The 57303-nt window shown below is 70.5% G+C and carries 50 protein-coding genes and 1 pseudogene (1 of these 51 only partly in view); 10 read left to right on the plus strand and 41 right to left on the minus strand.

The window, feature by feature from the left end; all coding sequences use genetic code 11:
• Positions 1-176 precede the first annotated feature (176 nt).
• The 4 genes from ACZ5PB_RS39485 to ACZ5PB_RS39500 all read right to left on the minus strand — a co-directional run bounded on the left by ACZ5PB_RS39485 (position 177) and on the right by ACZ5PB_RS39500 (position 5477).
• Positions 177-1007 carry an RNA polymerase sigma factor SigF gene (locus ACZ5PB_RS39485; RefSeq protein WP_468698132.1) on the minus strand — a complete coding sequence of 277 codons (831 nt, stop codon included), beginning with the start codon at positions 1005-1007 and terminating at the stop codon, positions 177-179.
• 301 nt (positions 1008-1308) lie between these two features.
• Positions 1309-1965: a response regulator gene (locus ACZ5PB_RS39490; protein WP_468698134.1), complete on the minus strand. Its 657-nt coding sequence runs from the start codon at positions 1963-1965 to the stop codon at positions 1309-1311.
• Positions 1966-2098: 133 nt separating this feature from the next.
• Positions 2099-3541 (minus strand): GuaB1 family IMP dehydrogenase-related protein, encoded by a 1443-nt coding sequence (locus tag ACZ5PB_RS39495; RefSeq protein ID WP_468698135.1) that lies wholly within the window; start codon positions 3539-3541, stop codon positions 2099-2101.
• Positions 3542-3782: 241 nt separating this feature from the next.
• Positions 3783-5477: an ABC transporter family substrate-binding protein gene (locus ACZ5PB_RS39500; RefSeq protein ID WP_468698137.1), complete on the minus strand. Its 1695-nt coding sequence runs from the start codon at positions 5475-5477 to the stop codon at positions 3783-3785.
• 287 nt (positions 5478-5764) lie between these two features.
• On the opposite strand from ACZ5PB_RS39500, the gene ACZ5PB_RS39505 reads away from it, so the two are divergent.
• The 3 genes from ACZ5PB_RS39505 to ACZ5PB_RS39515 are packed head-to-tail and all read left to right on the plus strand — an operon-like array spanning position 5765 to position 9960.
• Complete coding sequence (locus tag ACZ5PB_RS39505) at positions 5765-6745, plus strand: ABC transporter permease (RefSeq protein ID WP_468698138.1); 981 nt, start codon at positions 5765-5767, stop codon at positions 6743-6745.
• 57 nt (positions 6746-6802) lie between these two features.
• Positions 6803-7828, plus strand: a complete 1026-nt coding sequence (locus ACZ5PB_RS39510; protein WP_468698139.1) for an ABC transporter permease — start codon at positions 6803-6805, stop codon at positions 7826-7828.
• The gene (locus tag ACZ5PB_RS39515) at positions 7825-9960 is read left to right on the plus strand and encodes an ABC transporter ATP-binding protein (RefSeq protein ID WP_468698141.1); all 2136 of its coding nucleotides are present in this window, start codon (positions 7825-7827) and stop codon (positions 9958-9960) included. Before ACZ5PB_RS39510 ends, ACZ5PB_RS39515 begins: the two co-directional genes overlap by 4 nt.
• A 73-nt stretch (positions 9961-10033) precedes the next feature.
• Here the strand turns inward: ACZ5PB_RS39515 and ACZ5PB_RS39520 are convergent, their stop codons facing one another.
• The 4 genes from ACZ5PB_RS39520 to fmt form a co-directional block, all read right to left on the minus strand.
• Positions 10034-11047 carry a sugar-binding transcriptional regulator gene (locus ACZ5PB_RS39520; protein ID WP_468698233.1) on the minus strand — a complete coding sequence of 338 codons (1014 nt, stop codon included), beginning with the start codon at positions 11045-11047 and terminating at the stop codon, positions 10034-10036.
• 150 nt (positions 11048-11197) lie between these two features.
• Positions 11198-11884, minus strand: a complete 687-nt coding sequence (rpe, locus tag ACZ5PB_RS39525) for a ribulose-phosphate 3-epimerase (protein ID WP_468698143.1) — start codon at positions 11882-11884, stop codon at positions 11198-11200.
• A gap of 99 nt (positions 11885-11983) precedes the next feature.
• On the minus strand, positions 11984-13444 hold the full coding sequence (locus ACZ5PB_RS39530) for an RsmB/NOP family class I SAM-dependent RNA methyltransferase (RefSeq protein WP_468698144.1): 1461 nt from the start codon (positions 13442-13444) through the stop codon (positions 11984-11986).
• A 34-nt stretch (positions 13445-13478) separates the two neighbouring features.
• Positions 13479-14420, minus strand: coding sequence for a methionyl-tRNA formyltransferase (gene fmt, locus ACZ5PB_RS39535; protein WP_468698146.1), 942 nt, complete (start codon positions 14418-14420; stop codon positions 13479-13481).
• Between the two features lie 243 nt (positions 14421-14663).
• Between fmt and ACZ5PB_RS39540 the strand changes: the two genes are divergently transcribed.
• Positions 14664-15308, plus strand: coding sequence for a hypothetical protein (locus tag ACZ5PB_RS39540; RefSeq protein WP_468698147.1), 645 nt, complete (start codon positions 14664-14666; stop codon positions 15306-15308).
• A 118-nt stretch (positions 15309-15426) separates the two neighbouring features.
• Here ACZ5PB_RS39540 and ACZ5PB_RS39545 read toward each other — a convergent pair whose 3' ends face one another.
• Complete coding sequence (locus tag ACZ5PB_RS39545) at positions 15427-17565, minus strand: primosomal protein N' (protein WP_468698148.1); 2139 nt, start codon at positions 17563-17565, stop codon at positions 15427-15429.
• Between the two features lie 208 nt (positions 17566-17773).
• On the opposite strand from ACZ5PB_RS39545, the gene ACZ5PB_RS39550 reads away from it, so the two are divergent.
• The 4 genes from ACZ5PB_RS39550 to ACZ5PB_RS39565 are packed head-to-tail and all read left to right on the plus strand — an operon-like array spanning position 17774 to position 23123.
• Positions 17774-19141: a helix-turn-helix domain-containing protein gene (locus tag ACZ5PB_RS39550; RefSeq protein WP_468698149.1), complete on the plus strand. Its 1368-nt coding sequence runs from the start codon at positions 17774-17776 to the stop codon at positions 19139-19141.
• 27 nt (positions 19142-19168) lie between these two features.
• Positions 19169-19948, plus strand: a complete 780-nt coding sequence (locus ACZ5PB_RS39555; RefSeq protein WP_468698150.1) for a toll/interleukin-1 receptor domain-containing protein — start codon at positions 19169-19171, stop codon at positions 19946-19948.
• Positions 19945-21954: a hypothetical protein gene (locus ACZ5PB_RS39560; protein ID WP_468698152.1), complete on the plus strand. Its 2010-nt coding sequence runs from the start codon at positions 19945-19947 to the stop codon at positions 21952-21954. The genes ACZ5PB_RS39555 and ACZ5PB_RS39560 overlap by 4 nt, the downstream gene beginning before the upstream one ends.
• The gene (locus ACZ5PB_RS39565; protein ID WP_468698153.1) at positions 21951-23123 is read left to right on the plus strand and encodes a hypothetical protein; all 1173 of its coding nucleotides are present in this window, start codon (positions 21951-21953) and stop codon (positions 23121-23123) included. Before ACZ5PB_RS39560 ends, ACZ5PB_RS39565 begins: the two co-directional genes overlap by 4 nt.
• A 135-nt stretch (positions 23124-23258) precedes the next feature.
• On the opposite strand, the gene metK is transcribed toward ACZ5PB_RS39565, so the two are convergent.
• From metK to pyrR, 13 genes are all read right to left on the minus strand, one after another.
• Entirely contained in the window at positions 23259-24467 is a 1209-nt protein-coding gene (gene metK, locus ACZ5PB_RS39570) for a methionine adenosyltransferase (protein WP_468698155.1), read from the minus strand.
• A 250-nt stretch (positions 24468-24717) separates the two neighbouring features.
• Positions 24718-25932 carry a bifunctional phosphopantothenoylcysteine decarboxylase/phosphopantothenate--cysteine ligase CoaBC gene (gene coaBC / locus ACZ5PB_RS39575; protein WP_468698157.1) on the minus strand — a complete coding sequence of 405 codons (1215 nt, stop codon included), beginning with the start codon at positions 25930-25932 and terminating at the stop codon, positions 24718-24720.
• 100 nt (positions 25933-26032) lie between these two features.
• On the minus strand, positions 26033-26305 hold the full coding sequence (gene rpoZ, locus ACZ5PB_RS39580; RefSeq protein ID WP_028814064.1) for a DNA-directed RNA polymerase subunit omega: 273 nt from the start codon (positions 26303-26305) through the stop codon (positions 26033-26035).
• Between the two features lie 81 nt (positions 26306-26386).
• Positions 26387-26980, minus strand: a complete 594-nt coding sequence (gene gmk / locus ACZ5PB_RS39585; RefSeq protein ID WP_468698159.1) for a guanylate kinase — start codon at positions 26978-26980, stop codon at positions 26387-26389.
• A gap of 59 nt (positions 26981-27039) precedes the next feature.
• A complete protein-coding gene (locus ACZ5PB_RS39590; protein WP_014157387.1) occupies positions 27040-27363 on the minus strand; it encodes an integration host factor in 324 nt (107 codons plus the stop codon).
• Positions 27364-27676: 313 nt separating this feature from the next.
• A complete protein-coding gene (gene pyrF, locus ACZ5PB_RS39595; RefSeq protein WP_468698161.1) occupies positions 27677-28516 on the minus strand; it encodes an orotidine-5'-phosphate decarboxylase in 840 nt (279 codons plus the stop codon).
• Complete coding sequence (locus ACZ5PB_RS39600; protein ID WP_468698163.1) at positions 28513-29625, minus strand: quinone-dependent dihydroorotate dehydrogenase; 1113 nt, start codon at positions 29623-29625, stop codon at positions 28513-28515. The genes pyrF and ACZ5PB_RS39600 overlap by 4 nt, the downstream gene beginning before the upstream one ends.
• An 86-nt stretch (positions 29626-29711) precedes the next feature.
• Positions 29712-33026, minus strand: a complete 3315-nt coding sequence (gene carB / locus ACZ5PB_RS39605) for a carbamoyl-phosphate synthase large subunit (protein WP_468698165.1) — start codon at positions 33024-33026, stop codon at positions 29712-29714.
• Positions 33019-34155, minus strand: a complete 1137-nt coding sequence (gene carA / locus ACZ5PB_RS39610) for a glutamine-hydrolyzing carbamoyl-phosphate synthase small subunit (protein ID WP_468698167.1) — start codon at positions 34153-34155, stop codon at positions 33019-33021. Before carA ends, carB begins: the two co-directional genes overlap by 8 nt.
• Entirely contained in the window at positions 34152-34742 is a 591-nt protein-coding gene (locus ACZ5PB_RS39615; RefSeq protein ID WP_468698169.1) for a PH-like domain-containing protein, read from the minus strand. Before ACZ5PB_RS39615 ends, carA begins: the two co-directional genes overlap by 4 nt.
• Entirely contained in the window at positions 34739-36025 is a 1287-nt protein-coding gene (locus ACZ5PB_RS39620; RefSeq protein WP_468698171.1) for a dihydroorotase, read from the minus strand. Before ACZ5PB_RS39620 ends, ACZ5PB_RS39615 begins: the two co-directional genes overlap by 4 nt.
• A gap of 2 nt (positions 36026-36027) precedes the next feature.
• Positions 36028-37011 (minus strand): aspartate carbamoyltransferase catalytic subunit, encoded by a 984-nt coding sequence (locus tag ACZ5PB_RS39625; protein ID WP_468698172.1) that lies wholly within the window; start codon positions 37009-37011, stop codon positions 36028-36030.
• A gap of 95 nt (positions 37012-37106) precedes the next feature.
• Positions 37107-37694, minus strand: a complete 588-nt coding sequence (pyrR, locus tag ACZ5PB_RS39630) for a bifunctional pyr operon transcriptional regulator/uracil phosphoribosyltransferase PyrR (protein WP_468698174.1) — start codon at positions 37692-37694, stop codon at positions 37107-37109.
• Between the two features lie 206 nt (positions 37695-37900).
• Between pyrR and bldD the strand changes: the two genes are divergently transcribed.
• Positions 37901-38401 carry a transcriptional regulator BldD gene (gene bldD, locus ACZ5PB_RS39635; protein ID WP_185030598.1) on the plus strand — a complete coding sequence of 167 codons (501 nt, stop codon included), beginning with the start codon at positions 37901-37903 and terminating at the stop codon, positions 38399-38401.
• A gap of 218 nt (positions 38402-38619) precedes the next feature.
• Here bldD and nusB read toward each other — a convergent pair whose 3' ends face one another.
• The 18 genes from nusB to ACZ5PB_RS39725 all read right to left on the minus strand — a co-directional run bounded on the left by nusB (position 38620) and on the right by ACZ5PB_RS39725 (position 55941).
• The gene (nusB, locus tag ACZ5PB_RS39640; protein WP_468698176.1) at positions 38620-39060 is read right to left on the minus strand and encodes a transcription antitermination factor NusB; all 441 of its coding nucleotides are present in this window, start codon (positions 39058-39060) and stop codon (positions 38620-38622) included.
• A 2-nt stretch (positions 39061-39062) separates the two neighbouring features.
• Positions 39063-39629 (minus strand): elongation factor P, encoded by a 567-nt coding sequence (gene efp, locus ACZ5PB_RS39645; protein ID WP_468698177.1) that lies wholly within the window; start codon positions 39627-39629, stop codon positions 39063-39065.
• Positions 39630-39689: 60 nt separating this feature from the next.
• Positions 39690-40805, minus strand: a complete 1116-nt coding sequence (locus ACZ5PB_RS39650; protein ID WP_468698179.1) for a M24 family metallopeptidase — start codon at positions 40803-40805, stop codon at positions 39690-39692.
• A 199-nt stretch (positions 40806-41004) separates the two neighbouring features.
• Positions 41005-41874: a Pro-rich N-terminal domain-containing protein gene (locus ACZ5PB_RS39655; protein WP_468698181.1), complete on the minus strand. Its 870-nt coding sequence runs from the start codon at positions 41872-41874 to the stop codon at positions 41005-41007.
• A gap of 190 nt (positions 41875-42064) precedes the next feature.
• Positions 42065-42502: a type II 3-dehydroquinate dehydratase gene (aroQ, locus tag ACZ5PB_RS39660; RefSeq protein ID WP_468698235.1), complete on the minus strand. Its 438-nt coding sequence runs from the start codon at positions 42500-42502 to the stop codon at positions 42065-42067.
• 5 nt (positions 42503-42507) lie between these two features.
• Positions 42508-43608 carry a 3-dehydroquinate synthase gene (aroB, locus tag ACZ5PB_RS39665; protein WP_468698183.1) on the minus strand — a complete coding sequence of 367 codons (1101 nt, stop codon included), beginning with the start codon at positions 43606-43608 and terminating at the stop codon, positions 42508-42510.
• On the minus strand, positions 43605-44087 hold the full coding sequence (locus ACZ5PB_RS39670) for a shikimate kinase (RefSeq protein ID WP_468698237.1): 483 nt from the start codon (positions 44085-44087) through the stop codon (positions 43605-43607). Before ACZ5PB_RS39670 ends, aroB begins: the two co-directional genes overlap by 4 nt.
• Positions 44088-44128: 41 nt before the next feature.
• Positions 44129-45313 carry a chorismate synthase gene (gene aroC / locus ACZ5PB_RS39675; RefSeq protein WP_468698185.1) on the minus strand — a complete coding sequence of 395 codons (1185 nt, stop codon included), beginning with the start codon at positions 45311-45313 and terminating at the stop codon, positions 44129-44131.
• A gap of 130 nt (positions 45314-45443) precedes the next feature.
• On the minus strand, positions 45444-46286 hold the full coding sequence (locus ACZ5PB_RS39680; RefSeq protein ID WP_468698187.1) for a shikimate dehydrogenase: 843 nt from the start codon (positions 46284-46286) through the stop codon (positions 45444-45446).
• Positions 46264-47949 carry an endolytic transglycosylase MltG gene (mltG, locus tag ACZ5PB_RS39685; protein ID WP_468698189.1) on the minus strand — a complete coding sequence of 562 codons (1686 nt, stop codon included), beginning with the start codon at positions 47947-47949 and terminating at the stop codon, positions 46264-46266. Before mltG ends, ACZ5PB_RS39680 begins: the two co-directional genes overlap by 23 nt.
• Before the next feature lie 121 nt (positions 47950-48070).
• Positions 48071-48535: a Holliday junction resolvase RuvX gene (ruvX, locus tag ACZ5PB_RS39690; protein ID WP_468698191.1), complete on the minus strand. Its 465-nt coding sequence runs from the start codon at positions 48533-48535 to the stop codon at positions 48071-48073.
• Positions 48535-51204: an alanine--tRNA ligase gene (alaS, locus tag ACZ5PB_RS39695; RefSeq protein WP_468698192.1), complete on the minus strand. Its 2670-nt coding sequence runs from the start codon at positions 51202-51204 to the stop codon at positions 48535-48537. Before alaS ends, ruvX begins: the two co-directional genes overlap by 1 nt.
• Positions 51204-51560 (minus strand): DUF6167 family protein, encoded by a 357-nt coding sequence (locus tag ACZ5PB_RS39700; protein ID WP_468698193.1) that lies wholly within the window; start codon positions 51558-51560, stop codon positions 51204-51206. Before ACZ5PB_RS39700 ends, alaS begins: the two co-directional genes overlap by 1 nt.
• Positions 51561-51567: 7 nt before the next feature.
• Positions 51568-52008 carry a DUF948 domain-containing protein gene (locus ACZ5PB_RS39705; RefSeq protein ID WP_468698238.1) on the minus strand — a complete coding sequence of 147 codons (441 nt, stop codon included), beginning with the start codon at positions 52006-52008 and terminating at the stop codon, positions 51568-51570.
• Positions 52009-52210: 202 nt separating this feature from the next.
• Positions 52211-52825 (minus strand): 30S ribosomal protein S4, encoded by a 615-nt coding sequence (gene rpsD / locus ACZ5PB_RS39710; protein ID WP_345224933.1) that lies wholly within the window; start codon positions 52823-52825, stop codon positions 52211-52213.
• A gap of 335 nt (positions 52826-53160) precedes the next feature.
• Positions 53161-53844, minus strand: coding sequence for an HNH endonuclease family protein (locus tag ACZ5PB_RS39715; protein ID WP_468698195.1), 684 nt, complete (start codon positions 53842-53844; stop codon positions 53161-53163).
• Between the two features lie 37 nt (positions 53845-53881).
• Positions 53882-55234 carry a replication-associated recombination protein A gene (locus ACZ5PB_RS39720; RefSeq protein WP_468698196.1) on the minus strand — a complete coding sequence of 451 codons (1353 nt, stop codon included), beginning with the start codon at positions 55232-55234 and terminating at the stop codon, positions 53882-53884.
• A 59-nt stretch (positions 55235-55293) separates the two neighbouring features.
• The gene (locus tag ACZ5PB_RS39725; RefSeq protein WP_468698198.1) at positions 55294-55941 is read right to left on the minus strand and encodes a vitamin K epoxide reductase family protein; all 648 of its coding nucleotides are present in this window, start codon (positions 55939-55941) and stop codon (positions 55294-55296) included.
• A gap of 148 nt (positions 55942-56089) precedes the next feature.
• Here ACZ5PB_RS39725 and ACZ5PB_RS39730 point away from each other — a divergent pair.
• Positions 56090-56294 (plus strand): annotated as a pseudogene (locus ACZ5PB_RS39730) (ABC transporter ATP-binding protein); the annotation flags it as partial.
• Positions 56295-56389: 95 nt separating this feature from the next.
• Here ACZ5PB_RS39730 and hisS read toward each other — a convergent pair.
• On the minus strand, positions 56390-57303 hold the 3' portion of the coding sequence (gene hisS / locus ACZ5PB_RS39735) for a histidine--tRNA ligase (RefSeq protein WP_468698200.1). It continues 349 nt past the right edge of the window; only the last 914 of its 1263 coding nucleotides appear in the window; its start codon lies beyond the right edge, outside the window; its stop codon occupies positions 56390-56392.

Consider the following 57303-nt stretch of genomic DNA (forward strand, 5'->3'; position numbering starts at 1 on the left):
TTCTGGTTTGGTGTTTCCTTTGATGGACTGGTTGAGGAACGCCCCGTGTTCCCCCTCCTTCCTTCCCCCCCCCCCCTTTTTTTTTTTTGTTTTTTTTTTGTTTTTTTCCTTGTTTTTGGTCTTTTTTCCTTCTTTTTTTGTTTTCCTCTGCTCCCGGACTTATTCGCCGTGTGCGCTCACTCCTGGGTGAGCAGCCCCTCCCGCAGCTTCTTGGTGATGCGCGTCAGCAGCCGGGAGACCTGCATCTGGGAGACCCCCAGTTCGGCCCCGATCTGGGACTGCGTCATCTCCGCGCCGTAGCGCATGCTCAGGATCTGCTTGTCGCGCTCGTCGAGTTCCTCGATGAGCGGCTTCAGCGCCTGGACGTTCTCCACGGTCTCCAGGTCGTCGTCGGTGTCGCCCAGCCGGTCGGCGAGGGTCTGCGAACCGGAGTCCGCACCGTCGTCGAGCGGGATGTCGATGGAGCCCGCGGTGTACCCGTTGGAGGCGACCATCCCCTCGACGACCTCGTCCTCCTCCATGTCGAGGTAGGCGGCCAGCTCGGCGGTGGTCGGCGACCGGTCGAACTGCTGGAAGAGCACGTCGGACGCCTTGGCCAGGTCTATCCGCAGCTCCTGGAGCCGGCGCGGCACATGGACGGACCAACTGGTGTCCCGGAAGAACCTCTTGATCTCGCCGACGATGCACGGCATGGCGAAGGTGGCGAACTCGACCTCACGGGTCAGCTCGAACCGGTCGATGGCCTTGATCAGACCGATCGTGCCGACCTGGACGATGTCCTCCATCTGGTCGGCACGGTTGCGGAACCGGGTGGCCGCGTACTTCACCAGTGCCAGGTTCAGCTCGATCAGAGTGTTGCGGGCGTACTGGTATTCGTGCGTGCCCTCCTCCAGAACGGCGAGCCTGGCGAAGAAGATCCTCGACAGCTCCCGGGCGTCCTTCGGGGCTACCTCCGACGGATTCTCCACGTACGGAAGCTCACGCTCCGCAGGTGTGACCACGGACATCTCATGCGTGGCTCCAGTCGGGACTGCGGTCGCCATGGACACGGTGTCCTCCCCTTCATCGGTGTATCAACGCAAGGGCGCGTGTACCCGGAGGCATGCCTGCCATTCGTGTTCACGCCCTGCGAATTTTATTCAACACCACCCGCACATCACGGATTTACCGGACGATCGCCGCATCGAATCACCCCTGGTCGTCCCCAGTGCCCGGTATGCCAGCCTCTCACTGTCCGGACACAGCCGACAGATGTGCGCGCACATCAACTCGGCGCGGGATCCGGGCAGTACGGGGCGGCCCGCGTGCCTACTCCTCCGGCACGAGCCCCGCCTCGTACGCGAGGATCGCCGCCTGTACGCGGTTCCTGAGGTCGAGCCGGGCCAGGATCTGGCTGACGTACGCCTTCACCGTGCCCTCGACGACGTGCAGCCGCCGTGCGATGTCGGCGTTGGAGAGCCCGGCGCCGACCAGGGCGAGCACCTCCCGCTCCCGTACGGTCAGGGCCTCGGTGCGGGCGATGGCGGAGGCCTGCTTGCCCAGCCGTCCGGTGCCGAGGTGGCTGATGACGCGCCGGGCGACGGCCGGCGACAGATAGGCGCCGCCCTCGGCGACGGCCTGCACTCCGGCGATGAGTTGGCGCGGGTCACCGGACTTGAGGACGAATCCGGCGGCACCCGAGCCGAGCGCGCTCGCGATGTACTCGTCCTCGGAGAAGGTCGTCAGCATCATCACGGCGGTCTCCGGCAGCACCCGCCGCAGCTCCTCGGCGGCCTGGAGTCCGTCCGGTCCAGGCATCCGGATGTCGAGGAGACAGACGTCGGGACGGTGCCGCAGCGCCAGCTCGACGGCCGCGTGTCCGTCGCCGGCCTCCGCGACGATCTCGATGTCGTCCGAGGCGGACAGGATCGCCCGCACCCCGGCCCGGATCATCGGCTCGTCGTCCGCCAGCAGAACCCGGATCATGCTGTTCCTCCCCGCCGAGCCCCGTCGAACCTCGCCGAACCCCTACGAACACCGTCCGCCGCAGGCTATCCCGACGGAAAACGGGTGTGTCCCGCCCCCCGGACGGGGGACGGGACACACCCGGCGAAGCGGACTAGCTCCAGCTGGCGTGCAGCGGCTTGCCCTCGGCGTAACCGGCGGCGCTCTGCACACCGACGATCGCCTTGTCCGCGAACTCCTCCAGCGAGGCCGCACCGGCGTAGGTGCAGGAGGACCGTACGCCCGCGATGATCGAGTCGATCAGGTCCTCGACGCCCGGACGCGACGGGTCCAGGAACATCCGCGAGGTGGAGATGCCCTCCTCGAAGATCGCCTTGCGGGCGCGGTCGTAGGCCGACTCCTCGCTCGTACGGTTCTTCACGGCGCGCGCGGAGGCCATGCCGAAGGACTCCTTGTACCAGCGGCCGTCGGCGGCCTGCTGGAGGTCGCCCGGAGACTCGTACGTACCGGCGAACCACGAGCCGATCATCACGTTGGACGCACCGGCGGCCAGCGCCATGGCGACGTCGCGCGGGTGGCGGACACCGCCGTCGGCCCAGACGTGCTTGCCGTGCTTCTTGGCCTCGGCGGCGCACTCCATGACGGCGGAGAACTGCGGCCGGCCGACGCCGGTCATCATGCGGGTGGTGCACATGGCGCCCGGGCCCACGCCGACCTTGATGATGTCGGCACCGGCCTCGATGAGGTCCTTGACGCCCTCGGCGGCGACGATGTTGCCCGCCACGATCGGGACCTGCGGGTCGAGCGCGCGCACGGCCCTGACCGCGGCGATCATCGACTCCTGGTGGCCGTGCGCGGTGTCCACGACGAGCGTGTCGACGCCCGCGGCGAGCAGCTGCTTGGCCTTGCCCGCGACGTCGCCGTTGATGCCCACGGCGGCGGCGATGCGCAGCTTGCCGTCGGCGTCGGTGGCGGGGGTGTAGAGGGTCGCGCGCAGGGCGCCCTTGCGGGTGAGGATGCCGGCCAGGCGGCCGTCGGCGTCCACGGCGGGGGCGTAGCGGCGGTTGGCCGCGTCCAGCTTGTTGAAGGCCTCGCGCGGGTCGATGTCCGCGTCCAGCAGCAGGAGGTCCTTGGACATGACCTCGGAGAGCTGGGTGAAGCGGTCGACGCCGGCCAGGTCCTGGTCGGTGACGACACCGATCGGCTTCTGGTCCGCGTCCACGACGACACCGGCGTTGTGCGCGCGCTTGGGCAGCAGCGACAGCGCTTCGGCGACGGTCTGGGTCGGGGCCAGCACGATGGGCGTGTCGAGGACGAGGTGGCGGGTCTTGACCCAGCCCACGACCTCGGTGACGACCTCGATCGGAATGTCCTGCGGAATGACGACGAGCCCGCCCCGGCGGGCCAGCGTCTCCGCCATGCGGCGGCCCGCGATGGCGGTCATGTTGGCGACGACCAGCGGGATCGTGGTGCCGGTGCCGTCGGGGGCGGAAAGGTCCACGCCCTGGCGGGAACCGACCGCGGAACGGCTCGGCACCATGAAGACGTCGTCGTACGTGAGGTCGTACGGCGGCTTGAGATCGTTGAGGAAGCGCACGCGCGGAACATCCAGTCGTTCGGTGTTGGCCCCGGGGCATTTCAGCCCGGGGGAAAACGCACGTACTCGATTGTCCCACGGCTGTCCGGTTTTGTGCGCTGGGGGGATCCTCCAGGTCGGCGGGGTGCGGGGTGGGCGATGCTCCAAAGGGCGTACGGGGCCGGACGCGGACCCCGGACGCGCGTGCGCCCCGTCTGCCGGTGCGGGCAGACGGGGCGCGTAACACTGAGCGATCAGCGAGTTACTTCATGAAGCCGACCTTGGACCAGTCGACGGACGCCATGCCCGGCGAACCGTAGTTGGCGACCTTCTTCTGGACGGCCGTGATCTGCGGGGTCTGGTAGACTGGCAGCGAGTGGCCCGCGTCCCAGACCAGCTTGTCGACCTCCTGCTGGAGCCTGGTCGCCTCTTCCGGCGTCTTCGCGCTGAGTGCCTCGCGGAACTTCGCCTCGCCGCCCGGCGTCACGATCTTTCCGTTGTTCGCGAAGAGCTGCTTGCCCTTCGGGTCTCGGTAGTTGGCGAATGAGTCGGAGGGCAGACCCACGTAGCTGATGCTGCGGAAGCTGGCCATCTCATAGTTCCCCGGGGTGATGTACTTGTCGAAGAAGTCGTTCTCCGGGATGTTGTTGATCTTCATGTCGATGCCGGCCTGCTTGAGCATGGACTGAAGGGCCGCGTCACTGCTCTTCAGCGTGGCGCTGGCACCGGCGGTCTCCAGGAAGTTGACGACGAGCGGCTTACCGTCCTTCGTGCGGATCTCGCCCGGGCTCTTGGCCTTCCATCCGGCCTCGTCCAGCACCTTGCCGGCGGCAGCTATATCACCCTTGCCGTACTTGCCGGAGTTGTCCTGGTACCCCTTCTGATTGCTCATGTAGAAGTGGTTGCCGAGGCCCTTGTACTCGACCGGCATGCCGTTGGCCGGGATGCCGGCCAACGTCTTGGTGTTGACCGCGAGCTGAACGGCCTGGCGCACCTTGACGTCGGCCATGTTGCCGTTGGCGCCGAAGGAGATAAAGGACTGGTCCCACGGGGCGCCGATGCGGAACTCGGTGCCCGGGGTCTTCTTGGTGCGCTTGTAGAAGTCGGCGTTACCGGTAACCACGGCGTCCAACTCGCGGTTCAGGTAGGCGTCGACGGCCGCAACGCGGTCCAGCGCCCGGAAGATGATCTTGTCGAGCTTGGGCTTGTCGCCCCACCACTTCTCGTCCGGCACCAGCGTGACGGTCTGCGAGGCCTTGTCGAGCGTTCCGACCTTGTACGGACCGGCCGACGCGGGGACCTTCTCGACCCACCCCTTGTTGAACTTCTCGGGCGTGTCGATGTACTTGGCGGGCAGCAGCTGCCAGAACATGCCCTTCCACTGCGAGGTCTGCTTCTTCATCGTGACGACGACCTCCTGGTCGTTCGCCCCGGCCTTGACCGACTCGATGTCCTCGTAGCCGGTCGACTCGGCTATGAGGAACTCCTCGTTCCCCTGCCCCTGCGCCTTCCACATGGCCTCGAAGTCGCGGTAGCTCAGAGCCGTGCCGTCGCTCCACTTGGCCTTCGGGTTGATCTTGTACGTGATGACCTGCTTGCCGCCCTTGTCAACGGACTCGGCGGACTCCACGTAGTTCTTGTCGGGCGTGAACTCGCCCTTCGCGTCGACCACGAAGACGCGCGGCATGATCGGATTCGTGATCGTGGTGCGGTCGGCGAGATTACCCACCACCTGGGAGCCGTTGAACTGGGTGATCCAGTTGGTCACCGCAAGGCGGAGCTGACCGCCCTGCTTGAGGCTCTCGGCCGGCTGCGGGTTGATCTCCGACGCGTGGTCCTTGGTGACCTGCTTCGGCGTGTCCGCCGCATCGTCCTTGGCACCGCCACAGGCCGTCAGAAGCATCGAACCGGTGACGGCTGCGGCCACGAACGCCGCCGCCCTGGTGGTGTTGCGCATGAAAACTCCCGTTGCCTTAAATCTCACAGACTGAGACGCGTCGGCCGCCTTTGTCCCGACGGGCCCCGATCGCTGTTGATCCGGGACATTAGGGCTCTCATCTCGGGAAATAAAACGTTGCATGGGGAATCTTTGCCTGATCGAGATCTTCCGAGGGTCCTTTAATCGGACATCGCACCTCAGAATGTGGACACCAAGGCCGGACCCGTGCTCCGCCACCCATCCGTGTTCCCCCCGCCGTTCACCCTGCGGCAAGCAACATCCCTCTCAGGTCAGTTGGAGGTCCCGTGCTCGGCTTTCTCGCGAAGCGGCTCGGCTATTACATCGTGCTGCTCCTGGTGGCCATCGGGCTGTCGTACGCACTCGCAGCATCTGCACTCAGCCCCCGCACCTCCTTCGAAGGCCGAAACCCCAAGCCCCCGGCCGCCGCTGTGGAGGCGCAGCTCACCGAGCTCGGCATCAACGACAAGACGCCGCTTCCCGAACGCTTCGGCGACTGGGCCACCAACGCCGTGCAGGGCGACCTCGGCAGGACCCTCGAAGGCACCTCCGTCAACAATGAGTTCGGCAACCGCATCGGCGTCTCGCTGCGCCTCCTGCTGGCCGGCACCATCCTCGGGACGGTGGTCGGAATCCTCTTCGGCGCCTGGGGAGCGATGCGGCAGTACAAGTTCTCCGACCGGGCCATGACGATCTTCGCTTTCCTGATCATGTCCACACCGACCCTGGTGCTGGCGCTGTTCATCAAGAACGCCATGGTCTGGATCAACGAATCCACCGGCTCCGACATCAAGTTCACCGGTGAGTTCACCCCCGGCCTGGAGGGCGGCTTCTTCACGCTCCTGGTGGACCGGGTGGGTCACCTGTTGCTGCCGACCCTGGTCATCGCCGCGATCGCCATCGCCTCCTACAGCCGCTACCAGCGCAGCACCATGCTGGACGTGCTGGGTTCGGACTATCTGCGCACCGCCCGTGCGAAGGGGCTCCGCCGCAACCGGGCCATCTTGAAGCACGGTCTGCGCACCGCCCTGATCCCGATGTCGACGTTCTTCGCATACGGCTTCCTGGGTCTGCTGACCGGCGCCACCTTCACCGAGAAGATCTTCGGCTGGCACGGCATGGGCGAGTGGCTCGTGGACTCCATCAGCCGCAACGACGTCAACTCCGTTGTCGCGTACAGCCTGTTCGCCGCCGTGATGGTGCTACTCGCCGGCTTCGTCGCCGACGTACTGCACGCGGCGCTCGACCCCCGGGTCCGCAATGCGTGACCTCATCTCCGTACGCAGAGACCGAGCCATGACCGTCCCGCAGGGAGCAACCAGCCGATGACCGCCACCGAAACCTCCCCCGTCGTGCAACTCGACGCCCCCGCCGCCACATCGCGGCAGAAGAGCCGCGGCAAGGTGGTCTGGGGCCGCTTCTCCGCACGCAAGGACGCCCTGATCGGCGCGCTCCTGGTGGTACTGCTGTTCCTCTTCGCCTTCATCGGACCGTTCGTCATCCCGTACAAGTACACGGATGTCGACTTCACGGCGATGACCCAGGCCCCGTCCGGCGCCCACTGGCTGGGCACCGACCAGATCGGCCGTGACGTCCTCTCGCTCACCGCTCGCGGTATGCAGAAGTCGTTGCTGATCGGTCTGCTCGTGGCACTGTTCTCCACGGTGCTGGCCTCCCTGATCGGCGCGTGCGCCGGTTACTTCGGCGGCTGGATCGACCGGGTGTCGATGTTCGTCGTCGACCTGATGCTCGTCTTCCCCGCCTTCCTGATCATTTCGGTGCTGTCCCCGGTGTTCAAGGAGAGCGGCTGGCTCGCCTTCGTCGCGCTGCTCGCCGTGTTCGCCTGGATGATCACCGCGCGCGTCGTACGTTCGATGACGCTGTCGCTGAAGGACCAGGAATTCGTGCGGGCCGCCCGGTTCATGGGTGTGCACCCCTTCCGGATCATCCTGCGGCACATCCTCCCCAACCTCGCCTCCTTCCTGATCATCGACGCGACCATCGCGGTCGGCGGCGCGGTCATCGCCGAGACCGGACTCTCCTACTTCGGCTTCGGCGTCCAGTCCCCGGATGTGTCGCTCGGCACCCTGATCACCGCGGGCCAGGACTCGGCGCTGACCTCGCCGTGGCTCTTCTACCCGGCGGCCCTGACCCTGGTGATCTTCGTCCTCGCCGTCAACCTGATGGGCGACGGCCTGCGCGACGCCCTCGACCCCACGTCCGACCGCGTCTCCGGCAAGCAGCGCCGCCGTATCGCCCGCGAGGCGAAGGCCCTGCGCGAGGAGGCCGCCAAGGCGACCGCCCTCGCCGCCCCCACTTCCACCTACGAGACCCCCGGGAGCCGTGCGTGACCACCACCGCCAGCCCCTCCACCGCAGCCCCCGCCCTGAAGAAGGGCGAGCCGCTGCTCCAGGTCCGCAACCTGAACGTCAGCTTCCAGGGGCCGCACGGCATCGTCCCCGCCGTCCGGGGCGTCGACCTCGACCTGCACCGGGGCGAAGTCCTGGGCATCGTCGGCGAGTCGGGGTCCGGCAAGTCCGTGACCTCGCTGGCCTCCATGGGCCTGCTGCCGGACACCGCGATCATCACCGGTTCCGTGAAGCTCGACGGGCAGCAGCTGCTCGGGGCCTCCGACCGTGACATGAGCCGGGTCCGCGGCAACAAGGTCGCCATGGTCTTCCAGGACCCGCTGTCCGCCTTCACCCCCGTGTACCGGATCGGCGAGCAGATCGTCGAGGCGCTGCGCACGCACAACGACATGACCAAGGAGAAGGCGGCGGCCCGCGCCGTCGAACTCCTCGACCTGGTCGGGATACCCAACCCGAAGGCCCGCGCCCAGTCCTTCCCGCACGAGTTCTCCGGCGGCATGCGCCAGCGCGCGATGATCGCCATGGCCATCGCCAACGACCCGGCCGTGATCCTCGCCGACGAGCCGACCACCGCGCTCGACGTGACGATCCAGGCGCAGGTCCTGGAGGTGCTGAAGACCGCGCAGCGCGAGACCGGCGCGGCCATGGTCCTGGTCAGCCACGACCTCGGGGTCATCGCCGGCGCCGCGGACCGCATCGCGGTCATGTACGCGGGCCGCGTCGTCGAGACCGGCACCGTCGACGACGTCTTCGAGCGTCCGAGGATGCCGTACACCCTCGGCCTGATCGGCGCCGTCCCGCGCGTGGACGAGCCGAGCGAGGACGGTACGAAGGCCGCCGCGAAGCCCCTCGTGCCGATCCCCGGCGCGCCCAGCCCGCTCCAGGACCTTGACGGCGGCTGCGCGTTCGCCAACCGCTGCCCGATGGCCGAGGACCGCTGCCGCAGCGAGGACCCGGTGCTCGCGGGTGACGACCACCGCGTCGCCTGCCACCGTACGGACGAGATCGTCGCCAGGGACCTCAGCCCCGCGGACATCTACCCGCTGCCGGAGATCCCGCCGCTCGCCGCGGCCGCAGTCCCCCGCGAGGAGCGCGACAGCGTCCTGCGGGTGAGCGAACTCGTCAAGACCTTCCCGCAGTTCAAGGGCACCGCCTTCAAGCGCCGCGTCGGCAGCGTGTACGCGGTGGACGGCGTGGACCTCGACATCCGGCAGGGCGAGACCCTCGGCCTGGTCGGTGAGTCGGGTTCGGGCAAGTCCACGACGCTGTTCGAGATCCTCAACATGGCCAAGCCGGAGTCGGGTTCGATCTCGCTGCTCGGCCAGGACACCGCGGGACTGAGCCGCTCGGAGCTGAACAAGCTGCGCTCGGCGATGCAGATCGTGTTCCAGGACCCGATGGCGAGCCTCGACCCGCGCATGCCGATCGCCGATGTCATCGCGGAGCCCATGCGGGCGCTGAAGATGCCCAAGGAGAAGATCGCCGAGGTCGTCCCCGACCTGCTCGCCAAGGTCGGGCTGAACCCGGAGTACGCGCAGCGCTTCCCGCACCAGTTCTCCGGCGGCCAGCGCCAGCGCATCGGCATCGCCCGCGCGCTGTCGGTGTCGCCGCAGCTCCTGGTCCTGGACGAGCCGGTGTCCGCGCTCGACGTGTCCATCCAGGCCGGCGTGCTGAACCTGCTCCAGCAGCTCAAGGCGGAGATGGGGCTCTCGTACCTCTTCGTCTCGCACGACCTGTCGGTGATCCGGCACATCGCGGACCGGGTCAGCGTCATGTACCTGGGCCGCACGGTCGAGGCGGGCGACGTCGACACCGTCTTCGACAACCCGCAGCACCCGTACACCAAGGCCCTGCTGTCGGCCGTGCCCGTGCCCGACCCCAAGCGGGAGCGCGAGCGGCAGCGGATCCTGCTGCCGGGCGACCCGCCCAGCCCGACCGACAAGCAGACGGGCTGCCGGTTCCGCGGCCGCTGCCCGGTGTTCCTGGCGCTCGGCGCCAAGGAGCGGGAGCGCTGCACCACCGAGACGCCCGCGATGACCTCGCACGCCGAGGACCACGTCGCGGCCTGCCACTTCCCCGAGAAGAAGCCGGCGGCCGAGACCGTGGTCGGGTAACCGGCGGCGTTACGTGAGAGGGGCCCGCATCCTGCGCAGGATGCGGGCCCCTCTCACGTACCACTCGCGGCGCTCACTCGTCCGGGTCGGCCCGGTCCAGCGCCGGACGCGGCGGCGTACCGCCCGCGCTCAGCAGGTAGTCCGCGGCTGCCGTGTCCGTGACCAGGCTGGTGACCAGGCCGGAGCGCAGCACCGCGTCGATCGCGGCGGCCTTGCGCAGGCCGCCCGCGATGGCGACCACCTCGGGTATCCGGCGCAGCCGGTCCGCCTCGACGGTGATGCAGCGCTCGCCCAGGTCGCGGCCGACCCGGCGGCCCTCCGCGTCGAAGAGGTGCGCGGAGGTCTCGGCGGCGACGCCGAGCGAGGCGTAGTGCGCCCGCTCCTCGTCGGTGAGCATGTCGTGCACCGTGGAGATGCCCGGCTCCCAGGAGCCGATGGACACGCACGCCACCGTCACCTTGTCGAAGTACTCGAAGGCGCGGGCGATCCCGGTCTGGTTGCGCAGCGCGGCCGCGGTCGCCGGGTCGGGCAGCAGCATCGGCGCGTAGATGGGGTGGGCCTCGCCGCCGGAGACCTGGGCGGCCCTGCGGACCGCCTCGACCGAGCCGCGCTCGGCCGTCCCCGCGTCGTACACGCCGGTGAGCTGGACGACCGTGCACGGCGGCAGGTGGTGCAGGGCGGCGGCCATGTGGATGGTGGAGCGGCCCCAGGCCAGCCCGAGGACATCGCCCTCGTTGACGAGTTCGCCCAGGAGGTCGGCGGCGACCTCGCCCAGGTTCTCCGGATCGGGGGCGTCGTCGGCGGCGTCCGCGGGGGACTCGACGACGACCGCGTGGCGCAGGCCGTAGCGGGCGCGCAGGGCGTCGGAGCGCTCCGCGTCCAGTTCGGCGGGGACGCGGATCTCGATCCGTACGAGATCACGTTCGAGGGCGGTCTCCAGGACCCGGGCCACCTTGAAGCGGCTGACGCCGAACTCCTCGGCGATCTGGATCTTGGACTTGCCCTCAAGGTAGAAGCGGCGGGCCATCGCCGCCGCCTGAACCAGCTCAGCGGGTCCCATCCGCATGGCCGACCGGCCCGCTGACATCGCAGACACCGCGATCTCCTTACCTTGGTTCACTTTCACACAATGGTTCGTCGTTCATCCTGTCAGATGCGACGGATCTTGATCAGCCCTGCGGGCCCTCGTTCATTTTGCCTTCTTATTACCGTGGCCGCGCCGATACTGCGGGTGCACTCAGTGGGCGCAGGCCCAGGGCGCCTTCGCGGTGGCCTCGTCTGCCTGGTGGCGGAGCATCCGGACGGCGGCGGCCGGGTCGTCGGTGTTGTACACGGCGGAGCCCGCGACGAAGACGTCCGCGCCCGCCTCGGCGCACCGCTCGATGGTGGAGGCGGAGACCCCGCCGTCCACCTGGAGCCACAGCTCCAGGCCGTGCTTGGCGATCAGCTGCCTGGTCCGGCGGATCTTCGGCAGCATGATGTCGAGGAACGACTGCCCGCCGAAGCCCGGCTCGACCGTCATGATCAGCAGCATGTCCAGCTCGGGGAACAGGTCCTCGTACGGCTCGATGGGCGTGGCCGGCTTGAGGGCCATGGACGCGCGGGCGCCCTTGGCGCGGATCTCCCGTGCCGTACGGACCGGGGCGGCGGCCGCCTCGGCGTGGAAGGTGACGGACCCGGCGCCGGCCTCCACGTACTGCGGGGCCCAGCGGTCCGGGTCCTCGATCATCAGGTGGCAGTCCAGCGGAATGTCCGTGGCCCTGCTCAGCGACTCGACGATCGGCACACCGAGCGTCAGGTTGGGCACGAAGTGGTTGTCCATGACGTCGACATGGAGCCAGTCGGCGCCCTCGACTGCCTTGGCCTCATCGGCGAGGCGGGCGAAGTCCGCGGACAGGATGCTGGGATTGATCTGGGCTGCCATGCCCCAAGCCTGCCATGCCCCACGGCAGTTCCCCGACCGGGTGGCCCGGGGAGGGGCGGGGGCACGCGCCGCGGCGGCGCCCCCGCCGGTCTTCCTGGGTCAGGCGGTGCGCCGCAGCAGCGCCAGATACATCGCGTCGGTGCCGTGCACATGCGGCCACAGCTGTACGTCGGGACCGTCGCCGAGCGCGGAGACGCCGGGCATCAGCGGGCGGGCGTCCACCCACTCGACCTCGAAGGGCTCGTTGCCCGCGCCCTTGCCCTTGATCACGTCGTCGACGACGACGCGGGTCTCGGCGAGGTGCGGGGAGCAGGTCGCGTAGCCGACCACGCCACCGACCCGTACCGCCTTCAGCGCCTCGCGCAGCAGCCCCCGCTGGAGCGGGGCGAAACCGTCCAGGTCCTCGGGGCGGCGGCGCCAGCGCGACTCGGGGCGGCGGCGCAGCGCGCCCAGGCCCGAGCACGGCACGTCCATCAGTACGCGGTCGAAGGTGCCCGGCAGCCACGGCGGGCGGGTGCCGTCGGCGGCGATGACCTGGTAGGGGCCTGGGTTCCCGGCGAGCGCCTGCTCGACCAGCCGGGCCCGGTGCGGCTGCTTCTCGGAGGCCAGCAGCACGGCACCGCGCTCGGAGGCGAGCGCGGCAAGCAGCGCCGCCTTGCCGCCGGGTCCGGCGCAGCCGTCGAGCCAGCGCCGGTCGGGCCCGTCGACGGGGGCGTTGGCCAGGGCCGCGGCAACCAGCTGGCTGCCCTCGTCCTGGACGCCCGCGCGTCCGTCCCGTACCGCGTCCAGGGCGCCGGGCTCGCCGCCCTCGGCCATCCGTACGGCATAGGGCGACCAGCGGCCCGGCAGCCCGGACTCCTCGCCCAGGACGTCGAGCAGCTCCTCGGTGGTCGAGCGGCCCGGGCGGGCGACGAGCGTCACCTCGGGCCGCTCGTTGTCGGCCTCCAGGAGGTCCTCGATGCCGCCCCGGCCGCCGCCCAGCGAGTCCCACAGGGCGGAGACGATCCAGCGCGGGTGCGAGTGCACGACGGCGAGGTGCTGCTCGGCGTCGTCCTCGTAGGGCGGAGCGACCTGTTCCACCCAGGCGTCGAGGTCCTGCCGGGAGATCTTGCGCAGTACGGCGTTGACGAACTTGGCCCGGCCCTCGCCGAGCACCACCCGCGCCAGCTCGACGCTGGCGGAGACGGCCGCGTGCGTCGGGATGCGGGTGCCGAGCAGCTGGTGGGCGCCGAGCGCGAGCACGTCGAGCACCGGCGGGTCGACCTCGCGCAGCGGCCGGTCGATGCAGGCCGCGATGATCGAGTCGTACGTGCCCTGCCGGCGCAGCGTGCCGTAGACCAGCTCGGTGGCCAGCGCGGCGTCGCGGCCGTCGAAGTCCTCGTTCTTCTCGCGGGCCTTCTTCAGCAGCGGGGGCAGCACCAGGTTGGCGTACGCGTCGCGCTCGTCGACGGCCCGCAGGGCCTCGAACGCGAGGAAGCGGACGGGGTCCTTCTGGGGCTTGCGGTGCGGCTTGTACGGCTTGCGGGCGGGACGGCTCTGCTGGGGCTTCTGGTCGCTCAAAAGGTGCTCCGCTTATCGAAAGGGTCGAACCCTCTCAGCCTACGTCCGCCTTGGTCAGCCGCTCGCCCGGGGCGATCCGTACCCCCCGCGCCCAGTCCGCCGCCTTCATCGGCTTCTTGCCCTGCGGCTGCACCCAGAGCAGCTCGACGGCGTGCGAGCCGGTGCCGACGTGCACGTTGTTCTTGCCCGCGGCCAGCTCGCCCGGGGCGAGCCCGGTCAGCTCCGTGGCCAGGGCCGCCGTCACCAGCTTGAGCCGCTCGCCCCGGAAGACGGTCCAGGCACCGGGCGCGGGCGTGCAGCCGCGCACCACGCGGTCGACGCGGAGCGCGGGTGCCTGCCAGTCGATCTGGGCGTCCTCGACGGTGATCTTCGGGGCGAGGGTGATGCCGTCGGCGGGCTGCGGCACCGGCTTCAGGGTGCCGTCCTCGATGCCGTCCATGGTCGCGACGAGCAGCCCGGAACCGGCGAAGGCCAGCCGGGTCAGCAGGTCACCGCTGGTGTCGGTGGGCCGTACGTCCTCGGTCACCACTCCGTACACCGGCCCCGAGTCGAGGCCCTGCTCGATCTGGAAGGTCGACGCACCGGTCACCTCGTCGCCCGCCATCACCGAGTGCTGCACGGGGGCCGCGCCGCGCCAGGCGGGCAGCAGCGAGAAGTGCAGGTTGACCCAGCCGTGGGCGGGCACCTCCAGCGCCACCTTGGGCAGCAGCGCACCGTAGGCGACCACCGGGCAGCAGTCGGGCCCGATCTCCCGCAGCCGGGCCAGGAACTCCTCGTCGCGCGGCTTCACCGGCTTGAGCACCTCGATGCCGGCCTCCTCGGCGCGCTCCGCGACGGGGCTGGCGACCAGCCTGCGGCCCCGCCCTGCGGGGGCGTCGGGGCGGGTCACCACGGCGACGACCTCGTGCCGGGAGGCGATCAGGGCGTCCAGGGCGGGCACGGCGACCTCGGGGGTACCGGCGAAGACGAGCTTCATGGGTGTACGGGCCTCTCGGGACGGAATCGGGCAGCGCACCAGTCTATGGGCGAGGTCCGCCACTTGCTCCAGGGGGCGTACGCACGTCCGTGCGCCCCGCGCATATGCGGACACGCCCCTGGAGCGTGACCCCAATGCCAGGTGACGCGTTGGTCAAAAGAGATTGACCGAAACGGGTCGCCGAAGCGGCGGCCCCGTCCTTCCTCGTCCTTCTTCATCAACGCCGGTTCGAGAGGCTTTTTCATGGCCGACCACGCAACCCACGACGCCCAAGCGCGGGCCAGCCTGCACCTGTTGGTACGGGACATCGAGCGGGTCCGCCGGCAGGTGGACGCGCTGCGTACCCTCACCGCCCAGCTGGGCAATGTGTACCGCCCGCGCCGCTCAGGACCCTCCACGGGCTTCGTCGTGTACGGGCGGGCCCCCGCCCCGACCGTCCGTCTCGCGCAGGAACTGCGGGACAGCGTCGAGACCCTGGTGACCGCCGCCGTGGACTTCGACCGCTCGCTCGGTTTCTCGTGGGACGCGGTGGGTTCGGCGCTCGGGGTCACCAAGCAGGCCGTACACCGCCGTTACGGCGCACGCCGGGCGGCCGCGCCGTCGCCCGCCTCGACCCCCGCCGAGCACAACGGCACGGACCCCGCGTCCACGCCGCACTCCCCCACCACGTCCCACTCGTCACCCCATCCCCCCGCCTCGCCGCACTCCCCGGCCCCGTCCTCCGCGGCGACCGGCAGCACGGCGACCGCGACCACCACGCGGACGCTGCCCGGAATCCTGCCCGCGGTCCCGGCCGCCCGCTCCATGCCGCCGCAGCCGACGGCCTCCAGCCAGTCCCTCCGCGAGGAATCCCGCCCCACCTCCCTCCCCGGCCCGCGCAACGGCTGACGCCCACCACCGGGGCTGGCCCCATCCCCAGGGCCGACCCACCACCACCCCCACCGGCTGCCCCTGCCCGCCCGACCGGCAGGGGCAGCCGCATGTCCGGGCCCGTCCCGGCGGCTGCTCAGCCGATGTCCAGCGGATCCACCCTGATCCGCACCGGGTCCCCCACCCCCCGCACCAGCCGGTCCACCTGCGCCCGCTTCAGCGCCGCGACCAGCTCGGGCCCGCTCCCCGGCGGCACCCGCAGCAACGCCCGCTCCCACTGCTCCCCCACTGGCGGATCCTCGCTCCGGCGCGGCCGTCCCGCGGCCGGCACCGGCAGTGGCACGGGACCCAGCACCTCCGCGTCCGACGGCAGCTCCACCGCCGACAGGAAGTTCTCGACGGCCTCGGGCCGCCCGCTCAGCGCCGCCATCCGCGACACCGGCGGAAACGCCAGCTCCGCCCGCTCGGCCAGTTCCCGCAGGGCCTGCCCGACGGGGTCCCACCGCACCAGTGCCTGTACGGGCCGCAGCGTCGGCTCCGCGACGATCACCACGGTGCCGCCCTCGCCACGCCCCCGTACCAGCGAGGCGGCCGCGATCCAGCGCCGCAGCGCCTCCTCCTCGGCCCGCAGGTCGGACCGCCCGAGCATCGCCCAGCCGTCCAGCAGCAGCGCCGCCGCGTACCCCCGCTCGGCGACCGGCTCGGCGCCCGGGGTGCTCACCACGAGCGCGGGCCCGTCCGGCACCGCGTCCAGTACGTGGTCGCGGCCCGAGGTCCGTACCGGCACCCCGGGAAACGCCCGGCCCAGCTCCTCGGCCGTACGCCGCGCCCCGACCACCGTCGCCCGCATCCGCGTGCAGCCGCACTCCGCGCAGCTCCAGCCCGCCGCGTCCCGCCCGCACCATCCGCAGTGCAGCTCCCGCTGGTCGGCGGCCTCCAGCGGCCCCGCGCAGTGCGCGCACCTGGCGGGCGTCCGGCAGCGCTCGCACGCCAGCCTGGGTACGTACCCCCGCCGGGGCACCTGCACCAGCACGGGCCCCGTCTTCAGCCCTTCCCGCGCCACCTGCCAGGCGAGGCTGGGCAGCCGGGCCGACCGGGCGGCCCCGTCCCGCGCGACCTCGGCGTCGCCGACGGTACGGACGAGGGGCGCGGCGGTCTGCACCTGCTCCCGCACCGCCACCAGCGGCCTGGCCCAGCCCCGCTCGACCAGCTGGGCCGCCTCCACCGTGCAGCTCGTGCTCCCGAGCAGGAAACCGCACTGGCTGCGCTGCGCCCGCAGCTCCAGCACCTCCCGCACGTGCGGGTACGGTGCGCGGTCGTCGCTGTGGCTGGCGTCCCCGTCGTCCCAGACCACCACCAGGCCGAGGTCGGCCACCGGCGCGTACATCGCGGCCCTGGTCCCGACCACGGCCCGCACCGACCCGCGCCGCACCGCCAGCCATTCGCGGTACCGCTTCTGCGCCCCGGCGTCGGCGGTCAGCAGGGTGTGCCGCCCCTTGCCGAGCAACGCGGTCAGTGCGGCGTCCACCCGCGCCGCGCTCCGCCCGTCGGGCATCACCATCAGCACGCCCCGCCCGGACGCCAGCGTCGCCGCCGCGGCCCGCGCCAGCTCATCGGGCCAGTGCGCCCCCGGCAACGCGGTCCACACCGCCCTGGGCGCCCCGCCCCGCGCCAACTCCCGCAGGAACGCGGGACCTTGCGCATACCGCTCCCAGGTCCCCGCCCCGGGCGCCTCGGGCGCGGGCAACGGCTCCGGCGAGGGCCGCTCCTCAGCCGCCTTGTTCCTCGGCGGGATCGCCAGCTGCAGCACATCGGCGAGGCTCCCCGCGTACCGGTCCGCCACGGCCCTCGCCAGCTCCAGCAGCTCGGGGCTGAGCACCGGCTCCGGCGACACCACGTAGGCGAGCGCGGCGAGCGGCCCGGCGTAGTCGGACTCCTCCAGCCGCGCCACGATGAACCCGTCGATCATCCCCCCGCCCTCGCGCCGGCCGTCCCGCACCCGGTGCGCCCCCGCCCCGAACCGCACCCGCACCCGCACCCCCGGCTGCGCGTCCGCGTCCAGCTCCTCGGTGACGGCGTAGTCGAAGTACTTGTCGAGGTGCAGCACCCCCTTGTCCACCAGCACCCGCGCCACCGGCCGCTCCTTGGCCAGCGGCGCACCGCGCCAGGTCCGGGGCTTGGCCTTCGGAACCTTCGCCTCCCGCACGATCTCCCGAAGGAAAGCCAGCTGCTCGGGCCCCCCGGCCTCCCGCCCCTGCTCATCGTCGCTGCTCACAGCCAAATTCCTACCAGACACCACTGACAGCGGCCCCGGCCCGCCTGTCCGATTTCGCCGTCTCGACAGCGCGAAGCGGATCGGGTTCCCTCCACTTCGGGAAACGGGAAACCCCACCGGCCGCCTTGTCCGGCCCGTCCTGCGGGCCCAACCTGGCTCGCGACGACAGACGAAGGACGACGTACGAAAGAGACAGACGGGGGACGAAGTGCCGTACCAGCCGTACGAGTCGTACCAGGGGCCGACGTCGCCCTCCGCGTTCGGCAGCGAGTTACGCAGGGCCCGCCAGGGCGCGGGGCTGACCGTCGCGGAGCTGGCCCTGCGCATCCACTACAGCAAGGGCCACCTCAGCAAGGTCGAGACCGGGCACAAGCGGCCCGCCGAGGAACTGGCGAGACTCTGTGACGCGGAGCTCGGCGCGGACGGAGCCCTCCTCGCCCTGCTGCCCACGGCCGAGGGCCCGACGAGGCACGGGAACGGCCCGGCCCGCCGTCAGGTGGTGACCGCGGGCGTCGCCTCCGTCCTGGCGGGCACGACGGTCCTCGCGTCCTCCCCACCCGCCTCCGCTGCCCCGCCCGCCTCCTCCGCCCCGCCCCGTCCGGCGGCGCCCCCGGCGGACGGCACCCTCCTGGAGATCTCCCGCGGCATGTTCGACCAGTACCGCCGGCTGGGGCAGGTGGCACCGCCCGCCGCCGTACTGCCCGCACTGGCGGAACAGACCCGCGCGCTGCGTCTGCTGGCCGAGCGCAGCGGCCCCCGCACCGGGCGCGGACTGCTCGATCTGTGCGCGCGGTACGCCGAGTTCGCGGGCTGGATGGCGCAGGAGGCCGGGGACGGAGCGGCGGCCCTGCGCTGGACCGAGTACGCGGTGGAACTCGCCCTCGCCAACGGCGACACCGGGTTCGCCTCGTACGCCCTGGTGCGCCGGGGACTCGTCACGTACTACCGGGGCAACTCCACGGCGACCATCGCCCTGGCCCAGGAGGCCCGCACCGGCCGCGCCCCGGCCCGGGTACGTGGCCTCGCCGCCCAGCGCGAGGCACAGGGGCACGCGCTCGCGGGCGACCACAGCGCCTGTATGCGCCTCCTGGACCGGGCCAGGGACCTCCTGGCCCGGGACGGACCCGAAACCGGAACCGTAGGCACAGCCAAAGCCGGTACCAGCACCAGCACCTCCCCCGCCAGCACCGCCCCGCCCGTCATCGGCACGACGAACCTCTCCGACCCGGTGGCGATGATCACCGGCTGGTCCCTCCTCGATCTCGGCCGGCCGCGCGAGGCCGCCGAGGCCCTCGGGCGCGAACTCGCCCGGGTACCGGCCACCGCCCTGCGCACCCGGGCCCGCTACGGCACCCGTCACGCCCTGAGCCACGCGCTCGCGGGCGACCTCGACCACGCCTGCTCCCTGACCGCCGAAGTGCTCGACGCGGCGCGCACGGTGGACTCGGCGACCGTCACGCAGGATCTGCGGCGCCTCTCCAGGGCCCTCGGCCGGCACCCGGCGCACCCCGCCGTCCGCGCGCTCGCCCCGCAGCTCGCGCTCGCTCTGTCCCCCGCCGCGGCACCGCTCCCGTAACCGCTCGTACGACGAAAGGGAAGCAGCATGGTCGACGTCTTCATCAACTACCGCACCGGCGACGGCGACGAGGTCGCCACCACCCTGGAACGCGACCTCAGCCGCCGCTTCGGCGGCGAGCGGATCTTCCGGGCCAGCAAGTCCATCGCGCCGGGCGTCGTCTTCGACGGCAAGCTGCTCAGCGGGGTGCGGCGCAGCGCCGTGCTGCTCGCCATGATCGGCAAGGACTGGGAGTCCTCGCCCAAGCTGCACGACCCCACGGACTGGGTGCGCAGGGAGATCCTGGAGGCCTTCGACTGCGACATACCCGTGGTGCCCGTGCTGATCGGCCGCCGGACGGAACGCCTGCGCCCGGCCGCCCTCCCCGACGTCCTGGAGAAGCTGGCCCACCTGCAGTCCCTCCGTTACGACAACCAGGACGCCGAGCACGGCCTGACCGCCATCGGCGACGCCCTGGCCGCACGGGTACCCGAACTCGCGGCCGCGGAGCGGGCGTTCAGGGCCGCCACCGCGCCGCCGCCCCGCCCCGAGCCCGGCTCGGTGAACAACTCGATGGGGGACAACCACGGCTCGGCCGTCCAGGCCGGGAACGTCTCGGGAGGCATCAACATGGCCCCCACCACCCACATCGGCCAGGCCCACGGCCCGGTCAACTCGGGCTCCGGCGACCTGCACCTCCCGCACTTCACGGGCGACGGCGCCCAGTACATCGCCGGGGACAACCAGGGCGGCATCCACCAGACGTTCGGCGGCAGGAACCGGGAGGCACGGCCGCCGGAGGAACGGCGCGAGGACGGCGCCCGATGACCCAAGCCCCCACCAGCCGACTGGACCAGGCCTACCTGGTCAACTCGGGTACCGGTTCGGTGCACATCTCGCTCGCACCTCCGGGGAAGGGTGAAGAACCGCTGCTCGGGCCGCCACGGGCCAAGTCCCCGCGCGCCGAGGCCGAGGACGAACTCAGCTGGCTCCAGAAGCGCTTCGCCGAGCCGCGCGGCTTCAACGAGGCCTGCGAGAAGCTGGCGAGGTGGCGGACCGTGCTCCTCGACGGTCCGGCGGGCAGCGGCCGTACCGCCACCGCGAAGATCCTGCTGAGCGGCCTGGCCCCCGCCCGGCGGGTACTCCAGGAGGTGGTGCTGGACGAGGAGGAGTATCCCGGGCGGAGCCTCCTCGATCCGACGACCGTCGACGACGGTGACCGGTTGTGGCTCGACCTCTCGGAGGCTCCCGCCGAACGCTGGCACCGGATCAGCGGCGAACTGTCCGCCTTCCGCCAGGTGCTGCTCGACCGGAAGGCGGCGCTCGTGGTGGTGCTGCCGTCCCGGCCCGACCACCGCCCCGGCGGCGCCCTGGGCGACATGCGCTGCCGGGTCTCGCGGCTGCCGGGCATGGAGCTCTCCATCGTCCGCAAGCACCTGCGCGAGTCCGACGGTGCCGATCCGGCGCACGCCCACAGCCCGCCGCCCGCGGTCAGCTCGTACCTGAACAGCGCTCCGCCGCTGACCAAGGTGGGCAGCCTCGCCCAGGAGCTCTGCGACCGGCTGGCGCGCGGTACGGCGATCGGCGACGCCTGGGCCCACGCCCTCGCCCTGGTCGCGCCTCCCCCGAGCGCCGTCGACCGGTTCGACGACGTACGCAAGGGAACCCACCGGGCGCTCCTGCTCGCCACGGCCATGCTGCACTCCTCCCGCACGGACGTCGTGCACCGAGGCGCGGCGCTGCTCCTGGACGCCACGCATCCGGAGACGGAGGTACGGGCGCTGCTGGACCGGAAGCCGTTCTCCGAGCGGCTGCGGCAGGTGCACGCGGACATCGACGACGACGGTCGGGTCCGGTTCACCGCCCCGGCCACCGGCGCCCTCGCCCGCCGCCACCTGCGCAGGAACTTCCCCGGCATGCGCGAGCCGTTGACCGGATGGGCCGAGAAGGCGGTGGGCCTCCCGGAGCTCTCGCGGGAGGAACGGTCGGCCCTGGTACGGAGGTTCACGGAGCACTGTCTGGCGGCCGACCGGCCGGAGGACCTCGTCGAACTCGTCCAGCGCTGGACCGCGGACAGGACCGGCCACCGCCAGCACAGGTCCGCCGCCGAGGTCCTGCAGCACGGTCTGCGGAACGCGGAGTACGGCGTCCATTTCCTGGCCGTCATCCGCGAATGGGCGACGCGGGCCAATCTCTCCGCACCCCTGCGCCGGGTACTGGTCGAGATCTGCGCGGTGGAAGTGGCGGTGCACCATCCCTACGCGGCGCTGGTCCGCCTGCACCACCTGGCCCGGCACGAGAACCGGCCCGGTCAGGCCCTCGAAGCGCTGACCGGCCTGATCGAGGACGACCACCGGCTGCTGCGGCAGATGCTCTACCGGCTCGCCCGGTCCTCCCGGACCGTGCAGCCGGCCGATCCCGGCATCTTCCTCGCGCTGTCCGCGCCCGGCCCCCTGCTCGACGCGGCCGACCGGCCCCGGCCGCTCCTCGCCGAAACCCAGGTGCGCGAGCACCTCGTGCACTGCTGGACGGCGGTGTTCGACGACCGTACCGAGTCCGGGTGGGCGCCCTTCGCCGTGGCCTGGCTGCGCGCGGCCTGCTCCGGGAGTCCGTACGAGGACCGCCTGCTGGACATCCTGGTCGACGCCTGCGAACGCCGGGGCGACCTGCTCGGCCTGCTCTACCGCCAAGCGCTGCGCACGGCCGCCCGACGGCCCGCCGACCATTCCCTGGCCGCGCTCCCCGTCCGGCTCTTCCAGAAGATCAGCACCACCCAGACGACCCGGCCCGCGCCCGCACGGCCCGCGCCCTCACAGGAGGACACCGCACGATGAGTTCCGGTCAGAAAACCGTCACGGTCTTCCTCACGCTGATCGCGGGGCTGCTCGTCACCATCCTCGGTCTCGTACGGCACTGGCCGCTGTGGGTGTGGTCCTCCGCCGCCGCCCTGGTGATCGCCACGCCCTTCCTCGCCCTGTACCTCGCCGGGCGCCGGCCGGACCCCTTCCCCACGCAGCTCATGCAGGAGCCGGACCTCCCCCTGCCGCCGCTGGAGAGGCGCGAGCTGCGCGTCACCGACGTCGTCCTGCCCAGCAGCTACGACGACTACGACTTCCTCTTCTCGGCGACGATCCGCTGGTGCCCGGTGTCCGTCTCCGGCTACGCCCCTCCGATCAACGCGAGCGGCCTTGCCGTCGACGCGGTGCTCGCCCGGGCCAGGGAAGTGACCGCCGTCAGCCCGCCGCACCGCGCCTCCCTGGTCCAGCACGAGCTGAACGGCCGGCTGGCCACGATGCTCGACGACACCACGGGCCGGGTGGAGGCCCTGGCCGTGGACGTCTCGCTCACCCTCGCCGACCAGGACCGCGACCGGCTCGCGAAGCTGGCCGCCGTCCGCAAGGACGAGGCCGTCTGGGAGCACGAGCGCAAGTACGAGCAGAGCCGACGCGCCTACCTCGGCAAGGACGTACTGCGCGACACCGGCAGCGCGGTCGTGTGGTGGCTGCACCGCAATGACGACAAGGTGGACAAAACGGTCCAGGACATCGGGCTCCTCGCCCAGCTCACCTCCGCCGCCAACAACACCGACATCGACGATCGGCTGCGGCACCTGGTCCCGGGCTTCCCCGACGGCGACGACCCGGACGGACTCACGGAACCGGGCCCGGACGGGTCATATCCCCCGGGCGGAACGCCCGGAGCACCGGGCGGCTTCGAATTCAGCGCCGTACCGGACCCGGACCCTGACCCCGAAACCGAGCCCGGATCCGCCGCGTCCCCCGAGGAGTTCTTCGCGCAGCTGCTGAGCTCACTGGACCTGGCACCCGGCGACCCGCAGGCCCTGCTGATCGCCCAATTCGTCGCCAACACGGTGCACGGCATGAACGAAGAAGCCGCCGACCGGATCCGCAACCGCTTCGGCGACTCCGCACCCCCCGCCCCACCGGAAAGCACCGAAGCACCGGACGGCGTGAACGGGACGGAGTCCACGCTCCCCTTCTGACCACCCCCACGTGTCCCGCCGCGGCGAGACACCCGGGCCCACCACGCACCGGGGCCCCGGACCGTGTGAAACGGTCCGGGGCCCCGGTGGTTCCGCTCGGCAGGGCGAGCGGTCGCCGTGCGGCGTGCGTGCGCCTTACAGGCCTGCGGCCTTCTTCAGGGCGTCCACGCGGTCCGTGCGCTCCCAGGTGAAGTCCGGCAGCTCGCGGCCGAAGTGGCCGTAGGCGGCGGTCTGGGAGTAGATCGGGCGCAGCAGGTCGAGGTCACGGATGATCGCGGCCGGGCGGAGGTCGAAGACCTCGGAGATGGCGTGCTCGATCTTGTCCGTGTCGATCGTGGCGGTGCCGAAGGTCTCGACGAAGAGACCGACCGGCTCGGCCTTGCCGATCGCGTACGCGACCTGGACCTCGCAGCGCGAGGCCAGACCGGCCTTGACCACGTTCTTGGCGACCCAGCGCATCGCGTAAGCGGCCGAACGGTCCACCTTGGACGGGTCCTTGCCCGAGAAGGCGCCGCCGCCGTGGCGGGCCATGCCGCCGTAGGTGTCGATGATGATCTTGCGGCCGGTGAGGCCGGCGTCGCCCATCGGGCCGCCGATCTCGAAGCGCCCGGTCGGGTTGACCAGGAGGCGGTAGCCCTCGGTGTCGAGCTTGATGCCGTCCTCGACGAGCTGCTTGAGGACGTGCTCCACGACGAACTCGCGGATGTCCGGGGCGAGGAGCGACTCCAGGTCGATGTCCGACGCGTGCTGCGAGGAGACGACCACGGTGTCGAGGCGGACGGCCTTGTCGCCGTCGTACTCGATGGTGACCTGGGTCTTGCCGTCGGGACGCAGGTACGGGATCGTCCCGTTCTTGCGGACCTCGGACAGACGGCGCGACAGGCGGTGCGCGAGGTGGATCGGGAGCGGCATGAGCTCCGGCGTCTCGTCGCACGCGTAGCCGAACATCAGGCCCTGGTCGCCCGCGCCCTGCTTGTCGAGCTCGTCCTCGTCGCCCTCGACCCGCTTCTCGTAGGCGGTGTCGACGCCCTGCGCGATGTCCGGGGACTGCGCGCCGATGGACACCGAGACGCCGCACGAGGCGCCGTCGAAGCCCTTCTTCGAGGAGTCGTAGCCGATGTCGAGAATCTTTTCGCGCACGAGCTGCGCGATCGGCGCGTACGCCTTGGTGGTGACCTCACCCGCGACGTGCACGAGGCCCGTCGTGATGAGCGTCTCCACGGCGACCCGGGAGGTCGGGTCCTCCCTCAGGAGCGCGTCGAGGATCGTGTCGCTGATCTGGTCAGCGATCTTGTCGGGGTGGCCCTCGGTCACAGACTCCGAGGTGAAGAGACGACGGGACACAACGCTCCCTGGGGTTGCAGCGGCTGCTGGCTGATCATTGGCGGACCGGCCGGGAGCTGCGCCCGGCCTCGGTCCGCCACCACTTTATCGGTCGTGCCTGCCTGCTGGACCACACGTCTCGCCGAATGGGAGGGGTGTGATCCGCGGCACTGCATTGTGCAGCACGGAAAGCGATCTCCGCCAGGGGCCAAATATCCCGCTATTTCGAGGATTGCCCCTTCGCGCGAGCACACAGTCCGTACACATGGACTTAACCGAGACGGGGGACGACCAGGTCCCACACCACATCGGCAAGCCCTTCCTTCGGACCGTACGGGACGGGGGTCTCGGCTCCGTCGGCGGCGAGCACGACCGCCTCGTTCTCCTCCGAGCCGAAGGTCTTGCGCTCCCCCACCTCGTTGACGACGAGCAGGTCACAGCCCTTGCGCAGCAGTTTCTTGCGGCCGTTGGCGAGTACGTCGTCGGTCTCGGCGGCGAATCCGACGACGACCTGCCCGGGCCTGAGGCGCGCTCCGTTCCCGCCGCCCGCGACCTCCGCGAGGATGTCGGGGTTGCGGACCAGGGCCAGCGGCGCGGGCTCCGCACCGTCCTGCTTCTTGATCTTCCCGGTGGCGTACGTCTCGGGGCGGAAGTCCGCCACGGCCGCCGCCATCACCACCACGTCGGCGTCCTCGGCGGCCTTCAGGACCGCTTCCCGCAGCTGTACGGCGGTGCCGACCCGGACCACGTCCGCGCCCGCCGGGTCGGTCAGCCCGGTGTTGGCCTCGATCAGCGTGACCCGGGCGCCGCGCGCGAGGGCCGTGCGGGCCAGCGCGTAGCCCTGCTTGCCGGAGGAACGGTTGCCCAGGTAGCGGACCGGGTCGAGCGGCTCGCGCGTACCGCCCGCGCTGATGACGACGTGGCGGCCGGTGAGGTCGGGCTCGCCCACGCCGCGGGCCAGCACCCGGCGGCAGGTCTCGAAGATCTCGACCGGGTCGGGGAAGCGCCCCTTGCCGGTGTCGACGCCGGTCAGGCGGCCCACGGCGGGCTCCAGGACGACCGCGCCCCGGCGGCGCAGCGTCGCCACGTTCTCCTGGGTGGCCGGGTGCTCCCACATCTCGGTGTGCATCGCGGGCGCGAAGAGCACCGGACAGCGGGCGGTGAGGAGCGTGTTGGTGAGGAGGTCGTCGGCGAGGCCGTGCGCGGCCTTGGCGAGCATGTCGGCGGTGGCCGGGGCGACCACCACGAGGTCCGCGTGCTGGCCGATGCGTACGTGCGGGACCTCGTGGACGGAGTCCCAGACCTCGGTGGAGACCGGGTTGCCGGACAGCGCGGACCAGGTGGCCGCGCCCACGAAGTGCAGCGACGCCTCGGTCGGTACGACCCGTACGTCATGGCCCGACTCGGTCAGCCGGCGCAGCAGCTCGCACGCCTTGTAGGCGGCGATGCCCCCGCTGACCCCCAGGACGACCTTCGGCTTCTCCACAGTCTCGTCTCCCCGCACTCTTCGGATTCGTACAGACCCATCACACACCACAGGCCCGACGGACGAGCCGTCGGGCCTGTGGTGAAGGAGCAGATAACGCCTACTGGGCGGGGCCCTCGATGGCCTCGGAGGTCAGCAGACCCGCGTTGATCTCACGCAGGGCGATCGAGAGCGGCTTCTCGTGGACGTGGGTGTCCACCAGCGGACCGACGTACTCCAGCAGGCCTTCGCCGAGCTGGGAGTAGTACGCGTTGATCTGACGCGCGCGCTTGGCCGCGTAGATCACGAGGCTGTACTTCGAGTCCGTGGCCTCGAGCAGCTCATCGATCGGCGGGTTGATGATGCCCTCGGGCGTGGAAATGGAAGAGGACACGCTCTACCTTCCGAAAACTTCCGGGATACCCGGCTTCCCGGAGGACCGGTCTTCTGGGACGCCCGAAAAAATGGACAAAGATCAAACAACTTCCATCAAGGCTAGCAGCTCACGCGCTACGTCCTCGACGGAGGTGTTGACAAGGGTGGTGTCGAACTCGGACTCGGCGGCGAGTTCGATCTTGGCGGCGGCCAGCCGGCGCTCGATGACCTCGGGCGACTCGGTGCCCCGGCCGGTGAGCCGGCGGACCAGTTCGTCCCAGCTCGGCGGGGCCAGGAAGATCAGCTGGGAGTCGGACATCGACCCCTTGACCTGGCGGGCGCCCTCCAGCTCGATCTCCAGGAGTACGGGCTCGCCGGCCTCCAGGCGCTCGTTCACGGCGCCCCGGGGGGTGCCGTAGCGGTTGCCCGCGAACTCGGCCCACTCCAGCAGCTCACCGTTGGCGATGAGCTTGTCGAACTCCTCGTCCGAGACGAAGAAGTAGTGCACACCGTTGCGCTCGCCGGGTCGCGGCTTGCGGGTGGTGGCCGAGACGGAGAGCCAGACCTCGGGGTGGACCTTGCGCATATGCGACACGACCGTGCTCTTGCCGACCCCGGAGGGGCCGGAGAGCACGGTCAGCCGCGGACGTACGTCCGGGGGTGCGGGGGACGTCCCCCGGGATGTTGCAGCCATGGAGCGATTATTCCAGCTTCCCGGGGGTGCCCGGGACGCCGGACCTCCGACGGGAGCGCTCAGGCAGCGCTGCCGCCGAATTCACGCTCCAGGGATGCGATCTGGTTGGAGCCGAGACCGCGCACCCGGCGGCTCTCGGAAATGCCGAGACGCTCCATGATCTGCTTGGCGCGGACCTTGCCCACACCGGGCAGGGACTCAAGGAGGGCGGAGACCTTCATCTTCCCGATGACGTCGTTCTCCTGGCCCTGCTTGATGACCTCGTGGAGGGAAGCGCCGGAGTGCTTGAGTCGATTCTTGACCTCGGCCCGCTCCCGGCGAGCCGCGGCGGCCTTTTCGAGCGCGGCTGCGCGCTGTTCAGGGGTAAGGGGCGGAAGAGCCACGCCTACGTCACCTCGGATGTCGAACTGTCGGATACGGACCGGTGCGGAAACCAGTCCCTTCCGCACGCGGTGAGCAACACACGGTGGAGCTGTGTGTTTGCTCTCGTCGGAGACTAGCGGGCATGGCCGCTCCCGTCAGTGAGAACGGACTAAAAGTCCTGGTCAGCCTCAGACGAGGCGGACATTTGCCGCGTATCACCCGGGATTTGGGTCAGTAATTCGTCAACTTCGATCCTTGACCCGTCCACGGACCACGCCCGCACCACGTCCGGACCGCCCCCGAGCGCTCCCCGAGCACTCCCGGAGCGCTCCCTCAGGCCCCGGAAACCGCTTCCCGCACCTCATCGGCGAACCGCTGTGCGGAATCTCGCAGTCCGGTGAGGTCCGGGCCGTGCCGCAGCACTCCCCTGCTCACGCTCGGAACGACGTTGCCGACGGCGGAACCGAAGACTCCGGGAAGGTCCGCCGGCGTCGCGCCCTGGGCGCCGATGCCCGGGGCGAGCAGCGGGCCGTTGATGGCGAGGTCCGCGCCCGCGTCGCCGAGGGTGGCGCCGACGACCGCGCCGACGGAGCCCATCGGGTCGGCGCCCGCGTTCTCGGCGGCCATGTGGTCCAGCATCAGCTGGGCCAGCGAGCGGCCGTCGGCGGCGGTGGCGCGCTGCACCTCGGCGCCCTCGGGGTTGGAGGTGAGCGCGAGGACGAAGACGCCCGCGCCGTTCGCGGCGGCCAGGTCGAGCGCCGGGCGCAGCGAGCCGAAGCCGAGGTACGGGGAGACGGTCACCGCGTCGGAGAAGAGCGGGGACGCCGGGTCCAGGTAGGTGGCCGCGTACGCGCCCATCGTCGAGCCGATGTCGCCGCGCTTGGCGTCCATCAGGACCAGCGCCCCTGCGGCGCGGGACTCCTCGACGGCCTTCTCCAGTACGGCGATGCCGCGCGAGCCGAAGCGCTCGAAGAAGGCGGACTGCGGCTTGAGTACGGCGACCCGGTCGGCGAGCGCCTCGACGACGGTGCGGGTGAAGGTCTCCAGGCCCCTGATGTCGTCGTCCAGGCCCCAGGCCGCCAGGAGGGACGCGTGCGGGTCGATGCCGACGCAGAGGGGGCCGCGGGTGTCCATGGCCGTACGCAGGCGCGTGCCGAAGGGGGTGACGGTCATGCTGCGGCCTGCTTCCGGTGGTCTGCGCCGACGGCCTCGGCGAGGGTCTTGTACGGGCTGTTGGCGAGGCGCGCGGCCAGGCCCTTGTGGATGGCGCGGGCGTAGAACGGGCCCTCGTAGATGAAGGCGCTGTAGCCCTGGACGAGGGTGGCACCGGCCAGGATGCGCTGCCAGGCGTCCTCGGCGTTCTCGATGCCGCCCACCCCGACGAGGACGAGATCGTCGCCCACGCGCGCGTACAGGCGGCGCAGGACCTCAAGGGAGCGTGCCTTGACGGGGGCGCCGGAGAGCCCGCCGGTCTCGCCGTACAGCTCCGGGGCGGACTTCAGGCCCAGGCTCTCGCGGGCGATGGTGGTGTTGGTGGCGATGATGCCGTCGAGGCCGAGCTCCAGGGCCAGGTCGGCGACCGCGTCGACGTCCTCGTCCGCGAGGTCGGGGGCGATCTTGACCAGGAGCGGGACGCGGCGGCCGGTGACGGTGCGGTCGGCGGCTTCCCGTACGGCGGTCAGCAGCGGGCGCAGCGACTCGGTGGCCTGGAGGTTGCGCAGGCCGGGGGTGTTCGGGGAGGACACGTTGACCACGAGGTAGTCGGCGTGGGCGGCCAGGCGCTCGGTGGAGGTGACGTAGTCGGCGACCGCTTCCTCCTCCGGTACGACCTTGGTCTTTCCGATGTTTACGCCGACGGTCGCCCTGAAGACCGGGTGACGGGCGGCCAGCCGTGCGGCCACCGCCTGGGAGCCCTCGTTGTTGAAGCCCATGCGGTTGATCAGCGCGCGGTCGGGGATCAGCCGGAAGAGGCGCTTCTTGGGGTTGCCGGGCTGCGGCTGGGCGGTGACGGTGCCGATCTCGATGTGGTCGAAACCGAGCATGGTCATGCCGTCGATGGCGACCGCGTTCTTGTCGAAGCCGGCGGCCAGGCCGAACGGGCCGTGCATGCGCAGGCCGAGGGCCTCGGTGCGGAGGTTCTCGTACCGGGGCGCGAGGGCGGCGGCGACGAAGGTGCGCAGCACGGGGACGCGGGCGGCCAGCCGGATCCAGCGGAAGGCCAGGTAGTGGGCCTTCTCGGGGTCCATCCGCTTGAAGACGAGATTGAAGAAGAACTTGTACATGAGGGCCTTCGGAAGTCTGAGGACTGAGGTCTGTGGAGGGTGGGCTCGCGAAGAGGGGGACACCGTTTCCGGTGTCCCCCTCGTTCTCAGCCGTCCTCGCGGGCCGCGATCAGATGCTCCGCGTGTTCCTGGAGTGAACGGACTCCGACGTCGCCCCGGTTGAGGGCGTCGATGCCCTGCACGGCGGCGGCGAGCGCCTGGACCGTGGTGAGGCAGGGGACGGAGCGGGCGACCGCCGCCGTACGGATCTCGTAGCCGTCGAGGCGGCCGCCCGTGCCGTACGGGGTGTTGATGATGAGGTCGACCTCACCGTCGTGGATGAGCTGGACGATGGTCTTCTCGCCGTTCGGGCCCTCGCCCTCGGACTGCTTGCGCACGACGGTGGCGTTGATGCCGTTGCGCTTGAGGACCTCGGCGGTGCCGGAGGTGGCGAGCAACTCGAAGCCGTGGGCGACCAGTTCGCGCGCCGGGAAGATCATCGAGCGCTTGTCTCGGTTGGCGACCGAGATGAAGGTGCGGCCCTTGGTCGGCAGCGGACCGTACGCGCCCGCCTGCGACTTGGCGTACGCCGTGCCGAACACCGAGTCGATGCCCATGACTTCACCGGTGGAGCGCATCTCCGGGCCGAGCACCGTGTCGACGCCGCGTCCGTGCATGTCGCGGAAGCGGCTCCACGGCATGACGGCCTCCTTGACGGAGATCGGCGCGTCGGGCGGCAGCGTGCCGCCGTCGCCGGTGGCCGGGAGCATGCCCTCGGCGCGCAGTTCGGCGACGGTGGCGCCCAGCGAGATGCGGGCGGCGGCCTTCGCCAGCGGCACCGCGGTCGCCTTCGAGGTGAAGGGCACGGTGCGCGAGGCGCGCGGGTTGGCCTCCAGGACGTAGAGGATGTCCCCGGCCATGGCGAACTGGATGTTGATCAGTCCGCGTACGCCGACGCCCTTGGCGATGGCCTCCGTGGAGATCCGCAGGCGCTTTATGTCGTGGCCGCCGAGGGTGATCGGGGGCAGTGCGCAGGCGGAGTCGCCGGAGTGGATGCCGGCTTCCTCGATGTGCTCCATGACGCCGCCGAGGTAGAGCTCGGTGCCGTCGTAGAGGGCGTCGACGTCGATCTCGATCGCGTCGTCGAGGAAGCGGTCGACCAGGACCGGCCGCGAGGGGCTGATCTCGGTGGACTCCTCGATGTAGGAGGAGAGGCGGGTCTCGTCGTAGACGATCTCCATGCCGCGTCCGCCGAGCACGTACGAGGGGCGTACGAGGACGGGGTAGCCGATCTCGTCGGCGATGGCCTTGGCCTCGGAGAAAGTGGTCGCGGTGCCGTGCTTGGGCGCGGGCAGACCGGCCTCGGCGAGCACCCGGCCGAAGGCGCCGCGGTCCTCGGCGGCGTGGATGGCCTCGGGCGGGGTGCCCACGACCGGGACGCCGTTGTCCTTGAGCGCCTGGGCGAGACCGAGCGGGGTCTGGCCGCCGAGCTGGACGATGACACCGGCGATCGGGCCCGCGAGGGACTCCGCGTGGACGATCTCCAGCACGTCTTCGAGCGTCAGCGGCTCGAAGTACAGGCGGTCGGAGGTGTCGTAGTCGGTGGAGACCGTCTCCGGGTTGCAGTTGACCATCACGGTCTCGTAGCCCGCGTCGCTGAGCGCGAAGGAGGCGTGGACGCAGGAGTAGTCGAACTCGATGCCCTGGCCGATGCGGTTCGGGCCCGAGCCCAGGATGATCACGGCGGGCTTCTCGCGCGGCGCGACCTCGCTCTCCTCGTCGTACGAGGAGTAGAAGTACGGCGTCTTCGCCGCGAACTCGGCGGCGCAGGTGTCGACCGTCTTGTAGACCGGGCGGACCCCGAGCGCGTGCCGGACCTCGCGGACGACGTCCTCGCGCAGACCGCGGATCTCGGCGATCTGGACGTCCGAGAAGCCGTGGCGCTTGGCGTCGGCGAGCAGCTCGGGGTGGAGCTTGTCGGCTGCCGCGAGCTCGTCCGCGTACTCCTTGATCAGGAACAGCTGGTCGACGAACCAGGGGTCGATCTTCGTGGCGTCGAAGACCTCTTCCTGGGTGGCGCCGGCCCGGATGGCCTGCATGACGGTGTTGATGCGGCCGTCGGTCGGGACCTTGGCGGTCTCCAGGAGTTCGGCCTTGTCGCCGGGCTCGCCGACGAAGGTGAACTGGCTGCCCTTCTTCTCCAGCGAGCGCAGCGCCTTGTTCAGCGCCTCGGTGAAGTTGCGGCCGATGGCCATGGCCTCGCCCACCGACTTCATGGTGGTGGTGAGGGTGGCGTCGGCGGCCGGGAACTTCTCGAAGGCGAAGCGCGGGACCTTGACGACGACGTAGTCGAGGGTCGGCTCGAAGGAGGCCGGGGTCTTCTCGGTGATGTCGTTGGGGATCTCGTCCAGCGTGTAGCCGACGGCGAGCCGGGCGGCGATCTTGGCGATCGGGAAGCCGGTCGCCTTCGACGCGAGCGCCGAGGAGCGGGAGACGCGCGGGTTCATCTCGATGACGATGACGCGGCCGTCGTCGGGGTTGATCGCGAACTGGATGTTGCAGCCGCCGGTGTCGACGCCGACCTCGCGGATGATCGCGATGCCGATGTCGCGCAGCCGCTGGTACTCGCGGTCGGTGAGCGTCATCGCCGGGGCGACCGTGATCGAGTCGCCGGTGTGGACGCCCATCGGGTCGAAGTTCTCGATGGAGCAGACGACCACGACGTTGTCGGCCTTGTCGCGCATCAGCTCCAGCTCGTACTCCTTCCAGCCGAGGATGGACTCCTCCAGGAGCACCTCGGTGGTCGGGGAGAGCGTGAGGCCCTGACCTGCGATGCGGCGCAGCTCCTCCTCGTCGTGCGCGAAGCCGGAGCCTGCGCCGCCCATGGTGAAGGAGGGGCGGACGACGACCGGGTAGCCGCCAAGCTGGTCGACGCCGTTGAGGACGTCGTCCATCGAGTGGCAGATGACCGAGCGGGCGGACTCGCCGTGGCCGATCTTGGCGTTGACGGCCTCGACGACGCCCTTGAAGAGTTCGCGGTCCTCGCCCTTGTTGATGGCCTCGACGTTGGCGCCGATCAGCTCGACGCCGTACTTCTCCAGCACACCCTGCTCGTGCATGGAGATCGCGGTGTTGAGCGCGGTCTGGCCGCCGAGGGTCGGCAGGAGAGCGTCGGGGCGCTCCTTGGTGATGATCTTCTCGACGTACTCCGGGGTGATCGGCTCGACGTACGTGGCGTCGGCGATCTCCGGGTCGGTCATGATCGTCGCCGGGTTGGAGTTCACCAGGATGACCCGCAGGCCCTCGGCCTTGAGGATGCGGCAGGCCTGGGTGCCGGAGTAGTCGAACTCCGCGGCCTGGCCGATGACGATCGGTCCTGAACCGATGACCAGGACGGACTGGATATCGGTGCGCTTAGGCACGCTGGCCCTCCATGAGGTTCACGAAGCGGTCGAACAGGTAGGCCGCGTCGTGCGGTCCGGCTGCTGCCTCGGGGTGGTACTGGACGCTGAACGCGGGCTGGTCGAGCAGGTGCAGGCCTTCCACCACGTTGTCGTTGAGACAGACGTGGGAGACCTCGGCCCGGCCGTAGGGGGTGTCGGAGACCTTGTCGAGCGGGGCGTCGACGGCGAATCCGTGGTTGTGCGCGGTGACCTCGACCTTGCCGGTGGTGCGGTCCTGCACCGGCTGGTTGATGCCGCGGTGGCCGTACTTCAGCTTGTACGTGCCGAAGCCGAGCGCGCGGCCGAGGATCTGGTTGCCGAAGCAGATGCCGAACAGGGGGGTCTTCCTGGCGAGGACCTCCTTGATGACGGTGAGGTCGACGGTGGCCGGGTCGCCGGGGCCGTTGGAGAGGAAGACGCCGTCGGGGTGCACGGCGTACAGGTCCTCGGCGGTGGCCGTGGCCGGCATCACATGGACCTCGATGCCGCGCTCGGCCATCAGCGCCGGGGTCATGCCCTTGATGCCGAGGTCGATGGCGGCGACGGTGAAGCGCTTCTCACCGACCGCGGGGACGACGTAGGTCTCCTTGGTGGCGACCTCGGCGGAGAGGTCGGCGCCCTTCATCTGGGGGGCTTCCTTGACGCGGGCGAGCAGCGTCGCCTCGTCGGCCAGGGAGGCGCCGGAGAAGATGCCGACGCGCATGGCGCCGCGCTCGCGCAGGTGGCGGGTGAGCGCGCGGGTGTCGATGCCGGAGATCCCGACGACGCCCTGCTTGCTCAGCTCGTCGTCCAGGGAGCGCTGGGAGCGCCAGTTGGACGGGATGCGGGCGGGATCGCGTACGACGTAACCCGCGACCCAGATCTTCGCCGACTCGTCGTCCTCGTCGTTGACGCCGGTGTTGCCCACGTGCGGGGCGGTCATCACGACGACCTGACGGTGGTACGAGGGGTCGGTGAGGGTCTCCTGGTAGCCGGTCATGCCGGTGTTGAACACCGCCTCGCCGAAGGTCTCCCCCACGGCCCCGTAGGCACGGCCGCGGAAGCTGCGGCCGTCCTCCAGGACGAGTACGGCGGGAGCCTGGCCGGCTCCCCGGGTGGAGATCGTCATCGTGCGGTGCCTTCCGTAGTAACTGCTGTGTTCTTGGAGCTGTCGGTCATGGAGTTGATGGCCTCGACCCAGTCCGTGTGCTCGGCCGCCCTGTCCGAGCGGAAGCCGGAGTCGATGAGCTTGTCGCCGTGCTCCCAGGTGACGACCAGCAGGCCGCCCTCCGCGAGGACCTTGCCCGCGATGCCCTTGTCGAGGCGGGCCTCGCGGAGCTGGCCGCGCGGGACGAAGAAGCTGTCCGCCCCGGGCCGTACGACGTCCAGGCCCAGGTCGGTGAGCGTCAGCTCCGCCCTGCTGCGGGTGCCGAGCCCGTGGGCCACGATCCGGTCGAGCCACTGCCCTGCCGTCGTGGACCCGTGGTACCGGCCGTCCATCCTCAGCTTCGCCTCACCGGGCTGCTCCGGCGATTCGGGGAGCTCCGGCAGGTCCGACTGGAGGGTGCCGCGCCACTTCCAGCCCTGGCGCATCAGCCAGTACACGAAGACCACGAAGAGGACCAGCCCGGCGACCCATGCGATGCGCGAGCCCCAGTCGGTCACCTCCGCCGATTTCTGCTCGGCCTCAGCCGCCAACGTAATGAGAGTTGTCACGCGAGTTTCCCGTCCACGACCGTCGCCCGGCCCCGCAGGAAGGTGTGGGTGACGCGTCCCGGCAGCTCGCGGCCCTCGTAGGGGGTGTTGCGGCTGCGGGAGGCGAAGCCCGCGGGGTCCACCTCTCCACGGTAAGCGGCGTCGACGAGCGTGAGGTTCGCGGGCTCACCTGCCGAGACGGGGCGGCCGTGGTTCTCCAGGCGGCCGATGACGGCCGGTGCGAAGGACATCCGCTCGGCGACGCCCGCCCAGTCGAGGAGGCCGGTCTCCACCATCGTCTGCTGGACGACGGACAGCGCGGTCTCCAGGCCCACCATGCCCATGGCGGCGGCGGCCCACTCGCAGTCCTTGTCCTCGTGCGGGTGCGGGGCGTGGTCGGTGGCGACGATGTCGATCGTGCCGTCGGCCAGCGCCTCGCGCAGCGCCAGGACGTCCTTCTCGGTGCGCAGCGGCGGGTTCACCTTGTAGACCGGGTTGTACGAGCGGACCAGCTCGTCGGTGAGGAGCAGGTGGTGCGGGGTGACCTCGGCGGTGACGTCGATGCCGCGCGACTTGGCCCACCGTACGATCTCGACGGATCCGGCGGTCGACAGGTGGCAGATGTGCACGCGGGAGCCGACGTGCTCGGCGAGCAGCACGTCGCGGGCGATGATCGACTCCTCGGCGACGGCCGGCCAGCCGCCGAGACCGAGCTCGGCGGAGACGACGCCCTCGTTCATCTGGGCGCCCTCGGTGAGGCGGGGCTCCTGGGCGTGCTGGGCGACGACGCCGCCGAAGGCCTTCACGTACTCCAGGGCGCGGCGCATGATCACGGCGTCGTCGACGCACTTGCCGTCGTCGGAGAAGACCTTCACCCCGGCGGCGGAGTCGTGCATGGCGCCGAGCTCGGCGAGCTTCTTGCCCTCCAGGCCGACGGTGACGGCGCCGATGGGCTGCACGTCGCAGTAGCCGGATTCCTTGCCGAGCCGGTAGACCTGCTCGACGACGCCGGCGGTGTCGGCGACCGGGAAGGTGTTGGCCATCGCGAAGACGGCGGTGTAGCCGCCGGAGGCGGCGGCGCGGGTGCCGGTGAGGACGGTCTCGGAGTCCTCGCGGCCCGGCTCGCGCAGGTGGGTGTGCAGGTCGACGAGGCCCGGCAGGAGGACCTTGCCGTCGGCCTCGATGACCTCGGCGCCCTCGGCGGAGAGGCCGGTGCCGACCGCCTCGATGGTCTCGCCGTCGATCAGTACGTCCTGGACGTCGCCGCCCAGCACCTTCGCACCGCGGATAAGGATCTTGCTCATGATTACTTGTTCTCCTCGGTACGAGCGGTGTGTGCGGTGGCGGACTCGTTGCCGCCCAGAAGCAGATAGAGGACGGCCATGCGGACGGAGACGCCGTTGGCGACCTGCTCGACGACCGTGCAGCGGTCGGAGTCGGCGACCTCGGCGGTGATCTCCATGCCGCGGACCATCGGGCCGGGGTGCATGACGATGGCGTGCTCGGGCATCTTCGCCATCCGCTCGCCGTCCAGCCCGTACCGCCGCGAGTACTCGCGCTCGGTCGGGAAGAAGGCCGCGTTCATGCGCTCGCGCTGGACGCGCAGCATCATCACCGCGTCCGACTTGGCGAGCACGCTGTCGATGTCGTACGAGACCTCGGCGGGCCAGTTCTCGACGCCGATCGGCAGCAGGGTGGGCGGCGCCACGAGGGTCACCTCGGCGCCCAGGGTGTGCAGCAGGTCGACGTTCGACCGGGCGACCCGGCTGTGCAGGACGTCGCCGACGAGCGTGATCCGCTTGCCTTCGAGGTCCTGCCCGAGCCCGGCGTCACGGCCGACCAGCCGGCGCCGCATGGTGAAGGCGTCCAGCAGGGCCTGCGTGGGGTGCTGGTGGGTGCCGTCACCGGCGTTGATGACGGTCGCGTCGATCCAGTCGGAGGTGGCGAGGCGGTAGGGGGCCCCGCTCGCGCCGTGCCGGATGACGACGGCGTCGACGCCCATCGCCTCCAGGGTCTGCGCGGTGTCCTTGAGCGACTCGCCCTTGGAGACCGAGGAGCCCTTGGCGGTGAAGTTGATGACGTCCGCCGAGAGCCGCTTCTCGGCGGCCTCGAAGGAGATCCGGGTGCGGGTCGAGTCCTCGAAGAAGAGGTTGACGACCGTGCGGCCGCGCAGCGTCGGCAGCTTCTTGATCGGCCGGTCGGCGACCCGGGCCATCTCCTCGGCGGTGTCGAGGATCAGGACGGCGTCGTCGCGGGTGAGGTCGGCGGCCGAGATGAGGTGGCGCATCATCTGGGTTCTCTCCAGGTGTACGGAGGGCTGGGAGGCGTACGAGCAGGCAGCCGTCGCCGTACGACCCGGATCGCGGGCCGCACAGCGGGCAGGCGCTACTTGTCGGCCGGGGCGGTCTGCTTGACACCGAGCAGCACGGTGTCGCGACCGTCCTCCTCGGCGAGCTGGACCTTGACCGTCTCCCGCAACGACGTGGGGAGGTTCTTGCCGACGTAGTCGGCGCGGATCGGGAGTTCACGGTGGCCGCGGTCGACCAGGACCGCGAGCTGGACGGCGCGCGGGCGGCCGAGGTCGCCGAGGGCGTCCAGGGCGGCGCGGATCGTCCGTCCGGAGAAGAGCACGTCGTCGACGAGGACCACCAGGCGGCCGTCGAGGCCGTCGCCGGGGATTTCCGTACGGGCCAGGGCGCGCGCGGGGCGCATCCGCAGGTCGTCGCGGTACATGGTGATGTCGAGGGAGCCGACCGGCACCGGGCGGCCGGTGATCTCCTCCAGCTTGGCGGCGAGCCGGCGGGCGAGGAAAACACCGCGGGTCGGAATGCCGAGGAGTACGACATCGTCGGCGCCCTTGGCGCGTTCGACGATTTCGTGTGCGATACGGGTCAGAACCCGTGCGATGTCGGGGCCTTCGAGAACGGGCCGCGCATCGGAATTGCCGGAAAGGCCGGTGTTGCTGGTGTCCATTTGAAACGGACCTCCTTCTCCGCCTCACGGGACGGTTCTTAAAGGACGTCGGATGTGCGTGTTCCACCGTACCAGGGGCCTTGGATCCCTTCTCTCACGGGGCTCCCACCCGTTCGGCTTGACGCAACCAAGTAACGCTGCGTAACCTCACAGTGAGTTACCAGCCACGCGGCGGAGCCGCAATGTTCCAGCGTCCGGGGAGCTTTATGTCCAGCGAATACGCCAAGCAGCTCGGGGCCAAGCTCCGTGCGATCCGCACCCAGCAGGGCCTTTCCCTCCACGGTGTCGAGGAAAAGTCCCAGGGCCGCTGGAAGGCGGTCGTGGTGGGTTCGTACGAGCGCGGGGACCGCGCGGTGACCGTGCAGCGTCTCGCCGAGCTGGCGGACTTCTACGGGGTTCCGGTCCAGGAGCTCCTGCCGGGCACCACGCCCGGCGGTGCCGCCGAGCCGCCGCCGAAGCTCCGTCTCGACCTGGAGCGTCTCGCGCACGTTCCGGCGGAGAAGGCCGGCCCGCTCCAGCGGTACGCGGCCACCATCCAGTCGCAGCGCGGCGACTACAACGGCAAGGTGCTGTCGATCCGTCAGGACGACCTGCGCACCCTGGCCGTGATCTATGACCAGTCGCCGTCGGTCCTGACCGAACAGCTCATCAGCTGGGGCGTCCTGGACGCGGACGCGCGTCGCGCGGTGGGCCACGAAGAGGTCTGATCCGCCACCTCTCGCGCCGTACGCCGCAAGAGAAGAAACGTCCCGCCGGGGGCGGTGGAGGCAATTACTGCCGCTGCCGCCCCCGGCGGTTTTTCGCTGTCCGCGTTTCCGGCCGCATCCGGCGTCGGCACACCGCATGGGCACACGAAAGGGCCCGCGGTACGGATATCCGTACCGCGGGCCCTTCTCGCAGCGAAATCCCCGCCCGCGCGACAGTGTCAGCTGTCGCTGTCCTCGCGGCGAAGGTTCGGCTTCAGGTCCTTGAAACGGCCGAGCAGACCGTTCACGAACGAGGGGGACTCGTCGGTGGAGAACTCCTTGGCGAGCTGAACCGCCTCGTCGATCACCACGGCGTCCGGGGTCCCGTCCACCCACACCAGCTCGTACGTACCGAGCCGGACGATGTTGCGGTCCACGACCGGCATGCGGTCGAGGTCCCAGCCCTCGGCATAGGTCGCGATGAGCTCGTCGATCCGGGGCGCGTAGCGCGCGTATCCCTCGACGAGTTCCATCGTGTATTCGGTCACCGGCGGCTGTCGCTCGTCGCTCCGCGAGTGCCGGACCCAGTCCGCGAGGACATCCTGCACGGACGTGCCGCGCTGATCGGCCTCGAAGAGGATCTGGAACGCGCGCTTGCGGGCGTTGTTGCGAGCGGCCACGGTTAGCTGTTCACCCGGCCGAGGTAGTCGCCCGTGCGGGTGTCGACCTTGATCTTCTCGCCGGTCGTGATGAACAGCGGGACGCCGATCTCGTAACCGGTCTCCAGGGTGGCGGGCTTGGTGCCACCGGTGGAGCGGTCGCCCTGCACGCCGGGGTCGGTGTGCTGGATGGTCAGCTCGACGGCGGCCGGCAGCTCGACGTAGAGCACCTCGCCGTCGTACTGCGCGACCGAGGCGGTGAAGCCCTCGATCAGGAAGTTGGCGGTGTCGCCGACGGACTTGCGGTCGACCATCAGCTGGTCGTACGTGTCCATGTCCATGAAGACGAAGTACTCGCCGTCCATGTACGAGAACTGCATGTCACGGCGGTCGATGGTGGCCGTCTCGACCTTCGTGCCGGCGTTGAACGTCTTGTCGACGACCTTGCCGGACATCACGCTCTTGAGCTTGGTGCGCACGAAGGCAGGGCCCTTGCCGGGCTTGACGTGCTGGAACTCGACGACGGACCAGAGCTGGCCTCCGTCGAGCTTGAGCACCATGCCGTTCTTGAGGTCGTTCGTGGAAGCCACGGTTGCGGAATCTCCTGGACTGGTGGAACGACCGAAGTGCGCCGCTCGGCAAGCATTGCGCTAGAGCGCGAGCAGTTCCTTGGTCGTAATGGTGAGTAGCTCGGGTCCGCCGTCCGCCTCGGGGCGCACGACGAGCGTGTCATCGATCCGGACCCCGCCCCGACCTGGGAGGTGAACCCCCGGTTCGACGGTGACCGGCACACAAGCGTCCAGTTTACCCATGGCCGACGGTGCCAACTGCGGGTCCTCCACGATTTCGAGTCCCACACCGTGCCCGACGGACGCCGAAAGGGCCTCTCCGTACCCCGCGGCCTCCAGTCCCTGCCGGGCCGCGCGGTCCACTTCTCGGTACTCCACACCGGGTGCCAGCGCCTCCCGGCCGGCCCGCTGGGCGGCGAACACCAGGTCGTAGAGCTCGATCTGCCAGTCGGCGGGAGTGGTGCCGATGACGAAGGTGCGGCCGATCTCGCAGCGGTAGCCCCGGTAGTTGGCGCCCAGGCAGACGGAGAGGAAATCTCCCTCCTCGACCCGGCGGTCGGTCGGCCGGTGGCCGCCGCGGCCCGAGTTCGGGCCCGTACCGACGGAGGTCGCGAAACCGGGGGCGTCGGCGCCGTGGTCGACGAGGCGGCGTTCCAGTTCGAGGGCGAGATGGCGTTCGGTCCGGCCGACCAGGATGGATTCGAGGAGTTCGCCCAGTGCCTGGTCGGTGATCTCGGCGGCGGTGCGCAGGCACGAGATCTCCTCCTGGTCCTTGACGATGCGCTGCTGCTCGACGGCGGAGCCCAGCTCGGCCAGGTGCAGCCGGGGCGCCACCGAGCCGAGCGCCCGGTAGCGGGCCATGGTCAGGTGGTGTTCCTCGACGGCCAGCGAGGTGGCACGGGCGGCCGCCGCGAGCCCTGCGGCGGCGACCGCCGCGTCCGCGCCGGGGGTCGGCAGGACGTGGATGCGCAGGGCCTCGTCGGGGCGGCCCTCGACGGGCGTGCCCTCGGGCGTGCGCGGACACAGCAGTACGTCGCTCTCCGGGCCGCCGGGGCCCAGCAGGACGACGGCACCGGCCGGGGCGCTGCCCGCGAGGTAGCGGACGTTGGCGGGCCGGGAGACGAGCGCGGCGTCACTGCCCGCGGCGGCGGCCCGGTCGCGCAGCCGCCCACGACGGATTCCAAGGACTTCGGACATGCCCCGAGCGTAGGTAAGCCCCTTCACCCCCGCCGCTCCTACGCGTCCGACCGTGTTCCCCGCCCGCGCCCCCTTGCCGAGCCCCCTTGGGCGGCGGGGCCGCCCCCCGGGGGCGGAACGGGCGGGCAAGGGGGCGGCCCCCGACGGAGTCACACAACCCGCCCCCGCCCCACCTACGCCCCCGTACCCCCACACACCCCTACCAAGTCGGCGGACTAGCCATCGCCCTCGCCAACGTCTCATCCAACAACTGCGCCGTCGTCGCCACGTCAAACTGCGAGTTGTCGATGATCGGCAGCCCGGACCCGTACCACCCGGCCATCCGGCCGTGGATCCGCGCCACCTCCTCGTCGCTCAACCGCCTGTTGCCACTGCGCTTGGCATTGCGCTCCAGCACGATCTCCAGCCCCGGCAGCAGAACCACCGGCAGCAGCCCGGGCCCCACATGCCGCTTCCAGCCCCCGAGCCCGACGACAGGCCGGTCCGGAAAGACCGCGTCGTCGACGATGCAGGAGATGTTGTTGGCCAGGAAGTTCCGCGCGGCGAACCCGCACGTCCGCCGCGCGAGCCGGTACTGCGCCTCGGAGTGGTCGTTCCAGCCGGCCTGCGGGTCGGCGAAGCCGGAGCAGACCCACTCGCGGACGTCGTCGAGGCTGATGTGCGCGGTGGGCACCCTGCGGTGCGCGGCCCAGTACTTGGCCACGGTCGTCTTGCCCGCCCCCGCAGGCCCTATCAGCAGCACCGCGAGGGTGGTGTTCCCGGTGTGCGCGGGGGCCGCGGCCGCAGGCGGCGCGGGCAGCGGTACGGGGCCGCCCGGAGGCAGCTGGATGTGCCCGGTGGTGTCACGGGCCCCCGGCGGCACGGGCGCGTGCTGCGGCTGCGGGGCGCCGGGGCCATGCACGGTGAACCCCGTGGCATGCGGCTGAGGCTGAGGCGCGTGCGGCGCCGAGGGCGGCCCCTGCGGCACCGGAGGCGGTTGCGGGGTGCCCTGCGGGTGCGGGGCCGCGCTCGCCCAGGCCGCGCCGGGTCCGTGGGGAGGTGGCAGCGGAGCCCCCACTACGTGCTGCATCCGGTGCCACTCCGTCTCGTACAGGCGACTGTTGCCGGGCCTTGGGGTCCACCCGAAGCGGTGGACCCGGATCGTGTTGATGCTGACCCGCGAAGGCCCACTCGAACCCTCGCACGGTACCGCCTCCGTCCGTTCACCTGATGAACGGCCGGAGGCGATACTAAGTGCCCTGCTCCGAGAGACGGTTGTTTCAGGCGTCGCGTTGCTCCGCGAGCGCGCGAAGCGCCAGCAGATAGGAGCCGATGCCGAAACCGGCGATGGTGCCGCTGGCGACGGCGGCCACCACCGAGGTGTGCCGGAATTCCTCCCGGGTGTACGGATTCGAGATGTGCACCTCGATCAGCGGGGCGGTGCGCTGGGCAGCCGCGTCCCGCATCCCGTACGAGTAGTGCGTGAAGGCACCGGGGTTGAGCACGACCGGAATCGATCCGTCCGCCGCCTCGTGGAGCCAGCGGATCAGCTCGCCCTCGTCGTTGGTCTCACGTACCTCGACGTCGTACCCGAGCTCCTTGCCCAGCTCCCGGCACGCCTCGACGAGTCCGGCGTACGAGGTCGCCCCGTACACATCGGGCTCGCGCGAACCGAGCCGCCCGAGATTGGGCCCGTTGAGGACCAGCACCCGGGTCACGCGGCTCACGCGGCGATCTCGGCGTGTGCGGCCAGCAGCATCGCCGGGTCCGGGCCCTCCAGGACGACGGGCTTGGCGAGGCCGTCCAGGACGATGAAGCGCAGCAGGTCACCGCGCGACTTCTTGTCGACCTTCATGTTCTCCACCAGCTTGGGCCACTGGTCGCCCCGGTAGGTGAGCGGCAGTCCGACCGACTCCAGTACGGAGCGGTGCCGGTCTGCGGTCGCGTCGTCGAGCCGGCCCGCGATCCGCCCGAGTTCGGCGGCGAAGACCATGCCGACCGAAACGGCCGCGCCGTGCCGCCAGTTGTACCGCTCGTTCTTCTCGATGGCGTGCCCGAGGGTGTGCCCGTAGTTGAGGATCTCGCGGAGTCCGGCCTCCTTGAGGTCGCCGGACACCACCTCCGCCTTGACCTTGATCGACCGGACGATCAGCTCGGTGGTGTGCGGCCCCTGGGGGGTGCGCGCCGCCTGCGGGTCCTCCTCGATCAGGTCGAGGATCACCGGGTCGGCGATGAAACCGGCCTTGATGACCTCGGCGAGACCGCTGACGTAGTCGTTGACGGGCAGCGAGTCCAGCGCCGCGAGGTCGCAGAGGACCCCGGCCGGCGGGTGGAAGGCGCCGACGAGGTTCTTGCCCTCGGCGGTGTTGATGCCGGTCTTGCCGCCGACCGCCGCGTCGACCATGCCGAGCACGGTCGTCGGGACGGCGATCCAGCGCACCCCGCGCAGCCAGGTGGCCGCGACGAAGCCCGCCAGGTCGGTGGTGGCCCCTCCCCCGACGCCGACGATCACGTCGGTGCGGGTGAAGTTGGTCTGTCCCAGCGCCTTCCAGCAGTACGCCGCGACCTCGACGGTCTTGGACTCCTCGGCGTTCGGCAGCTGGATCGCGATGACGTCGTACCCCTGCGCGGCCAGGTCCTCGCGCACCGCCTCGCCGGTCTCGGCGAGCGCTTCGGGGTGCAGTACGGCGACCCGCTTGGCCTTCTTCCCGATCAGCCCGGGAAGCTCGCCCAGCAACTGCCGCCCCACCAGCACCTCGTACGCCTCGGTGCCGTCCGTGCCACCTACGGTGATCCGGGTGGGTGCTGCTGCCTTGTCCGTCATGCGTCCTTCAACTCCAGTGCGTCGAGGACCGCCTGGGCGACCTCTTCGGGGGTGCGTCCGTCGGTGGCGACGACCACCCGGGCGACTTCGGTGTACAGGCTGCGGCGGGCCTCCATCAGCTCGCGCCACTGCTTGCGCGGATTGACGGCGAGCAGCGGGCGGGCCTGGTTGAGCCCGGTGCGCTTGACCGCTTCCTCCACGTCCATCGACAGATAGACGACGGGGTGCGCGCAGAGCAGTTCGCGGGTCGCCCCGTCGAGGACCGCCCCGCCGCCGAGCGCGAGTACGCCCGTGTGCTCGGCGACCGCCGTACGGACCGCCTCGCGTTCCAGGGCGCGGAAGTGCTCCTCGCCGTCGTCGACGAAGATGTCGGCAATCTCACGTCCCTGAGCTGCGACGATGTCCGCGTCGGTGTCCCGGTGGGCCAGCCCGAGCCGCTCTGCGAGGAGGGCTCCGACGGTGGTCTTGCCGACCCCCATCGGACCGACGAGGACGATCTTCGGCCCGTTCGGTGTGCCGGTCACCGGATCTGGAGGTTGTCGAGGTACGACTGCACGTTGCGCCGCGTCTCGCCGACGCTGTCCCCGCCGAACTTCTCGGCGACCGCGTCCGCGAGGACCAGCGCCACCATGGCCTCGGCCACGATGCCCGCCGCCGGAACGGCGCACACGTCGGAGCGCTGGTGGTGCGCGGCGGCGACCTCGCCGGTCGCGACGTCGATCGTGGCCAGCGCGCGCGGCACCGTCGCGATGGGCTTCATCGCGGCCCGCACACGCAGCAGTTCACCGGTGGACATGCCGCCCTCGGTGCCGCCTGCCCGGCCGGTGGTGCGCTTCACGCCGTCCGCCGTCGGGACGATCTCGTCGTGCGCCTTGGAGCCCGGCACCCGCGCCAGGTCGAAGCCGTCGCCGACCTCGACGCCCTTGATGGCCTGGATGCCCATGAGGGCGCCCGCGAGCCGCGAGTCGAGACGGCGGTCCCAGTGCGTGAACGAACCGAGCCCGACGGGCACGTTGTACGCCAGTACCTCGACGACGCCGCCCAGGGTGTCGCCATCCTTGTGGGCCTGGTCGATCTCCGCGACCATCGCCTTCGACGCGTCCGCGTCCAGGCAGCGCACCGGGTCCTCGTCCAGCTTCGCCTCGTCGGCGGGGACCGGCACGACCCCGTACGGAGCCTTGGCGGCGGCCAGCTCGACGACGTGCGAGACGATCTCGATGCCGGTGGTCTGCTTCAGGTACGAACGGGCCACGGTGCCCAGCGCGACGCGCGCCGCGGTCTCCCGCGCGCTCGCCCGCTCCAGCACCGGACGCGCCTCGTCCAGCGCGTACTTCTGCATGCCCGCGAGGTCCGCGTGGCCGGGCCGGGGGCGGGTCAGCGGCGCGTTGCGCGCCAGCTTGGCCAGCTCCTCGGGGTCCACGGGGTCGGCCGACATGACCTGCTCCCACTTGGGCCACTCGGTGTTGCCCACCATGATCGCGACGGGGCCGCCCATGGTGAGGCCGTGCCGGACGCCGCCGAGGAAGGTGACCTCGTCCTTCTCGAACTTCATGCGGGCGCCGCGCCCATAACCGAGCCTCCGGCGCGCCAGCGCGTCCGCCACCATGTCCGTGGTGATCGGCACACCGGCGGGAAGTCCCTCCAGCGTCGCGACGAGTGCGGGTCCGTGGGATTCTCCCGCGGTCAGCCAGCGCAACCTGCTCAACGATGCTCCTCATACTCGCGCCCGGAACTGCGATGACGCAGCCCGGATGCGCGGCCCGGACCCGCCGTCCCCGATCCTCCCACGTTCCGGCACCCGCCCCTGCCCCAGGTCCATCACTCGGACCGAAAGCTCACTTGGCGGACAGTGCCCGTTCGCCGGCGGCCCGCATGACGGCGAGCGGCGCGGCGGCCGCACCCGTCATCCGCTCGACCTGGAGCACCGCCTGGTGCACGAGGAGGTCGAGCCCGCCGACCACCGCTCCCCCGCGCCCGGACCAGGCCGAGGCGAGGGCCGTGGGCCACGGCTCGTAGAGCACGTCGAAGAGCGTCCCGACGGCCCCGGGCACGTTCTCGGCCAGCTCGTCGGTGGTCCCCGCCGGGGTCGTCGCGATCACCAGCGGCGCCGCGAAGGCCTCGCGCGCGTCCGCCCAGTCGGCGGCCCGCACGTCCACCCCGAGCCGCTCGCCCCAGGTCCGCATCTCGGCCGCGCGCGCTTCACTGCGTACGTACGCGGTGACGGGCCCGGCGCAGATCCTGGCCAGCGCGGCCAGTGCGGACGAGGCCGTCGCGCCCGCGCCCAGGATCGCCGCCGACTCGACCTTTTCCACCCCGCGCTCGCGCAGGGCGGAGATCATGCCTGGGATGTCCGTGTTGTCGCCGAGCCGCCGCCCGTCCTCCGTGAAGACGACGGTGTTGACCGCCTCCACCGAGGCCGCCGTCTCGCTGACCTCGTCGAGCAGCGGAATGATCGCCCGCTTGAGCGGCATGGTCAGCGAGAGCCCCGCCCACTCCCGCCCCAACTCCCCGATGAATCCGGGGAGTCGGGCCTCGTCCACCTCGAAGCGTCCGTACGTCCAGCCATCGAGGCCGAGCTCCGCGTAGGCGGCGCGGTGCAGGACCGGGGAGAGCGAGTGGGCGATGGGCGAGCCGAGGACGGCGGCCCGCCGCGTCTCAGCGGCCCTTCTGGCTGGCATTGAACTTTTCCTTCAGCTTGAGGAACTCGTCGTGCGTCTTGGCGAACTCGGTCTTGCTCTTGCCGTCGGTCGCCACGAAGTAGAGCCAACCGTCGCTGGTCGGATTCACCGCTGCGGAGAGGGCGTCCTCGCTGGGGTTGTTGATGGGGCCGGGCGGCAGACCGGTGTTCGTGTACGTGTTGTAGGGGTGCTTGTCCTTCTTGATCTCTTCTTCGCCAATGTTGATGTTGCTCTGACCCTTGGCGTAGTTGTAGGTCGAGTCGAACTGGAGCTTGCCCACGGTCTGCGGGTTGTACTTGAGGCGGTTGTAGATGACCTCGGAGATCTTGCGGTAGTCGTCGTGCGTCTTGCCCTCGGCCTCGACGAGGCTGGCCACGATGAGCAGCTCGAAGGGCTTGAGCTTCAGCTTCGCCGCCTCGCCCGTGATGTTCTGCGCCTCGTAGTACGAGGTCGCCTTCGACACCATCTTCTTGAGCACGTCCTCGGGCTTGGTGCCCTTGGACATCGGATACGTACCGGGGTAGAGGAAGCCCTCCAGCCGGTCCATGATCACGGTGTCCTTGGGCACCCAGGAGGGCAGGCCCAGTTCGTTGATCTTGTCCGTGGCGATCTTCTTGGTGGTGCCTTCGGCGAGTTCGAGCCGCTTGTCGATCTGCTTGTACACCGCGGCGTTCCGCGTGCCCGGAGGCAGGATGTAGTTGGTGCGGCTCTTCGGGTCGAGCATGAGCTCGACCGCGCTGGCCGCGGACATGCCCGAGCGCAGGACGTAGGCGCCGGGCTGGAGGGTGCGGCCCTTGGGGTTCTTCTCCGCCGCGGCTGTGAAGGCGTCGACGCTCTTGACGACGCCCGCCTTCTTCAGCGCATTGCCGATCTCGTTGAGGCCCGCCTGGTCCTTGATCTCGATCGCGACCTGGCCCGTGCCCTCGCCCTCGAAGTCCTCGGCCGCGCCGAAGCGGGCCTTCAGGAAGTCGTAGCCGAAGTAGGCGATCCCGCCCAGCCCTCCCAGAAGGACGGCCGAGACCACCAGACAGGCGACGCCGTTGCGGCTCTTCTTCTTGCCCTTGCCGCCGCCCTTGCCGCGGCGCGAGGAGGGCTCGTCGTCGTACTCGTCGTCATCGTCCGCGGCGCGCCCGGACCGACGGTTGTCGTCGGTGCCGGTGAAGAAGGGGTGCTCCTCCTCGACAGGAGCGTCCGGGTCCCAGTCGGTGGCCGGTTCGGGCGGGGCCTGCCGCTGGCCGGGGGGCTGCGGCGGGGGGTAGGCCTCGGGGGTGCCGTAGAAGTCGTGCTGGCCGGTGTCGTAACCGGGCTGCTGGCCGCTGTACGGGTCGGTGGGGTTCATCCCGTACGGAATCGCCTGGCCCTGGCCGGTGTCCCAGCCGTCCTGGTAACCCTGCTGGGGCTGCTGGCCGTAGCCCTGCTGCTGCGGGTACTGCTGGTGCAGTTGCTGCTGGGGGTACTGCTGACCGTCGTAGTACGGCTGCTGGGGCTGGCCCTGCTGCGGGTACTGCTGCGGCGCCTGGCCGCCGCCGTACGTGTCCTGCCCGTACGGCGACTGCCCGTGCGCGGCCTGCTGCCCGTGCCAACCCTGGCCACCCTGGTCCCCGTACAACGGGTCCTCGGGGTGCCACGGTTCGGAGCCCTGACCCCGGCCATACTCAGTCATCGGTCCCCTAGAGCCGCTGGGCGGCGGGTGTGGCGCGCGTGGGGCACGATCCGACCCGCCTCGTTTCCTGTGCGGCAGCTGTTCGAACGCCGCCACGGCGCGGAACGTTACCGTATCGCGATCAGACAACCACTTCGACGTCTTCGCCCGGGAGCTCTCCCGACACCCGTTCGGCCTCAAGCGCGTTCTGAAGAATGACAATCGCGGCGGCCTGGTCGATGACAGACCGGCCCTTTTTGGACTTCACGCCCGAGGCCCGCAGCCCCTGACTGGCCGTCACTGTGGTCATCCTCTCGTCCACGAGCCGAACGCCGACGGGCGCGATGCCCTTGGCGAGCTCCTGGGCGAAGGCCCTGACCTTGGCCGCGGCCGGCCCCTCGCCCCCGTTGAGGGAGCGAGGGAGGCCGACCACCACTTCGAGGGGTTCGTACTCCTCGACCAGCTGCTTCAGCCGCCGGTGGGCGGCCGGGACGTCACGTCCCGGCACGGTCTCCACCGGGGTGGCGAGGACCCCGTCGGGGTCGCACGAGGCGACCCCGATCCGGGCGTCCCCGACGTCGATCGCGAGCCGGCGTCCGCGTCGCATCAGGCGGTTTCCCCGACGAGGCGCTCGACGGCGTCGATGGCGTCGCCGATGGCCTCGACGCTGGTGCCGCCGCCCTGGGCGACGTCCGGCTTGCCACCGCCACCGCCGCCGAGGGTCTTGGCGGCGGTGCGCACCAAGTCACCGGCCTTCAGGCCGCGCTGACGGGCCGTCTCATTGGTGGCGATGACGGTCAGCGGGCGGCCGTTGGCGGTGGTGAACAGCGCCACCACGGCGGCCCGGTCGCCCTGGATGCGGCCGCGGACGTCGAGGACCAGCTTGCGCAGGTCGTCGGCGGAGGTGCCGTCGGGCACCTGGCCGGTGACCAGGGCGACGCCCTTGACGTCCTTGGCTCCGGCGACGAGTCCGGCGGCGGCCTGGAGCACCTTCTCCGCGCGGAACTTCTCGATCTCCTTCTCGGCGTCCTTCAGCTTGCCGAGCATCGAGGAGATCTTCTCCGGGAGTTCCTCGGGGCGGCCCTTGACCAGCTCCTGGAGCTGGGCGACGACCGTGTGCTCGCGGGCCAGGAACTTGTACGCGTCGACGCCGACCAGGGCCTCGATACGGCGTACGCCCGAGCCGATCGAGGACTCGCCGAGCAGCTTCACCAGGCCCAGCTGGGCGGTGTTGTGGACGTGCGTACCGCCGCACAGCTCCTTGGAGAAGTCGCCGATGGTGACCACGCGGACGCGCTCGCCGTACTTCTCGCCGAACTCGGCGATGGCGCCCTGCTTCTTGGCGTCGTCGATCGACATGACCTCGGCCTGGACGTCCAGCTCGTGCGAGAGGACCTCGTTGATCCGCTGCTCGACGTCGATCAGCACGTTGCCCGGCACGGCGGCCGGGGAGCCGAAGTCGAAGCGGAAGCGGCCGGGCTGGTTCTCGGAACCGGCCTGGGCGGCCGTCGGGCCGAGCGCGTCGCGCAGCGCCTGGTGGGTGAGGTGCGTGGCGGAGTGGGCGCGGGCGATGGCGTTGCGACGGTGTACGTCGATGATCGCCTGGGCCTGGGCGCCGACGGTGACCTCGCCGACCTGGACGACGCCCTTGTGGACGTACACGCCGGGGACCGGCTTCTGGCAGTCGCGGACCTCGACGATGGCGCCGCTGTCCAGCTTGATGCGGCCGGTGTCGCCGATCTGGCCGCCGCCCTCGGCGTAGAACGGGGTGCGGTCCAGCACGATCTCGACGTCGTCGCCCTCGGTGGCGACCGGCGAGGGCACGCCGTCGACGAGGATGCCGACGACGCGGGACTCGCCGACCGTGGAGGTGTAGCCGATGAAGTCGGTCTCGCCTGCGGCGTCCGCGATCTCGCGGTAGCCGGACATGTCGGCGTGGCCGTGCTTCTTGGCCTGGGCGTCGGCCTTGGCGCGGTCCCGCTGCTCCTTCATCAGGCGGCGGAAGCCGTCCTCGTCCACCGAAAGGCCCTGCTCCTGGGCCATTTCGAGGGTGAGGTCGATCGGGAAGCCCCAGGTGTCGTGGAGCAGGAACGCCTTGTCGCCGGAGAGGACGCTGCCACCGGCGGCCTTGGTCTCGGTGACGGCGGTGTCCAGGATGTTGGTGCCGCCCTTGAGGGCCTTGAGGAAGGCGGCCTCTTCGGCGAGGGCCACGCCCAGGATGCGCTGGCGGTCGGTGATGAGCTCCGGGTACTGCTGGCCCATCGTGTCGACGACCGTGTCCACGAGTTCCTGGACGACGGGGCCGGTGGCACCCATGAGGCGCATGTTGCGGATGGCGCGGCGCATGATGCGGCGCAGGACATAGCCGCGGCCCTCGTTGCCGGGGGTGACGCCGTCGCCGATGAGCATCACGGAGGTGCGCATGTGGTCGGCGACCACGCGCATCGAGACGTCGCTGCCCTGGGCGGCGCCGTAGCGCACACCGGTCAGCTCGGTGGCCTTGTCCATGACGACGCGCAGGGTGTCGGTCTCGTACATGTTCTGTACGCCCTGGAGGATCATGGCGAGGCGCTCCAGGCCGAGGCCCGTGTCGATGTTCTTCGACGGGAGCTCGCCGAGGATCTCGAAGTCCTCCTTGCCGAGGCCGGCCCCGCGCTCGTACTGCATGAAGACCAGGTTCCAGATCTCCACGTAGCGCTCGTCGTTGACGGCCGGGCCGCCCTCGACGCCGAACTCGGGGCCGCGGTCGTAGTTGATCTCCGAGCACGGGCCGCAGGGTCCGGGGACGCCCATCGACCAGTAGTTGTCCTTCTTGCCGAGGCGCTGGATGCGCTCGGCGGGGACGCCGATCTTCTCCCGCCAGATCTCCTCGGCCTCGTCGTCGTCGAGGTAGACGGTGATCCAGAGCTTCTCGGGGTCGAGGCCGTAGCCGCCGTCGTCGACGGACTTCGTCAGGATCTCCCAGGCGAAGCGGATGGCCCCTTCCTTGAAGTAGTCCCCGAAGGAGAAGTTGCCGCACATCTGGAAGAACGTGCCGTGCCGGGTGGTCTTGCCGACCTCTTCGATGTCCGGCGTACGGACACACTTCTGGACGCTGGTGGCGCGCTGCCAGGGGGCCTTGACCTCACCCAGGAAGTACGGCTTGAAGGGCACCATGCCCGCCGGGACCAGAAGCAGAGTCGGGTCGTCCGCGATGAGCGACGCCGAAGGGACAACGGTGTGACCGCGCTCCTCGAAGAAGCTCAGCCAGCGGCGACGAATTTCTGCCGACTCCATCAGTGGTCCTCATTCCGGTTGAACGAATTCCCGTGTCGATACGGGGAGTTGGTGGTGTGGTGCGAAGGCTTGGGCTGGTCGAGCGCCGCAGCGTAGCGCTGCGGCGGGAGCGCTCGCGCGTCGTCGGGGGCCGCGTCCAGGCCGAGCGCGTCGCCGAGTTCGGCCTCGCGCTGGACCATGCCGGCCCGCACGTCGAGCGCGAAGTCCTTGAGCTTGTGACCCGCTTCGACGGCCTTGTCGGCGGCCTGCGCGGCGAGGCTCTCGGGAGTCAGCGCCTTGATCTTGCGGTTGACCTTCTGGGTGGCCCACACGCCGGCGGCTGCGCCTGCGGTGAACCAGAACGTACGGCGGAACATCGCTGCGTCAGTCCTTAGGTCCGCGGGAACCCCGGCCGTTTCGCTTCGCCCGTCGCGCGGAGGGCAGCGTCCGGCCGACGATCACGGTACGGCGGTCCGGAACCGGCGGCTCCGGGTTCTTCTTGCGGCCGATCGCCTGTCGCACTCCGTACCCGAAGGCGGCGACCTTGACCAGGGGGCCACCGAAGGTGGAGGCGACGGTGGAGGAGAGCGCGGAGGCGTTGGAGGTGACCTCGGCGACGTCGGAGGCGATCGCGTCGACCCGGTCCAGCTGGGTCTGCGCGGATCGTACGGTCGCGGAGGCGTCGGACAGCAGCGGTACCGCCTGCTCGGTCACCTCGGCCACCATCCGGGTCGTCGCCCTGAGCGTCTGCGCCAGCCTCACCAGAACCACGGCGAGGAAGGAGACGAGAATCGCCCAGAAGACGGCCACCAGGATGCCGGCCACCTCTCCACCGGACACGTTTCACTCCCTGCTGCGTCGAGCTGTGTGGTCACGAAAAGTCGTTCCGCGAGCCTATCGCGCCGGGGCCGCGACCCCGTACCGCATATCGCGCGCCCGGGAATGCGCAAACCCGCCGCTCCCCGCCTCGCGAGGAGGCGGGAAGACGACGGGCAGTGCACGCAAGTGCGGGGAGTACTGCGCCGAATCAGCGGGCGTAGTACTCGACGACCAGCTGCTCGTCGCAGATGACCGGGATTTCCTTGCGGTTCGGGTCGCGGTCCAGGCGGAAGGCCAGGGCCTTCAGGTTGACCTGGAGGTAGCGCGGGGTCTCGCCCTCCGTGTCGTAGCCACCCTCACGGGCGACCTGGAAGGGGACCTTCTCGCGGCTGCGCTCGCGGACCATCACGACGTCGTCGGGACGGACGCGGAACGACGGCTTGTCGACCTTGCCGCCGTTGACCTCGATGTGGCCGTGAACGACCATCTGGCGGGCCTGGTAGATGGTGCGGGCGATGCCCGAACGCAGGACCAGGGCGTCGAGGCGACGCTCAAGCTCGACGACCAGCGCCTCGCCCGTCTTGCCTTCGGCCTTCTTGGCGCGGTCGTAGGCGCGCGCCATCTGGCGCTCGCTGATGTCGTACTGGGCGCGCAGACGCTGCTTCTCCAGCAGACGGACCTTGTAGTCCGAGTTCTGCTTGCGGCCACGGCCGTGCTCGCCCGGCGGGTAGGGGCGCGACTCGAAGTACTTGACGGCCTTCGGCGTCAGCGCAATGCCGAGCGCGCGGCTCTTCTTGACCTTGGGGCGGGACTGGTTCGGCACGAACCAACCTCTCTATCTGTTCGGAATACGGCTTCACCAGGGTTAAGGGAGGTCGCATCCGCAGCCTGGGAAACCCCTCCAAGACTTCTGGACGGGCAGCCGCTCCCTGGGTCTGGGCACTATGTGCAGCACGCGAGTGGCCCGTCGATCCTTGGGTTTCCCCGGGATGACGGGCTGCCCGCGACACCTTCAACGGTGCGCGACGCTCCTGGAACACCCTCGAAAGGGGCTCCGGCTGCATGTCCCGTTCTGGTGGTGCCGGTACGAGACCGGACACGGGACGCAGCACTTCGGTCGATTGTACTAGGCCACCTGTGATGCTGCGGACCGGGGCGTCAGGTGCAGGTCCCCAGCATCTCGAAGAGCGCGCCCTTCTCCGGCGGCGTCACGGTCAGCGCGTACTTCACCTTGATGCCGGTCCAGCGGCGGGCGTACTCGCACCAGTATGCGCGGCGCGGCTTCCACTTGTCGGGGGTCTTGCTGCTCTTGTCGTAGTTGGCCTGCTTGTCGACGGCGAGGAGTACGTCGAGGTCGTTGGCGTACGCGAGCCGCTTCTCGGGGGTCCACGCCCAGGCTCCGGCCCGCCAGGCGGCGCCGAGCGGGACGACGTGGTCGGTCTGGATCTGCGAGGCGCGGCGGTAGGCGTACGGGAGGTCCTTGCCGGTGTACGGGTCGTGGAGCACGCCGGACAGCGGGACGCACGCGTCGTGCCTGCCCTGCTCGGTCACGGTCAGGTCCCGGTTGAGGACGTCGTCGCGGGTGTCGCAGCCGTTGCGCCCGCCGGGGGCGTCGGTCTCGTCGGACCAGGTCTCGCCGAACTCGGCCCTGTTGTACGTCTCCCAGTTCTGGCCCCGGGCGACGGTGAGGCCGGCCAGTCCGGTGCGGGCCCCGGCGGCGGTGGGCGGGAAGCCGGGGCTGGTGAGCGGGGCGGCAGTGGGCTGCGGCGGGGGCGTCTCGGCATGGTGGCAGGCGGACAGCGCGGTGAGGCACGCGAGCAGGACCACCGGACGTCGGGCCATGTCCGGAGCCTAGGCCGCAGTGCCCGGCCCTGCCCGTTCAGCCCTGCCCGTTCAGCCGCTCGCGCACCTTCTCCACCACGTCCGCGTAGCGTGCCTCGGCCCCGTACCGGGTGGGGGTGTAGTACTGGCGGCCGTGCACCTCGTCCGGGGCGTACTGCTGGGCGGCGATGCCGCCGGGGACGTCGTGCGGGTAGACGTACCCCTGGGCGTGGCCCAGTTTGGCGGCGCCCTTGTAGTGGCCGTCGCGCAGGTGGGGCGGGACGGCTCCGGCGAGGCCGTTGCGCACGTCCGCCTGGGCGGCGGCGATGGCGAGGGTCGCCGCGTTGGACTTGGGGGCCAGGGCCAGCGCGATGGTGGCGTGGCTCAGGGTCAGGGCGGCCTCGGGGAAGCCGATCATGGCGACGGCCTGGGCGGCGGCGACCGCAGTGGGCAGGGCCGTCGGGTCGGCGAGGCCGATGTCCTCGCTGGCGGAGATCATCAGGCGGCGCGCGATGAACCGGGGGTCCTCGCCCGCCTCGATCATCCGGGCCAGGTAGTGCAGGGCGGCGTCCACGTCCGAGCCCCGGATGGACTTGATGAGGGCGCTGGCCACGTCGTAGTGCTGGTCGCCGTCGCGGTCGTACTTCACGGCGGCCCGGTCGACGGTCTCCTCGACCGTCTCCAGGGTGATCTCCGCGTCGCCCTTGGAGAGCGCCGCTCCGGCCGCCGCCTCCAGGGCGGTCAGCGCGCGCCGGGCGTCACCGCCGGAGATCCGCAGCAGATGGTCCTCGGCGTCCTCGGCGAGGGTGACCGCGCCGCCGAGGCCGCGCTCCTCGGTGAGCGCCCGGCGGACCAGTCCGCGCAGGTCGTCGTCGGTGAGGGATTCGAGGGTCAGGAGCAGCGAGCGGGAGAGCAGCGGGGAGATGATCGAGAAGTACGGGTTCTCGGTTGTGGCCGCGATGAGGGTGACCCAGCGGTTCTCCACGGCGGGCAGCAGGGAGTCCTGCTGGGCCTTGCTGAAGCGGTGGATCTCGTCGAGGAAGAGGACGGTCTCCTTGCCGTACCCGCCCGACGCGCGGCGGGCGCCCTCGATGACCGCCCGTACTTCCTTCACGCCCGCCGTGATCGCGGAGAGTTCCACGAAGCGCTTCTGGGTGGCCTGGCTGACGACGTACGCCAGGGTCGTCTTCCCGATGCCCGGCGGGCCCCAGAGGATCACGGACGACGGTCCTGCCGGGCCGCCGCCGCCCTCCCCCACCAGGCGGCGCAGCGGTGAGCCCGGCTTGAGGAGGTGCTTCTGTCCGAAGACCTCGTCCAGGGTGCGCGGGCGCATCCGGACGGCCAGGGGGCTGCTGGACGGGTCCTTTTCCTGGCGGTCTTCCGCTGCTGCGGTAAAGAGATCGGGCTCCACACCAGAAGCCTAGGTCAGCCCACTGACAACGCGGTCGGCGGACGGCTTCCCCGGGGACCTCAGCTGGTCCAGAAGCTCCACCAGTTGGTCAGGATCAGGATGCCGATGGCACCGATCCAGAGCACCGGCGGCACCCAGTGGAACTCGACCAGACCGCTGCGCAGCCAGCGCGGCGCCGGGAGGATGCGGTGCTTGAGGTTGTGGACGGTGACGTAGCAGAACATCACGATGGTGGCGACCCAGGCGAGGCAGCACCACAGGCACAGCGAGCGGATCGTGTAGAGCGACTGGTACTGGAGGTAGGTGCAGAAGGCGACGCCGAAGAGGGTGCCCGCGTTGAGCCCGAGCCAGTACCAGCGCTTGTAGCGGGCCCCGGCGAGGAGGGCGACGCCGATGGCGATCACCATGCCGTACGTGACGAGGCCGAGCATGGGGTTGGGGAAGCCGAAGAACGCCGCCTGGTCGCTCTTCATGATGTTCCCGCAGGCCACTACGGGGTTGAGGCTGCACCCGGGGGTGAAGTTCGGGTCCTCCAGCAGCTTGAACTTGTCGATGGTGATGATCCAGGCGGCGACCAGTCCGGCCGCTCCCGTGATGATCAGCATCCAGGCGAACGCCCGGCCGGCCCCGATGAGGCCCATGCCGTCCCGCTCGTCCCGTTCCCCGGACGTGTCGCCCGACACGTCGTCAACCGCTGTCGTCGTCATATCGCCGTTCCGTCGCTGCCGTGGCCTGTGAAGCAGGGTTCATTCTGCCGCACGGGGGAAGCCGTGCGCCGTTCGTAGGACATAAGCAGTCAAAGGACGAGTGCACGAACGGCACGGAAAGTCCGGTTCGCGCTCCCCCTCAAGGTTCATGACGGAACTCGCGGTACGGGTAAGGGGATTGCGCAAGCGGTACGGCGAAGTGGCCACCGTGGACGGCCTCGACCTGGACATACGGCGAAGTGACGGTGCTGGGCGCGGACCCGGCGAGGGCGGACCACGACTGGCGTTCGAGGGTGGGCATCGTCCGGCAGGACGAATCGGCGCCCGCCGCATTGACGGCCCGCGAGACCGTGACCCGGGCCGGCGGGTGAGCGGGGGCGGGCGTACGAGGGAGGGGCCCGGCATCGACCGATGCCGGGCCCCTCCCTCGTACGGAATCCGCGGTGGATCAGCCCAGGCGGCGCTGGATCTCCGCGACGACCGCGTCCAGCGCGATCGGCTCCTGCTCGCCGGACTCCATGTCCTTGAGCTGGACCTGGCCCTCGGCGAGGTCGCGCTCACCGGCGACGACGACATAGCGGGCGCCGCTGCGGTTGGCGTTCTTCATGGCGCCCTTGAGGCCCTTGCCGCCGTAGCTGAAGTCGGCGGCGACGCCGGCCCTGCGCAGCTCGGTGACCGTACCGAAGAGCACCCGGCGGGCCTCCTCGCCCAGCGGGACCGCGTACACGGCGGTGGCCGACGGGATGTCGAGGGTGACGCCCTCGGCCTCCAGCGCGAGCACCGTGCGGTCGACGCCGAGCGCCCAGCCGACGGACGGCAGCGCGGGGCCGCCGATCATCTCGGACAGGCCGTCGTAGCGGCCGCCGCCGCCCACCGCGGACTGCGAGCCGAGACCGTCGTGGACGAACTCGAAGGTGGTGCGGGTGTAGTAGTCGAGCCCGCGGACCAGCTTCTCGTCGTCCTCGAAGGCGACGCCCGCGGCGGTGATCAGCGCGCGCACCTCCTCGTGGTACGCCTTGCACCCGTCGCACAGGTAGTCGCGCAGCACCGGGGCGCCGACCAGCTGCTTCTGCACGTCCGCGCGCTTGTCGTCGAGGACCCGCAGCGGGTTGATCTCGGCGCGGCGGACGGTCTCCGCGTCGAGGTCGAGTCCGCGCAGGAAGGACTGGAGGGCCTCCCGGTAGACGGGGCGGCACTCCTTGTCGCCGAGCGAGTTCAGCAGGATGCGGAAGTTCCGCAGGCCGAGCGAGCGGTACGCCTGGTCGGCCAGGATGATCAGCTCGGCGTCCAGCGCGGGGTCCTCGGCGCCGATGGCCTCGGCTCCGACCTGCGAGAAGTGGCGGTAGCGGCCCTTCTGCGGGC

Source organism: Streptomyces sp. NPDC032721, from assembly GCF_055579625.1.

What these genes read in the sequence shown, in the direction of transcription:
- ACZ5PB_RS39555 (WP_468698150.1), top strand. Translation starts at nt 19,169, where the DNA reads ATGGTCGACGTCTTCATCAACTACCGCACCGGCGACGGCGACGAGGTC.
- fmt (WP_468698146.1), bottom strand. Translation starts at nt 14,420, where the DNA reads ATGAAGCTCGTCTTCGCCGGTACCCCCGAGGTCGCCGTGCCCGCCCTG.
- ACZ5PB_RS39600 (WP_468698163.1), bottom strand. Translation starts at nt 29,625, where the DNA reads ATGTACAAGTTCTTCTTCAATCTCGTCTTCAAGCGGATGGACCCCGAG.
- alaS (WP_468698192.1), bottom strand. Translation starts at nt 51,204, where the DNA reads ATGGAGTCGGCAGAAATTCGTCGCCGCTGGCTGAGCTTCTTCGAGGAG.
- carA (WP_468698167.1), bottom strand. Translation starts at nt 34,155, where the DNA reads ATGACGATCTCCACCCGGGGAGCCGGCCAGGCTCCCGCCGTACTCGTC.
- ACZ5PB_RS39490 (WP_468698134.1), bottom strand. Translation starts at nt 1,965, where the DNA reads ATGATCCGGGTTCTGCTGGCGGACGACGAGCCGATGATCCGGGCCGGG.
- pyrF (WP_468698161.1), bottom strand. Translation starts at nt 28,516, where the DNA reads ATGACCGTCACCCCCTTCGGCACGCGCCTGCGTACGGCCATGGACACC.
- ACZ5PB_RS39625 (WP_468698172.1), bottom strand. Translation starts at nt 37,011, where the DNA reads ATGATGCGCCACCTCATCTCGGCCGCCGACCTCACCCGCGACGACGCC.
- ACZ5PB_RS39670 (WP_468698237.1), bottom strand. Translation starts at nt 44,087, where the DNA reads ATGGGGGTCGGCAAGACCACCGTCGGAGCCCTCCTCGCAGAGCGGCTC.
- ACZ5PB_RS39485 (WP_468698132.1), bottom strand. Translation starts at nt 1,007, where the DNA reads ATGTCCGTGGTCACACCTGCGGAGCGTGAGCTTCCGTACGTGGAGAAT.
- mltG (WP_468698189.1), bottom strand. Translation starts at nt 47,949, where the DNA reads ATGACTGAGTATGGCCGGGGTCAGGGCTCCGAACCGTGGCACCCCGAG.
- rpe (WP_468698143.1), bottom strand. Translation starts at nt 11,884, where the DNA reads ATGGCAGCCCAGATCAATCCCAGCATCCTGTCCGCGGACTTCGCCCGC.
- ACZ5PB_RS39620 (WP_468698171.1), bottom strand. Translation starts at nt 36,025, where the DNA reads ATGAGCAAGATCCTTATCCGCGGTGCGAAGGTGCTGGGCGGCGACGTC.
- ACZ5PB_RS39650 (WP_468698179.1), bottom strand. Translation starts at nt 40,805, where the DNA reads ATGTCCGAAGTCCTTGGAATCCGTCGTGGGCGGCTGCGCGACCGGGCC.
- ACZ5PB_RS39725 (WP_468698198.1), bottom strand. Translation starts at nt 55,941, where the DNA reads ATGACGACGACAGCGGTTGACGACGTGTCGGGCGACACGTCCGGGGAA.
- bldD (WP_185030598.1), top strand. Translation starts at nt 37,901, where the DNA reads ATGTCCAGCGAATACGCCAAGCAGCTCGGGGCCAAGCTCCGTGCGATC.
- ACZ5PB_RS39520 (WP_468698233.1), bottom strand. Translation starts at nt 11,047, where the DNA reads ATGTCAGCGGGCCGGTCGGCCATGCGGATGGGACCCGCTGAGCTGGTT.
- pyrR (WP_468698174.1), bottom strand. Translation starts at nt 37,694, where the DNA reads ATGGACACCAGCAACACCGGCCTTTCCGGCAATTCCGATGCGCGGCCC.
- ACZ5PB_RS39700 (WP_468698193.1), bottom strand. Translation starts at nt 51,560, where the DNA reads ATGTTCCGCCGTACGTTCTGGTTCACCGCAGGCGCAGCCGCCGGCGTG.
- ACZ5PB_RS39715 (WP_468698195.1), bottom strand. Translation starts at nt 53,844, where the DNA reads ATGGCCCGACGTCCGGTGGTCCTGCTCGCGTGCCTCACCGCGCTGTCC.
- ACZ5PB_RS39510 (WP_468698139.1), top strand. Translation starts at nt 6,803, where the DNA reads ATGACCGCCACCGAAACCTCCCCCGTCGTGCAACTCGACGCCCCCGCC.
- ACZ5PB_RS39500 (WP_468698137.1), bottom strand. Translation starts at nt 5,477, where the DNA reads ATGCGCAACACCACCAGGGCGGCGGCGTTCGTGGCCGCAGCCGTCACC.
- ACZ5PB_RS39560 (WP_468698152.1), top strand. Translation starts at nt 19,945, where the DNA reads ATGACCCAAGCCCCCACCAGCCGACTGGACCAGGCCTACCTGGTCAAC.
- ACZ5PB_RS39540 (WP_468698147.1), top strand. Translation starts at nt 14,664, where the DNA reads ATGGCCGACCACGCAACCCACGACGCCCAAGCGCGGGCCAGCCTGCAC.
- ACZ5PB_RS39655 (WP_468698181.1), bottom strand. Translation starts at nt 41,874, where the DNA reads ATGCAGCACGTAGTGGGGGCTCCGCTGCCACCTCCCCACGGACCCGGC.
- ruvX (WP_468698191.1), bottom strand. Translation starts at nt 48,535, where the DNA reads ATGCGACGCGGACGCCGGCTCGCGATCGACGTCGGGGACGCCCGGATC.
- ACZ5PB_RS39565 (WP_468698153.1), top strand. Translation starts at nt 21,951, where the DNA reads ATGAGTTCCGGTCAGAAAACCGTCACGGTCTTCCTCACGCTGATCGCG.
- ACZ5PB_RS39680 (WP_468698187.1), bottom strand. Translation starts at nt 46,286, where the DNA reads ATGCCAGCCAGAAGGGCCGCTGAGACGCGGCGGGCCGCCGTCCTCGGC.
- gmk (WP_468698159.1), bottom strand. Translation starts at nt 26,980, where the DNA reads ATGGCTGCAACATCCCGGGGGACGTCCCCCGCACCCCCGGACGTACGT.
- aroB (WP_468698183.1), bottom strand. Translation starts at nt 43,608, where the DNA reads ATGACGGACAAGGCAGCAGCACCCACCCGGATCACCGTAGGTGGCACG.